The following is a 57,149-nucleotide window of genomic DNA, read 5'->3' as shown; positions in this document are numbered from 1 at the left end:
TACCTGGAGCGGCGCGGTGAGCACCGACTGGACCAACGCCGCCAACTGGGCCTGCGGCTCGGTGCCCACTTTCGGCGACAACATCACCATTCCGGCCGGCATGCCGCGCTACCCCGTCATTGGGGCCCCGGCGGCGGTGCGCAACCTCACCATCGAAAGCGGTGGGCAGCTCACCCTGAGCGGCGGCACCTTTTCCGTGCACGGGCAATTCACGAACCACGGCTCATTTACCCAGACCGGCGGCACCATCGCCATGATGGGCGCCACGTCCGACGACATCGGTGGGCATAGCACCGTGTTTGAAAACCTGACCATCGGCACCGGTGGCGCGCGGCTGACGGCCCCGGTGCAGGTGCACGGGCTGCTGATGCTGGCCGGCACCCTGAACACCAACGGGCAGGTGCTCACGCTGCTCTCCGACGCCAGCGGCACGGCCACGGTGTACAACAACCCCGGCGCGGTGCAGGGCCCGGTCACGGTGCAGCGCTGGATCAACCCCGGCCTGAACGCGGGCCCCGGCTACCGCCACCTCAGCGCCCCCGTCGGCGGCAGCACCGTGGCCGACCTGGCAACGGGCAGCTTTAGCCCGGTGGTCAACCCGGCTTACAACGCGGCCGCCAACCCCGCCTTGGTCACGCCCTTCCCCACGGTGTTCGGCTACAACGAGATGCGCCTGCAGCCCGGCCCCGGCAATACGTTTGATACAGGCTGGGAATCACCGGCCAGCCTGAACGAACCCCTCACCCCCGGCCGCGGCTACACCGTGCAGCTGAGCCCCCAAACCGTGGATTTCGTGGGCCCGCTCACCAACGGCGCGGTCAACATTCCGCTGCTGCGCGGCGCGGCGGCCCCGGGCTGGAACCTGATCGGCAACCCTTACCCCTCGCCCCTCGACTGGGACCGGGTCACGCCGCCCGCCGGGATGGACGCCGCCGCGTACGTGTACCGCTCCACCGGTCCCTACGCGGGTAGCTACGTGAGCTACGTGAACGGCGTCGGGCCCCCCGGCTCCCACCTGCTGCCGATGGGCCAGGCCTTCTTCGTGCGCGCTGCCGGCGGCACGCCCACGCTGGCCCTGAACAACACCCACCGCGTGACCACCCTTACCGACCCGGCCCTGCACCGCACCACGGCCGATACGCGCCCGCTGCTGGCCTTGGCCCTGCGCACCGCGGGCGCAGCCACCGACGTGCTGTACGTGTACCAGCAGGCCGGCGCCACGCCCGGCTTCGACGGCCGCTACGACGCGCTGAAAGTGCAGCTCAACGGCGGGCAGCAGCCAACCCTGTACCAGGCGGCCGGCCCCGATGCCCTTTCCATTCAGGGCCTGCCGACTGGCAACCAGCCCGTGGCGATGCCGCTGGGCCTGCACGCGCCGCAAGCCGGCCCGTATTCCTTTGAGCCGCAGCTGCTGCACTTCCCCCCCACGGCGACGCTCTTCCTGGAAGACCGCCTGACCGGTACCTGGCACGACCTTCGGCAGGGCGCCTACCACGTGCAGCTGGCGCAGGGCCTGAGCACGAGCCGCTTCGTGCTGCACCTGAATGCGCAACGGGTACTGGCCGCGCGGCCGGGCCGGGTAAGCGGCGCCGAGCTGCGGGTGTACCCCAACCCCGCACAGGGTCGTTCCGTGACCGTATCGGCGGCGGGCCTGACGGGCAGCAGCGCCGAGCTGCGCCTGCTGAACAGCCTGGGCCAGGTGGTGCGGCAGGAAACCGTAGCCCTGACCGGCCGCCTGCTGGAGCGCTCCGTAGCCACCCAGCAACTGCCCGCAGGCGTCTACACGGTGCAGCTGCGCACGCCGGCGGGCACCCTCACCCGTAAGCTCATTCTGAATTAATTCCCCGATGAAACGCCTCCTGTTCCTACTTCTGCCGCTGCTGAGCGTTGCTGCGGCTTCCTCCGTTGCCCAAACGCCCGGCTCGGGTGGCCCGACGCCGAGCAACGAGCCGCCCGCCGCTCCCACAGCCGTACCCCTCGACGGCGGCGTTTCGCTGCTGGTGGCCGGGGGCGCGGTCTACGCCCTAAGCGGCCTGCGCAAGCGCCGCAGCTAGCCAAAGACGCTCCGTTACGTGAAATAGCCTTGACTAGGGCCCGCCGGTTGGGCGGGCCCTTGCTCGTTCAGGTGGCTTGACCTGGGCTGGTAATTCCGCGAAAGGGTACCGCAGAGCATAGGGCGCTTTTGCGGATAAAGCCGGCTTCTGGCAGCGCACCCACCCCGCGTTGAATCCGCAGCTACATGAAAAAGCCCCATCGGCAGCTGGCCGATGGGGCTTTTGTCTGTCCAGCAAGAACCGTCACGATTCGCTGAGCACGTCCGAGGGGGCCGTAGCCGATGCCGGACTCCCCAGGGCGCGGGCCTTGCCGGGCAGGGTCTTGTGGCGCTCCTTGCCCAGGGCCGCGGCGGGTTCGGGCACCCAGTGGTGCAGGCCGCCGGCGCGCTCGTCGTTGAAGGTGACGGGAATGTCATTGGCGGCGGTGCGCTCTTTCCACGTGCGGTGCTGGGTGCCGTCGTCGGTGCGCTCCATCGTGATGCACTGCTCCACCGGGCACACCAGGGAGCAGAGGTTGCAGCCCACGCAGTTCTCGTCGATGATTTCGGGCACGCGGGTGCCCTCGCGCAGCCGGATGGCCTGGTGGGCGCCGTCTTCGCAGGCCGTGTAGCAGAGCTGGCAGCCGATGCACTTGTCCTCGTGGATGTGGGCCGTCACCTGGTACTTCAGGTTCAGGTCCTCCCAGTGCTTCACGTTCGGCAGGGCCTTGCCGACGAAGTCGTAAATCGTGTGGAAGCCTTTTTCCGCCATGTACTGCTCCAGCCCGGCCGTCATTTCGCGGATGATGCCGAAGCCGAAGTGCATGGCCGCCGTGCACACCTGCACCGAGGAGGCGCCGAGCAGGATGTGCTCCACTGCGTCGCGCCAGTTCTCGATGCCGCCAATGCCGGAAATGGGCAGGCGCACGTCGGGGTCTTGGGCGCAGTTCTTCACCATGTTCAGCGCAATGGGCTTCACGGCTGGGCCGCAGTAGCCGCCGTTGGTGCCCTGGCCGTCCACGATCGGGTACGGCGCGAACTTGTCCAAATCGACCCCGACGATGCTTTGAATCGTGTTGATCAGCGAAATGGCATCGGCGCCACCGGCGCGGGCCGCGCGGGCCGGCTCGGTAATGTCCGAAATGTTGGGTGTGAGCTTGACGATGACCGGAATGCGGGCCACTTCCATCACCCACTCCACGATGGTCTTGAGCACTTCGGGCTCCTGCCCCACGGCCGAGCCCATGCCCCGCTCGCACATGCCGTGCGGGCAGCCGAAGTTCAGCTCGATGCCGTCGGAGCCGGCGTTCTGCACGTCGCGCACGATGTCGTGCCACTCCTGCCGGCTCTGCACCATCAGCGAGGCAATGACGGCGTGCTGGGGAAAGCGCTTCTTGACTTCCTCGATTTCGCGCAGGTTGTCCGCGAGCGGGCGGTCCGAAATCAGCTCGATGTTGTTGAAGCCAATCAGCCGCTTGTCGCGGTAGTTCACCCCGCCGTAGCGGCTCGACACGTTCACCACGGGCACGCCCAGCGTCTTCCACACGGCCCCGCCCCAGCCCGCGTCGAAGGCTTTCATCACCTGGTAGCCGGAGTTGGTGGGCGGCGCCGACGCCAGCCAGAACGGGTTTGGCGACTTGATACCGGCAAAATTGATGGAGAGGTCAGGCATTGGTTGACTGTTTTAGAACGTCATGCCGAGCTTGTCGAGGCATCTCGCGTGCTGACGTCTGCAGGTTATGGTCGGATGAAGAAGTTGCTATCCAGCATCAGCAAGCGAGAGGCCTCAACAAGCTTTCGGCATGACGGTCAGGATTCAGTTACCGCTCAAGTACTCATGGATGCCCCGCGCCGTCTGCTTGGCTTCGGCGGCGGCGTTGACGACCTCGGCCCCGCCGTTCAGGGCGTCGCCGGAGGCGAAATACTTGGGGTTGGTGGTCTGTCCGGTGCGCGCGTCGGCCACGATGCGGCCCTTGCTGTCCGTTTGCAAACCAGGAATGTGGTGCAGAAAGTGGGTTTGCTTGGCCTGCCCGGTGGCTTTAATGACCATGTCGCAGCTTTCCACGAACTCCGAGCCCGGCACCATCTGCACCTGCCCATCCTGCACGGCCGTGCAGATAAACTTCACGCCTTCCACCTTGCCGTTGCCCACGATTTCCACCGGCGCGACGTTGAACAGGCCCTTCACGCCCACGCCCTTGGCCAGGTCGTACTCGAACGCGTAGGCGCCCATATCTTCCTTGCCCCGGCGGTAAGCCAGAATCACGTCTGCCGCGCCCAGCCGCGCCGATTCCGAAGCCGCGTCCATGGCCGTGTTGCCGCCGCCGAGCACGATGACCTTGCGGCCCACGTGCACGTGCTGGTGCTGCACCCGCAGCTGTTCGATGAACTCCACCGCCCCCACGCAGCCCGTGCGCTCCTCGCCCGGCAGCAGCAGGGCGTTGGTGCCGCCCAGCCCGATGCCGAGGAAAATGGCGTCGTACTCTTCCTCCAGCGTTTGCAGCTCCGCGCGGGAGCTGATGCGCTGGTGGTAGTGCACCCGGTAGCCGAACTGCCGCTCCAGGTAGTCCATTTCGGCCAGCGTCTCCTCGTTGGTGATTTTGTAGGGCGCCACGCCGTACAGCGTCAGCCCCGACGGCTGCTCCCGGGCTTCGAACACGTCCACCTCGTACCCCAGGGCGCGCAATTCGCAGGCGCAGCTGATGCCCGCCGGCCCGGCCCCGATGACGGCCACCTTGCGGCCGTTGGCCGGCCCCGGCCCGAACAGCGCCTTGCCGCTGTCGATAACCTTGCGGGTGGCGTGGCTCTGCAGCCGCCCGATTTCGATGGGCTTCTGCTCGTTGAGGTTGTACACGCAGGCACCCTCGCAGAGCACTTCCGTGGGGCAGACCTTGCCGCAGGCGTTGCCGAAGTAGTTGGCCTCGTAGATGGTCTTCGCGGCGCCGGTGGTGTTGCCGGTATTGATCTGCCGGATAAACTGCGGTATATCGATGCCCGAAGGGCAAGCCTTGATGCAGGGCGCGTCGAAGCAGAACAGGCACCGGGAGCTTTCATACAGCGCCTCGGTGTTGCTCATCAGGGGCTTGATCTGGGCGAAATTCGCCGCAAACTCCTGCTCGGTCGTGGGGGTCGGGTACTCGGCCATGGGGGTATGGCGTTGGTTGCGGAGAGAATTATTGGACAGTCATGCTGAGCATGGCGCCCTTACTTTTGACGTTCCATCATTTCGTCCTAACGGCCTACAGCTCCACCAGCTTCTCGTAGGTCTCGGGGCGCCGGTCGCGGAAAAACTGCCAGGTGGCGCGCACCTCGTCGATCATATCCAGATCGAACTCGGCCACCAGCAGCTCGTCCTTGTATTCGTCGGCTTCGGCAATGATCTGCCCGCGCGGGTCCACGAAGTAGGAGGTGCCGTAGAAGCGGCCCAGGTTCCAGGGCTTCTCCTCCCCCACACGGTTGATGCAGCCCATGAAGTAGCCGTTGGCGGCCGCGTGGGCGGGCTGCTCCAGCTTCCAGAGGTACTGCGAGAGGCCGGCCACCGTGGCCGAGGGGTTGTACACGATTTCGGCGCCGTTCAGGCCCAGCACGCGCGCGCCGTCGGGAAAGTGCCGGTCGTAGCAGATGTACACGCCCACCTTGGCGTACTTAGTCTGAAACACGGGGTAGCCCAGGTTGCCGGGCTTGAAGAAGTACTTTTCCCAGAAGCCCGAGGTGTGCGGGATGTGGTTCTTGCGGTACTTGCCCAGGTACGTACCGTCGGCGTCGATGACGGCGGCTGTGTTGTACAGGAAGCCGGCCTGCTCCTTTTCGTACACCGGCACGATGATGACCATGTTGTACTTCTTGGCGTACTCGGCCATGCGCTCGGTCGTGGGCCCGGGTACCGGTTCGGCCGAGGCGTACCAGGCTTTGTCCTGGCCGGGACAGAAATAGGGCGTATTGAAGATTTCCTGCAGACACAGAATCTGCACGCCCTGCCGGCCGGCTTCCTCAATGAGCGGAATGTGCTTCTGCACCATCGCCTCCTTGATTTCCTCAATCGTGCCTTCGCCTTCGGTCATGGGCAGGCTCATCTGAATAAGCCCGGATTTAATCATTCGTGGCATGGTGGGGTACGCGGTTATTTGGTTGGGGAAAAGAGTTGTGTGGCGGGCAGCAAACCAGCCTGATCATGCCGGCGAGCCTGGCGAACCGGGGCGCAGCTCCTACTTAAGTTAGTAAATAGTTGGCCCTCTGCGGATAAACTGCCCGTAGCCGCGCCCGACTTTGGCCTCGCCGGCATCCACCGCCACTTGGCCGCGCAGCAGCACAGTGTCTATTTTACCGGTCAGTTCCCAACCCTCGTAGCCGGAGTAGTCCACATTCATGTGGTGGGTGGCGGCCGAAATCGTGTGCTTCTTTTCGGGGTCGATGAGCACCAGGTCCGCGTCGGCACCGATGCTGATGGTGCCTTTGCGCGGAAACATGCCAAAGATTTTGGCCGCGTTGGTGCTCGATACCTCCACGAACTTCTGCAGGCTGATGCGGCCCTGGCTCACGCCCTCCGAGAACAGCAGCTCCATGCGGTGCTCGATGGCCGGGTGCCCGTTCGGAATCTTCGAAAAGTCGTCCCGGCCCATCTGCTTCTGCTCCCACCCGAAGGGGCAGTGGTCGGTGCCCACCACCTGCACCAAACCCTGGTTGATGCCGGCCCACAGCGTCTGCTGGTCCTTTTTCTCGCGCAATGGCGGCGACATCACCCACTTCGCGCCCTCGAAATCGTCCCCGTACAGGGAGGCATCGAGCAGCAGGTACTGAATGCAGGTTTCCACGAACACGCGCTGGTTGCGCTCGGTGGCGCGGCGCACCTGGTTCAGCGCCCCCTCGCAGGTCAGGTGCACGATGTAGGCGTTGACGCCGGTGTAGTTGGCAATGTCGGCGAAGCGGCCCGAGGCTTCGGCCTCCGTCACTTCGGGTTGCGAGAGGTAGTGGTAGCGCGGCGTGAGTTTACCCGCTGCCCGGTGCTGGGCAATGAGCGTGTCGATCATGTCGCCGTTGGTGGCGTGGGCCGTCACCAGCCCGCCGTGCTTGCGCACTTCCTGCATCAGCCCCACCATCTGCGCGTCGTCGATCATGAGCGCGCCCTTGTAGGCCATGAAGGTCTTGAAGGAAGTGATGCCCTCGGCCACCATGTCCTTGATTTCCTCCTTGGTCTGCGGGTTGAAGTCGGTCACGGCCATGTGGAACGAGTAGTCGCCCACGGCGGTGCCGGTGGCCCGGCCCTGCCACTCGGTCAGCGCCTCGCGCAGCGAGTGGCCCTGCTTCTGCAGCACGAAGTCGATAACGGTGGTGGTGCCGCCGTGCAGCGCCGCGCGGGTACCCGTCTCGTGCGTATCGGAGCTGAAGGTGCCCATGAAGGGCATGTCCAGGTGCACGTGCGGGTCGATGCCGCCCGGCACGATGATTTTGCCGGTGGCGTCGATGACTTGGTCGGCCTGCACGGGCAGGTTTTTCCCAATGGCGGCAATGGTTTCGCCCTCAATGAGGATGTCGCACACCGCATCGGAATCAGCCGTAACTACCCGGCCATTCTTAATTAGCAAAGACGCCATGCAAAGCAGAGAAAAAGGAGGAGCTACAAGCAGGAAAATATAGGCATTTCCCCGTTATTACCATTGCTAAATCCACATAATTATTACTACTGGAATAATAAGCACCCTATCCCGGCCAGCGCGGAGCCAGAAAGCCAATAATTATTACATTAAAGTGGCAGCCTGCCGAATTATTTAATTCGGCCGCCGTCGCCGTGCCGTTCAGCGCGAATTAATGCACGTGCTGATCGGCGATGCTGATGGCCTGGGAAATAATTTCCAGTCCCTCATCCATTTCCTCCTTGGTGATGGTCAGCGGCGGCGCGATGAAAATGTAATTCCAGCGCACGAAGGTGTACATGCCCAGCTCCCGGATCTTGGCCATGACCTGATTCATCACCGTCATCTGCTCGGGCGCGGCGTTCCAGGGCGCCATCGGTTCCTTGGTGTCACGGTTCTTTACCAGCTCCAGGCAGCCCAGCAGGCCGGTGTTGCGCCAGTCGCCGATGCTCGGGTGCCGGCCCATCAGTTCGCAGACGCGCGCGTCGAGGTAGCGGCCCATCTGGTCGGCGTTTTCGACGAGGTTTTCCTCCTCGTAAATGTCGAGCACGGCCACGGCGGCGGCGCAGGACACGGGGTGCGCCGAGTACGTGAGGCCCAGCGGCAGCGGCCGGTCGTTGAAGTGCCGGGCAATCTGCTCGTCCACCATCACCGCGCCCAGCGGCAGGTAGCCGGCGGTGATGCCCTTGGCCATGGCCATCAGGTCCACTTTCACGCCGTGGTGGTCGGAGCCAAACCACTTGCCGGTGCGCCCAAAGCCCGACATCACCTCGTCGGCGATGAGCAGAATACCGTGCTTGTCACAGAGTTGGCGCACCCGTTGCCAGTAGCCGGGCGGGTATTTGATGCAGCCCGAGGTGCCCGATTCGCCCTCGAGCAGGATGGCCGCCACGTTCTGCGGGCCTTCGTAGCCGACGACGCGCTCCATGTGGTCGGCGGCGCGCTGGGCGCACTCTTCCGGGGTGGTGCTGTGCCAGGGGCAGCGGTAGAAAAACGGGTTTTCGACGTGCACCACGCCCGGCATGGCCTGCGAGTCGACGGGCAGCTTGCGTGGGTCGCCGCCGGCGCTGATGGCCCCGTACGAGGCGCCGTGAAACGACTGGTACAGCGTGACGATTTTGTGACGGCCGGTGTAGAGGCGGGCCAGTTTGATGGCGTTTTCGATGCTCTCGGCCCCGCCGAGGGTGAAAAAGGCCTTGGTCAGGTTCGCGGGGGTAATCTCGTTGAGCTTGCGCCCCAAATCACCGCGGGCCTTGGTAATCATGCCTGGGTACACGTAGCTCAGCTCCCGCATTTGTGCGGCCACGGCCTCGGTTACTTTCTGGTTGCCGTGGCCGATGTTCACGTTCATCAGCTGCGACGAGAAATCGAGGTAGCGTTTGCCGTCCCGGTCCCACAAATACACGCCTTCCGCCCGCTCGGCATTGATGGGGTTTAGCCCCGCCTGTTTCGACCACGAAAACAACGTGTACTCCAGGTTATCGTGCAGGATTTGCTCCTTGTCAACTTCGGTGAACGTTTCCATTTTGGCTGTGGGAAATGGGAAAACAAAGCACGCTATACGGGCGTCCTTTAAATGTATGCAATAATTAGTAAGATGCAGGCATAAAAAGGCGCGCAATTACGCCTCCCGTCGTCAGATCGTACTGCCTGCTAAACCGGAAAAATTACCAGCTCCCGGTGAAGACAAAACCGAAGGGAGGCACAAGCCTATTATGTGTCTTTACGGCCGCTAAGAACCGGTTAGCTCATCCAGTTCGTGCGCGACTCCGGGTTCCACTTGGTGGTGACTTTCTTGATCTGCGTCCAGAACTCAATGGAGCTTTTGCCGGTGATGTCGGCCGTACCGAATTTCGACTCGTTCCAGCCGCCGAAGGAAAACGGCTCGCGCGGCACGGGCACCCCGATGTTGACGCCAATCATGCCGGCCGAGGCGTTTTCCATCACGTAGCGGGCGTGGGCGCCGCTCTGGGTGAAGACGGCGGCCGCGTTGCCGTAGTTCGAGCTGTTTTCGATGGCCAGGGCCTCGTCCAGGGAGTGGGTGCGCATGATGGCCAGCACCGGCCCGAACACTTCTTCGCGGGCAATGGCCATATCGGGCGTCACGTAGTCGACCACCGTGGGGCCCACGTAGAAGCCGTCTTCCTGCCCGGCCACCACGGCGTTACGGCCGTCGAGGAGGACTTTGGCGCCGGCCTGCTCGGCCTCGGTGATGTAGCGTTCGATGCGCTCCTTGGCCTCGCGGCTGATAACCGAGCCCAGGTTCTGGCCCGGCACGATCTTGCGCGCCTCTTCCACCAGCTTGCTGATGATGTGGTCGACGGAGCCGACGGCCACCATGGCCGAGCCGGCCATGCAGCGCTGCCCGGCGCAGCCCGACATGGAGGCGGCCACGTTGGAAGCTGTCATTTCCACGTGGGCGTCGGGGAGCACCAGCAGGTGGTTTTTGGCCCCGCCCAGGGCCACGCAGCGCTTCAGGTTCGAGGTGGCGCGGCGGTACACCACCTTCGCAATCTTGGTGGAGCCCACAAACGACACGGCCTGAATGTCGGGGTGGTCGCAGATGGCCTCCACGATTTCCCGGTCGCCGTTGACCACGTTGAGCACGCCGTCGGGTAGGCCGGCCTGCTGAAGCAGCTCGGCGATGCGGCCGGCGCTGATGGGCACCTGTTCCGAAGGCTTCAGAATCATGCAGTTGCCCAAGGCAATGGCGTTCGGAATGGTCCAGTGCGGGACCATGTTGGGGAAGTTGAAGGGCGCAATGGAGGCCACCACGCCCAAGGGCTTGCGCTCGGCGCGGCATTCCACGCCCTTGCTCACTTCGAGCAGCTCACCCGACACCAGTTGGGGCAGGGAGCAGGCAAACTCAGTCAGCTCGATGGCCTTCTCGATTTCGGCGCGGGCCTCGTCCAGGGTTTTGCCGTTTTCCTCGTGCACCAGCAGCGTCAGCTCCTGCAGGTGCTGCTCCAGCAGGGTTTTGTAGCGGTAAAACACTTGCACGCGCTCCTTGATGGGCATGGCCGACCACGCGGGAAAAGCCGCTTTGGCGGCTTCCACGGCCTGGTTCAGCTCGGCGGCCCCGCTCAGGGGCACGGTGGAAATGACCGCGCCGCTCAAGGGGCTTAACACGTCCATGGAACGCGCGCCGGGGTTTTCGACAAACTGCCCGGCGACGTAGTTGCGTACCGCCGGGTACTTCAAAACTTCGACTTCCATGTTATTTTATTGTTAAGCCTTTGCAAGTAATGAGTTTGCCCCATATATGCAACTCGGCGTTGGTGAATCGGCATCCAATCTTCTATTAGATTTTTCCCAAAAGCCACTGGCAGTACCGGGAAAGGCGTTACCGGCGCTGCCAGCGGCATTGGCCCTCGCCTCGTAATTTCCCGCCGCTGGCTTACCTACTATCCGCATGACCAACCTGGAGTGGCTCCGCATTGCCCAGCGCCTGCAGGCGCTGGCCCAAACCGGCCTGACCTTCACCGAGAATCCCTACGACGTGGAGCGCTACGAGGAAATTCGCGCCCTGAGCGTGGACATTCTGCACCGCCTGACCGACGAGCCCGTGGCCAAGCTCACCGGCCTGTTTGCCTCCGAAACCGGCTATCAGACGCCCAAAGTGGACGTGCGCGCGGTCATCTTCCGGGGCACCGACGAGGTGCTGATGGTGCAGGAAAAAGTAGACGGCTACCGCTGGACGTTGCCCGGTGGCTGGGCCGATATCGGCCATACGCCCAAGGAAGTGGCCGTGAAGGAAGCCCGCGAAGAAACCGGCCTCGTAGTGGAAGCCGTGCGCCTGCTGGCCCTGTTCGACAAAAAGCTGCACGGGCACCCGGTGGAGCCGTGGTACGTGTACAAGTGCTTTGTGCTCTGCCGGGTGGTGGGCGGCGCCCTGCAGCCGCACACCACCGAAACCGGCGAAGTGCGCTGGGTGCACGAGTCGGAACTGGCGGACCTGCCGCTGTCGGAGGCGCGCACCACGGCGGCGCAGCTCGCGACCATGTTCGGCTTTGCCCGGCAGCCCGATCTGCCCACCCTCTGCGACTAAAGCGCCGGCCGGAGTGGCCCGCAGGCGCCCTCCTGCTTACCGCGGCCGGTAGTGTCCGGTCAGCCCTGTGCCCGGCCGGCTGGGCGCTACTGGGCATATTATTCCCGGCCCGCGCGCCGATGTGCTGAATTATCTTCTATCTTACTGATTCCGCTCCGCTTCTGCCCCGCATTCCCGCTTACCACTTTCCCTCCGATGACGCCTCCTCAACCCCAGGGCCTCTACCGCCCTGAGTTCGAGCACGACGCCTGTGGTACCGGCTTTATTGCGTATCTCAACGGGCAGAAGTCTCACCAGATCATTGCCGACGCGCTGACCATGCTCGAAAACATGGAGCACCGCGGCGCCTGCGGCTGCGACGCGGACTCCGGCGACGGCGCCGGCCTGCTGCTGCAACTGCCCCACTGGTTTTTCCTCGAAGAGTGTACCGCGCTCAACATCCGCCTGCCCGAGCCGGGCGGCTACGGCGTGGGCATGCTGTTCTTGCCGAAAGACACGGCCGCCCGCGCCGCCTGCCGCAGTGTCATCAACGCCGCGGGCAAGCAGCTGGGCCTGCCCGTGCTGGGCTACCGCCCGGTGCCCGTCGACCCCACGGGCATCGGCCCGACGGCGCTGGCGGCCGAACCGGCCATGGAGCAGGTGTTCGTGCTGCGCCCGCCCGGGCTGGCCACCGTGGAGGACTTCGAGCGGAAGCTCTACGTGCTGCGCCGCTTCATCACCAAGACGGTGGCCGAAACGGTGCCCGCGGCCGGCGACGACTTCTACTTCACCTCGCTCTCGGCCAAGACCATCGTGTACAAGGGCCAGCTGACCACCTACCAGGTGCGCCGCTACTTCCCGGATTTGTCGGATGCGCGCGTCACCTCAGCCTTCGGCATGGTGCACTCGCGCTTTTCCACGAACACGTTTCCCTCGTGGAAGTTGGCCCAGCCCTTCCGGCACCTGGCCCACAACGGCGAAATCAACACGCTGCGCGGCAACCTGAACTGGTTTTACGCCGGCGTGCGCTCCTACGCGTCGCCTTACTTCACGGCGGAGGAAATGGAGATGCTGCTGCCGGTCATCGACAACAACCAGTCGGACTCGGCCTGCCTGGACAACATCGTGGAGGTGCTGCTGCACTCGGGCCGCTCGCTGCCGCACGTGCTGATGATGCTGGTGCCCGAGGCCTGGGACGGCAACACCCAGATGGATCCGCTCAAAAAGGCGTTTTACGAGTTCCACGCCACGTTTATGGCGCCCTGGGACGGCCCGGCGGCGCTCCTCTTCACCGACGGCAACATGCTCGGGGCTATGCTCGACCGCAACGGCCTGCGCCCGCTGCGCTACGTGCTGACCGACGACGGCCGCGTGCTCGTGGCTTCCGAAACCGGCGTGCTGCCCCTCCCGGAGGCCTCCATCACCCGCAAAGGCCGCCTGCAGCCCGGCAAGATGCTGCTCATCGACACGCAGGCCGGCGAGATTATTACCGACGAGGAGCTGAAGGCCCGCGCGGCGCGGCAGCAGCCCTACGGACAGTGGCTGGATGAGTACCAGATCCGCCTGGAGGAGTTGCCCGAGCCGCGGCAGGTCTTTACGGACCTGGCGGCCGACGCCGTGTTCAAGTACCACCAGGTGTTTGGCTACACCCGCGAGGACATCGACGCCATCATCACGCCGATGGCGCTGGAGGGCAAGGAACCTATCGGCTCCATGGGCGTGGATGTGCCGTTGGCGGTGCTGTCGGATCAGCCGCAGCACCTCAGCAGCTACTTCAAGCAGTTCTTTGCCCAGGTCACCAACCCGCCCATCGACCCGATCCGGGAGCGGCTGGTGATGAGCCTGGCGACGTTTATCGGCAACAACGGCAACATCCTCGACGAGGACAAGATGCACTGCCACTGCGTGGCCCTGCGCCAGCCCATCCTCACGAACCACGAGCTGGAAAAGCTGCGCAGCATCGACACGGGCATGTTCAACGCCAAGACGCTGCTCGCCTACTTCAAGGCCGACGGGCGGCCCGGCTCCTTAGAAGCGGGCCTCGCGCGCCTCTGCCGCTACGCCGAGGACGCGGTAAACGACGGCTTCGAGGTGCTGCTGCTCTCCGACCGCGGCCTGGACTCCAAGCACGCCCCGATTCCGTCCCTGCTGGCCGTGTCGGCGGTGCACCACCATTTGATCCGCAAGGGCTACCGCGGCTCGGTGGGGCTGGTGGTGGAAGCCGGCGACGTGTGGGAGGTGCACCACTTTGCCTGCCTGCTGGCCTTCGGCGCCACGGCCATCAACCCTTACCTGGCCCTCTCAACGGTGCAGACCATGCACGCCGCTGGGCAGTTCAAGACCGGCCTGAGCTACGAGCAGCTGCGGCAAAACTACCTCAAGGCCGTGTGCGACGGGTTGCTGAAAATCTTCTCCAAGATGGGCATCAGCACCCTGCAGTCGTACCACGGCGCGCAGGTGTTCGAAATCCTGGGCCTGAACCAGGACGTGGTGGACCGCTACTTCACTGGCGCCGTAACGCGCATCGGCGGGTTGGGCCTGGATGAAATTGCCCGCGAGACACTCTACAAGCAGTTTCAGGGATTTAAAAGCGCCTCCGCCGACGAGCAACCGCTGCTGCCCGAGGGCGGCGTTTACCAGTGGCGGCGGCGCGGCGAGGCGCACATGTTCAACCCCGACACCGTGCACCTGCTGCAGTACGCCACCCGCACCGGCAGCTACGAGACGTACCGGCGCTACGCCCGGCTGGTGAACGAGCAGCCGGAGCGCCTGTTTACGCTGCGCGGCCTGCTGGACTTTGCCCGGCACCGGCCCGCCATTCCGCTGGCAGAGGTAGAACCGGCCGAGCGCATCATGCGGCGCTTTGCCACCGGGGCCATGTCGTTCGGCTCCATCTCGCACGAGGCGCACAGCACCCTGGCCATTGCCATGAACCGCATCGGCGGCAAGAGCAACACCGGCGAGGGCGGCGAGGACCCGATGCGCAACGAAGCGCTGCCGGGGGGCGACTCCATGCGCTCAGCCATCAAGCAGGTGGCCTCGGCCCGCTTCGGCGTGACGGCCCAGTACCTGACCAACGCCGACGAGCTGCAAATCAAGATGGCCCAGGGCGCCAAGCCCGGGGAAGGCGGGCAGCTGCCCGGCCACAAGGTGGACGAGTGGATTGCGCGGGTACGCCACGCCACGCCCGGCGTGGGGCTGATTTCGCCCCCGCCCCACCACGACATCTACTCCATCGAAGACCTGGCCCAGCTCATCTTCGACCTGAAAAATGCCAACCGCGCCGCCCGCATCAGCGTGAAGCTGGTGTCGAAGGCCGGCGTCGGGACCATTGCGGCGGGCGTGGCCAAGGCCCACGCCGACGTCATCCTCGTGGCGGGCTACGACGGCGGCACCGGCGCCTCCCCTATCTCCTCCATCAAGCACGCCGGCCTGCCCTGGGAACTGGGCCTGGCCGAAGCGCACCAGACCCTGGTGCGCAACCAGCTGCGCAGCCGGGTGGTGCTGCAGGCCGACGGGCAAATCAAGACCGGCCGCGACCTGGCCGTGGCGGCCCTGCTGGGCGCCGAGGAATGGGGCGTGGCCACGGCCGCGCTCATCGCCGGCGGCTGCATTTTGATGCGCAAGTGCCACCTGAACACCTGCCCGGTGGGCGTGGCTACCCAGGACCCGGAGCTACGGCGGCTGTTTACCGGGCAGCCCGAGCACATCGTGAACCTGTTCCGCTTCCTGGCCGAGGAGCTGCGCGAAATCATGGCCGAGCTGGGCTTCCGCACCGTGAACGAGATGGTGGGCCGGCCGCAGTTTCTGAAGCTGCGCGCGGACCTGACGCACTGGAAGGCCCGCACGCTGAACCTCGACGGTCTGCTGCAGCCCGTGCCCAACCCCTCGGGCGGCACGCTCTACCACAGCGAAGAACAGGACCACGGGCTGGCCGGGATTCTCGACTGGCAGCTGCTGCACGAAGCGCAACCGGCCCTGCACGAGCGGCTGCCCGTGTTTGCCAGCTTCGCGGTGCACAACACCGACCGCACCATCGGCACCCTGCTCAGCAACGAAGTAACCAAGCGCTACCACGGCGCCGGCCTGCCCGCGGGCACCATCAACTACACGTTCCGCGGCTCGGCGGGCCAAAGCTTCGGGGCGTTCTGCGCCAAAGGCCTCTCGTTTAGCCTCGAAGGCGAGGCCAACGACTACGTGGGCAAGGGCCTTTCGGGCGCGCAGCTGGCCATTTACCCCGCCCCTGACGCGCGCTTCGTGCCCGAGCAGAACATCATCCTCGGCAACGTGGCCCTGTACGGGGCTACCTCCGGCGAGCTGTTCGTGCGCGGGCAGGCCGGGGAACGGTTTGCGGTGCGCAACTCCGGCGCCACGGCGGTGGTGGAGGGCGTGGGCGACCATGGCTGCGAGTACATGACCGGTGGCCGGGCGCTCATCCTGGGCCGCACCGGGCGCAACTTTGCCGCCGGCATGAGCGGCGGCATTGCCTGGGTGTACGACCCGGACGGCACGTTCCCGGCCAACTGCAACCGGGAAATGGTGGAGCTCGACCCGCTCGACGCCGACGACGAAGACCAGATCCGGCACCTGCTGCACCGGCACGGGCAGCTCACCGGCTCCCGCCGTGCCGCCTTCCTGCTCGACAACTGGGCCGAGGAAGCCCCGCGCTTCGTGAAGGTATTTCCCTCAGAGTACAAGAAGGTGCTGCAGGCGGCGCGCTACGAGCCGGCCGAACGATAAGTCAAAAGCAGCAAAAATTGAATTAACCCAGAACGTCATTCCGAGCGCAGTCGAGGACCCGAAGGAAGGCGCTAGCCAATCTCGCGTGCTGACGACGGATAGTAAACCCTACAATCAGGAATTACTATTCAGCAAGATGCTTCGGCTACGCCTCTGCATGACGGCCTAAATAGCCCCCGACGATGGGACACATTACCGGTTTCAAGGAATTTGAGCGGGAGCTGCCGGCCAAGGCCGCTCCGCAGGAGCGCGTGCAGCACAACGCGGAGTTTGTCGGCCAGTACGCGGAAGGCCAGCTCACCCGGCAGGCGGGCCGCTGCATGGACTGCGGCATCCCGTTCTGCCACGCGGGCTGTCCGCTGGGCAACATCATTCCCGAGTTCAACGACGCGGTGCACCGGCAGGACTGGGAGCAGGCCTACCAGATCCTCGCCTCCACCAACAACTTTCCCGAATTCACGGGGCGCATTTGCCCCGCGCCCTGCGAGTCGGCCTGCGTGCTGAGCATCAATCGGGCGCCGGTAGCCATCGAAGAAATCGAGAAGCACATCATCGAGCTGGCCTTTGCCAAGGGCTACGTGCGGCCCGCCGCGCCGGTGCTCAAGTCGGGCCGAACGGTGGCGGTGGTGGGCTCGGGACCAGCCGGGCTGGCCGCGGCCGCCCAGCTCAGCAGGGCCGGGCACGCCGTCACGGTGTTTGAGCGCGACGACCGGCCCGGCGGGCTGCTGCGCTACGGCGTGCCCGATTTTAAGCTCGAAAAGTGGGTTATCGACCGGCGCCTCGCGCTGCTGGAACAAGACGGCGTACAGTTCCGCTGTTCGGTGGAGGTGGGCCGGGATATGCCAGCGGATGCGTTGCTGCGCGACTTCGACGCGGTGGTGCTAGCCGGCGGGGCCCTGGTCCCGCGCGACCTGCCCATCCCCGGCCGCGAGCTGCGGGGCGTTCATTTCGCCATGGACTACCTCACGCAGCACAACCGCCGCGTGGCCGGTTTGCCCGTCGACGGCGAGGCGCTCTGGAGTGAAGACGAGGACGTGGTGGTTATTGGCAGCGGCGACACGGGCTCCGACTGCGTGGGCACGGCCAACCGCCAGCGGGCCCGCTCCGTCACGCAGTTCGCCCAGATGCACCAGCCCGGCACCGAGCGACCGGCGCACACGCCCTGGCCGCAGGAGCCGGCCATTTTCCGGAGCAGCAGCTCGCACGAGGAAGGCTGCCAGCGTTACTGGGGCATCAAAACCAAGGCCTTCCTCGGCGACGAACACGGCCAGGTGCGCGCCCTGCTGGTTTCCGACATCACCTGGGAAACCGACGTGCTCGGGCGCCGCCTCGGCTATGCGGAAATCGAAGGCTCGGAGCGCGAGATTCCCTGCCAGCGGGTGCTGCTGGCCCTGGGCTTTACCGCCCCGCAGTACGAAGGCCTGCTGCAGCAGCTCGGCGTGGTTCTGGACGCGCGCGGCAACGTGCTGGCCTCGGAGCGCGACTACCAGACCAGCGTAGCCAAGGTGTTCGTGGCCGGCGACATGCGCCGGGGCCAGTCCCTGGTGGTCTGGGCCATTTCGGAAGGCCGCGAAGCCGCCCGGCAGGTCGACGTGTTTCTGACCGGCAAAACGGCCCTGCCGAGCAAGAACGCGGTGGGCATGTTTGCCTAAGCCACGGACCTCCCTGCTGCCCCCAAATGCCGTATGGAGAGCCTGGCCATTATCAACCCGCAACCATGTGGTGGATTTACGCCCTGCTCTCTGCATTCTTCGCCGCCCTGACGGCCGTACTGGCCAAAGTCGGTATCAAAGGCGTGGATTCCAACCTGGCCACGGCCGTGCGCACGGCTGTGGTGCTGGTGCTGGCCTGGGCCGTGGTCGGGGTTCGCGGCGGGCTGGGGCAGGTAGCCACGCTCTCGCGCGACAACCTGCTGTTTCTCGGGCTGTCGGGGCTGGCCACGGGCCTTTCGTGGCTGTTTTACTTCAAGGCGCTGCAGCTGGGCCGGGTCTCGCAGGTGGCGCCCGTCGACAAGCTTAGCGTGGCGCTGGCCATTGTGCTGTCGGTAGCTTTTCTGGGCGAGCGGCTCACGTGGCAAACCGGCCTGGGTGCCGGGCTGATTATTGTGGGTACGCTGGTGCTGATCTGGGCGTGAGGCGCCTAAAGGACCGCCCGGGGCAGGTCGGGGCAGGAGGGCCGAGACCCAGGCCAAGGCGTAAGTTGCTGGCATCCCTGACCTGACTTCTTCCCGATGCGAGCCCTCCCACTCCTTGCCGCTGCGCTACTGCTCACCGCCCGGCCAGCCAGCGCGCAACAGCCGCTCAAGAAAAACGAAGCGCTGCTGTTTGCCTACTTTAAGGGCAACGGCGAAGACGGCCTGCACCTGGCCAGCAGCCCCGACGGCTACCAGTGGACGGCGCTGCGCAACGACCAGTCCTTTCTCCGACCGGCCGTGAGCCAGGACCGCCTCATGCGGGACCCATGCCTCATCCGCGGCCGGGACGGACGGTTCCACTTGGTGTGGACCACCAGCTGGCACGAGCGCGGCATCGGCTACGCGTCGTCGGCCGACCTGATCCACTGGAGCCCGCAGCAAGACGTGCCGGTGATGGCCGCCGAACCCACGGCCCGCAACTGCTGGGCCCCGGAAATCACCTACGCCCCCCGGGGGAAGCAGTACCTTATCTACTGGGCCACGACCATTCCGGGCCGGTTTGCGGCGGGCGAAAGCGCCCTGGAAAACGGCCTCAACCACCGCATTTACTACGTCGCCACGAAGGATTTCCAGACGTACTCCCCGGCCCGGCTGCTGTACGACCCGGGCTTCAACGTGATTGACGCCACCATTCAGCCCGCGGGCAAGGGCTACGTGATGTTTCTGAAGGACGAAACGCGCGAACCGGCCCAGAAAAACCTGCGCGTGGCCTTCGCTGATCGGCTGCCCGGACCCTTCGGACCGCCCTCCGCCCCCATCACCGGCCGGTACTGGGCCGAGGGCCCCACGGCCATTCGGCTCGGCCGCCAGTGGCTGGTGTACTTCGATAAGTACCGCGACCATCGGTACGGCGCCGTCGCCTCCACCGACCTGGAGCACTGGACGGATGTTTCCGAGCAGGTGCAGTTTCCCAAGGGCGCCCGGCACGGCACCGTGCTGCGTATCACCCGCCGCGAGCTGGCCCGCCTGCAGCAGGCCCCGGCCGGGCCGTAGCGTCCTTTTTCGGGGGCAGCTCCGGCCGCTGCAGCGCGGGAGTTACCAGCGCCCGTGCAACAAAAATCCGCCCTGGCGAGCCGCGAACGAGCGGGCCAGGGCGGATTCGTGCATAAGCGGCAACGGTGGCCGCAACGGTTATTTTTCGTCGCCCGAGGCGGGGCGGGGGCCGCTGCCGTAGCGCGGGTCGTCGGCCTTCCAGGCCGCGCGCTGCTCGTCGGTGCCGGCGTTTTGGGCGGCGGCAACCGCCTCGGGGTTCTGGTTTTGTTCTACGTGGCCGGGCTGCTGAGCGGGGTCGGCCTGGTTGCTCTCGCTGGCGTAATTCTCGGTGGGCGGAGCATCCTTCTTCCGGAATTCGCTGAACTCGTCCGGGTTGTCGTTGGCGCCGCTGTTGGATGCGGCCGGCCGCGTCGGCTCGTTGGCCGCGTCGGGCTGGGGGGTGCTGGTGTGGTCAGGCGTGTGGGCCATGAGGGTAGCAAGGTGAAGTGAAAGGGCAGCCGCTACGGCGGCGGGCTACCCCCTCGTCATACGGAAGGCTGCGGCCCGGCGTTCCGGCGGGCCGAAAAGGACGGGGCCCCAACCGCGGGCCGCGCTGCCCGGACGGGCCCGGGCCACCGCGCGGGGCAAGGCCCTAATCCGCCTTGAGGGGTTTCACCTCCGGCCCTTCCCGCACCGCCTGCGCGGTGTGCAGCGGGGTCCCATTAAGCGTCACGTTGAGGAATTTCACGTCCGGGTACTTGTTGGGAAAAGCGGGCGTTGCCGCCGTGGCGTCCACGTTTTTAAAGGTGATGTTGGACACCTTGTCGGTGGGGTTGCCATTGAGCACCGCAAACTGCTTGCACTGCACCTTCACGTTGGAAATGGTGATGTTGCGGATGGTGCCGAAGGGCTTTTCCGTGCTGCCGGCCATGTTGAAGAACTGCGTCCAGGGCGAGAGCGTGACGATGGTGCCGCAGCGCCCGGTCACGTTGTCCACGGTGATGTTCTCGTAAACCTGGTACGTGTCGGGGCGCATCTTGAAGAGCAGCAGCGGCCGGTCGTTGTCCACCCGGCAGTTGCGCACCGTGATGCGGTTGGCGTGGATGGATTCGCTACCGCAGGTGACGGCCGCGTGCACTTCCCCGAACGTGCAGTTTTCGATCAGGATGTCCTCCACCGCCCCGTTTTCCGGCAGCTTGTGCGCGTTGGGGCCCTTGCCGCCCTTCATCACAATGCCGTCGTCGTTGACGGAGATGTAGCAGTTGCGCACGGTCACCCGCTTGCACACGTCGATGTCCACGGCATCGGTGCTGGGGGCGCGCACCGGCCGGAACGGGGAACGAATGTCGCAGCCCTCGATCAGCACGTCGTTGCACTGGTACAGGTGCGTGGTCCAGAAGCCCGCGTCGCGCAGCTTCACGTCTTTGATGGTCACGTTGTTGCAGCCCCAGATAAAGAGCAGGCGCGGCCGGTGCACCTCCAGGTTGGTCGACGACTTGCCGAGTTTCTGCATCGAGTCGCGGTGCGCCCAGAAGGTTTTCCAGAACCGGAGCCCGTTGCCGTCGATGGTGCCCGGCCCCGTCACCCGAAAGCCGTTCACCTGGTAGGCGTTGACGAGCGCCGCGTAATACTCCTGGCTCTGGCCTTCCATCCGCGACGGAATCAGCGGGTAATGCGCAATGTTGTCGGAGCCCTTGAGCCTGGCCCCGGCCTGCAGGCGCAGCTGCGTCTTGGGCTTGAAAAACAACGCTCCGCTCAAGAATACCCCGCGGGGCACCACCACCGTGCCGCCGCCCGCCGCGTGCGCCTTGTCGATGGTGCGCTGAATGGCCGCGGTGCTGAGCTGGGTGCTGTCGGTGCCGGCCCCGAAGGCCGTGATGACGTACTCTTTGGGCGCGGCGGCTTTCCGCGCGGGCACCTCGGCCGGGAAGGGCCAAAAGAAGGCGGGCAGAATCAGCGGGAGCAACGCAAGCAGAACTTTCATGGGGCGGGCAGCTGGATGGATATTGTAAAGAAGCAGCGTCGCCTTGGGTCTACTGTTCTGTAGTTACCTGCTGGGAGCAGCGTACACCAGCCGGGCCGCAGCCTCCGACAACCTTGGCCTGCATGCGGCTCTGCCCACTACCGGTCTGCGAACATGCCGCCAGGCCAGAAAAGCCCACCCCCACCCCCGGGGCATTGCCCGTGCCTTGAGGCGGCCACGCCCGGCGGCGCTGCGGCAGATGCACCGGTTCTATTTTGTTTCCCGCGCAGGTGGCGTGAGCAAAAGCTGTTTTGCCTCCAGTTCGAGGGCGGCGCGGGCGCAGACGGTTTCGATCTGCGCAAAGGAAGACAGGAGTCCGATCATCGTTTCCTGGCTGGCTGGGGCACCGCTGGACAACAGGTTTTCGGCCAGGCCCTGGATGGATTTGGTGAGGGCCTCGAATTCGGCTGGCATGCCTACGGTGGCAAAAGTGGGGATGAGCGAGTGCGCGGCGTGCTTCAGGGCCAGCCAGTCTTTTTCGGCAATGGCCTTCTTCATGGCCTGCACCAGCTGCGGAATCTCCTGCAGGTAGAGGCCAATCATTTCCGCCATGCGCGCGTCGCTTTTGGTGATGCGTTTCAGGTAGTCAAAGTTGACGCAGGTGGAGGGGCTGGCCGGCCCGCCGCCCGGGCCCGCCCCGACGGGGGAATCAGGGGCGCCCTGCTTCAGGTATTTGACGATTTTGCGGTAGAGCAGCTTGTCATCGATGGGCTTGGAGAGGTAGTCATTCATGCCCGCAGCCCGGCATTTCTCCACGTCCACCGACGTCACATCGGCCGTCAGCGCAATAATGGGCACGGTCAGGCGCAGCTCCTGGCGGATGTATTCCGTGGCCTGGAAGCCGTTCATCACCGGCATCTGCAGGTCCATGAGCACCAGGTCGTAGCCAGTGGTGCGCAGCTTCTCAATGGCCATTTTCCCGTCGGTGGCCACGTCCATGCGAAAGCCGAAGTCCTCCAGCAGGGTTTTCATCAGCAGCTGGTTCAGGGCAATGTCTTCCACCACCAGGATGTGGACGTTCTGCAGCCCGGGTTCCAGCTCGATGGCCTGGGGCAAATCCGCGTCCGGCTGTTCGGTGGTTTTCCCAAAACGCAGGATGCAGCTGAAGGTCGAGCCGGCACCCATCCGGCTTTTCACGTGTACGGTACCGCCCTGCGCCTCCACCAGGTTCTTGACGATGGCCAGGCCCAGCCCCGTGCCGCCGTACAGGCGGGTGGTGCCGCTGCTGGCCTGCTGAAAGTCGTCGAAGACCGTGCTCAGCTGGGATTCGTCGATGCCAATGCCGGTATCGGTGACGGAAAACTCCAGGATGACGTGGCCCGGATCCTGCACCAGCATACGCACGGCCACGGTGACGGAGCCTTCGCGGGTAAACTTGACGGCGTTGCTCACCAGGTTGAGAATCACCTGGTGCAGGCGCACCGGGTCGCCCAGCAGCACATCCGGGATGCGCGCGTCGTAGTCGAGCGCCAGCTTCAGGTTCTTTTCCTGGCTTTTGGCTTCGAACAGGTGTACCATGGCCGCCACCGAAGCGGCCAGCCGGAACGGAATCTGCTCGAAGGTCATCTTGCCCGCATCCACCTTCGCCAGATCCAGAATGTCGTTGATGAGCACGATCAGCGTGTCGCCGCTGAGCCGGATGGCCGTTAGGTATTCGCGTTGCCGGCTGCTCAGCTCGGTGTTCAGCAGCACCTTCGTAAAGCCGATGATGGCATTCATGGGCGTCCGAATTTCATGGCTCATGTTGCTGAGGAACTGCTGCTTGGCCTGCACCGCACTTTCGGCCTTGGCGCGGGCTTCCTCGGCCAACACCGTGGCCCGTTCGGCCGCGAACCGGGCCTCAATCAGCTCCGTGGCAATGCGTTTCTGCTCGGTCACGTCGCGGGCCACCACCACCACGCCCAGCACCTGGCCGGCGTCGTTGTGGTACACCGAGCCGTTGAAGAGCACGTCCGTCAGCTGCCCGTTCCGGTGGCGCACGGTGAGGGGCGCATCGGCTACCGAGCCCTGGGCAAACACTTCCTGGTACACCTCGCGGGCCATCTGCGGGTCGGTGAAGTACACGAAGAAATCGGAGCCGATCAGCCGGGCCCGGTCCAGGCCGGTGATGTTTACGGTGGCCTGGTTCAGGTCCGTGATTTTTCCGGCCGGACTGATGGTGACCAGCGGGTCGCGGCTGGCTTCGATCAGGCCCCGGGCGTAATTGGCCACGCGCAACTCGGCTGCTCGCTTTACTTTTTCTTCGTTTTGAAAGGCCAGCTCGTGGTTAGCAATGACCAATTCGGCCGCGCGCTTCTCCTTCTCCTCGTTCTGAAAAGCCAGCTCCACGTTGGCCAGGCTTAATTCCTGCGCCCGTTTCTCTTTTTCCTCGTTCTGGAAGGCCAGCTCCGCATTTGCGACGAGCAACTCCTGCGCCCGTTTTTCCTTTTCGGCATTCTGAAACGCCAGTTCCTGGTTGGCAATACTGAGCTCGGCCGCGCGCTTTTCTTTCTCGTCGTTCCGGAAGGCGAGTTCCTGGTTGGCCAGGCCCAGCTCCGTCGCCCAGTTATGCGCGGCGGCCGCTTCCCGGGCCACGAACACCGTGCCCTGCCCGGCCTCGGTCACCAAGCAGTCGACCAGCACCGCCGTCCGCGTGCCGTTGGCATGGCGAAGCGTACCCGATGCGTGGCTGCCCGTCCCGTTGGCCAGGGCCTCCTGGTAAGCCTGGCGCACGACTTCCGGCTCGGTAAACAAGGAAAACCAATCGGCCCCCGGCAAGGCGGCACGCTCCACGCCCGTCAGGGCCACCGCAGCCTCGTTGAAGTGCCGGATGCGGCCCTGGTGGTCTACGGTGACCAGCAACGTCTGGCTCGCTGCCAGCAAGCGCCAGTAGTTCTTTTCGCTTTCCTTCATTGAGTAGGGTGCACCAGCCGGGAAGGCAAGCGTGGACTTGTTGAGCTGAAAGGGGCCGCCCCGCCGGTCGCTGAGAAAAGCAGTCCGCGCTGCTATCCAGCAGGTGGTGCTTTCAGGCAAAAAGCGAAGCGTGTGCGCCTGAAAAGCGCATGGTTTTGTAAGATACCGGCTTTCTGCCTACCAGGCACTTACGGGTACGCCCAGCAACGCGTGACGCCCTGCCCCAAGGCTTGAAAAGGTAGTCAGGAGCGCTCCGCTGCCTGGAGACATGGGCTTCATCTCATCAGCCCGGCCAATCCGTAACCAGCACTTTGCAGCCGTCGCCCGCCGCACTCTCTCCCGCTGGCTACACGCTCTCCAACCATTGGCTGGGCACGGGCATCAAACCAGCATCTCAGAAAACAAAAAGCCCGTTTCCGAGCTGGAAACGGGCTTTACTGCAGAGAGGATGGGATTCGAACCCACGATGACCTTTTGGGCCATACACACTTTCCAGGCGTGCTCCTTCGACCACTCGGACACCTCTCTAGGTTGCGGAAAGCTGCGCAAAGTAACGCGGCATTTCGCACATACGCAAGCCGCTACAAGCGGATACCGCTGCTGGGGGCCTGATTAAGCGAGATTTCGCCGCGCAAGTCGCTGACCAGCAGGCGGCGCGTGGTGGCCGCGTCGTGGCCCAGGCCGAGCACGTACATGAGCTTGGTGATGGCGGCTTCGGTGGTAATGTCCTCGCCCCCGATGACGCCCAGGTCGGTGAGGTGGGCGCTGGTTTCGTAGCGCCCCTGGATGACGCGGCCTTCCTCGCACTGGCTCACGTTCAGCACGAGCACGCCGCGGGCGGTGGCTTCGCGCAGGCACTCCAGAAACCACGCGCTGGTGGGCGCGTTGCCCGAGCCGTAGGTTTCGAGCACGCAGCCGCGCAGGTCGTCGGCGCCGAGGATGGCGCGCACGGTACGCTCGGTGATGCCCGGAAACAGCTTGAGCACCACCACCCGGTCATCGAGGTGCGGGTGCACGCGCAGGGGGCTGGCGGGCAGCAGGCGCAGCAGGTTATCGTCGAATTCCAGCTCGATGCCGGCCCGGGCCAGCGGCGGGTAATTCTCGCTCCGGAAGGCGGAGTAGTGCTGGCTTTCCACTTTTTTGGCCCGGGTGCCGCGAATGAGCACGTCGTTGAAGAACACGCACACCTCGGGCACGCGCACGGTGCCGGCGCGGGGGTGGCGGGCGGCGGCAATTTCCAGGGCCGTGACGAGGTTGCGGCGCGCATCGGTGCGGATGCGGCCCACCGGCACCTGTGCCCCCGTGAAAATGACGGGCTTGCCCAGGTTTTCGAGCAGGTAGCTCAGGGCCGCGGCCGAGTAGGCCATGGTGTCGGTGCCGTGCAGCACCACGAAGCCGTCGTAGGCCTCGTAGTGCGCCTGCAGGATGCTGGCCAGCTGCAGCCACTCGGTGGGCGTCACGTTGCTGGAGTCGATGGGCTCGGCCAGACTGAGCACCGACACGCGCATGCCCAGCTGGCGCAGCTCCGGCATCTTCTTCTGAATCTGCCCGAACTTCATCGGCACCAGCTCCCCGCGCTTGTTCACCGACATGCCCACCGTGCCGCCGGTGTACACCACCAGCACGGAAGCCGGCCGCTGCCCGGCCGCCGCGGGAAAATCAACAATTACCTGAGGCTCCAAGAAGTGCAATAGTGAAGTGGTGGAATGGTGAGCTGTTGTTCTGGCGGGGCAAGCTGCGCGTCAACTCACCATTTCACCATCTCACAGCTTGAACAGGGCGGCGGCGTTGCGGGTGGTAGCCTCGGCCACTTCCTCCACGTCTTTGTGGAGCAGCTCGGCCACGCGGCGGGCCACCAGCGGCAGGTAGCTGGGCTCGTTGCGCTTGCCGCGGTGGGGCACCGGCGCCAGGTAGGGGCAGTCGGTTTCCAGCAGCAGGTGCTCCAGCCCCACGTGCGGCAGCACTTGGTCGAGGCCGCCGTTTTTGAACGTGGCCACGCCGCCGATGCCAAGCTTGAAGCCCAGCTTGACGGCGCGCTCGGCTTCCTCCTTTGAGCCCGAAAAGCAGTGGAATACGCCCGTCAGCGCGCCGTCCTGGGCGGCTTCCACCAGCTCGGCGGTTTCGTTGAACGCCTCGCGGGTGTGCAGCACAATGGGCAGCTGGTGCTTTTTGGCCAGGTCCAGTTGCACCTTCAGGGCCTCCTGCTGCCAGGCCAGGGTGGTTTTGTCCCAGTACAGATCCACGCCGCACTCCCCCACCGCCACGAACCGGCGCTTCGCCAGCCAGTCTTCCACGCGGTATAGCTCCCGCTCGAAGTCCTTGAGCACGTGGCAGGGGTGCAGGCCCATCATGGCGAAGCAGTGGCCGGGGTGCCGCGCCTCCGTTTCCAGCATCACGTCGATGCTGGTGTGGTCGATGTTGGGCATCAGGATGGTGCTGACGCCGGCGGCGTAGGCCCGCTCCAAGGCGTCGTCGCGGTCCTGCTTGAACTGCTCGGAATAGATGTGGGCGTGGGAATCGGTCAGAATCACGGATCAGGGCAGGTTTTGCGGAATGCGCGAATGGGAGCCGCCAAGCGGCCGCGGCAAAGCTACGAAAGGCCGCCAGTAGCACCGGCCGGGGCTGGTGGCGGCGCTATTCCCAGTACCGCCGGCCCTTCCACTCAAACGGCCGCCGGCTGAGCCGAAACCACGTCAGGCCAAACGTGACGGCCACGGTGTACAGCTCGAACGCCGGCAGCAAGTGCAGCGGCGCGCGGCGCCCCACCTGCCGGAAGGCACTGCCCGCTAGTAGGCCCTGCACCAGCATTTTGGCCCCCAGGATGCCCAGCACCGCGCCCAGGCCCCAGTGCCAGCCGGCCAGCAGCAGCGCCGGGTAAAAGCCAGCGTAGTACAGCAGCCCCAGCTGGATGTGCCACGGCAGGGCCTCCACCCCGCGCAGCCAGCGCCGCCGCTGGTGCAGCAGCTGCCGCCAGGTGGCGATGGGCAGGGACTCGGCCAGCACCGCCGGCTCGAACAGGTTCAGCCAGCCGAAACCGCGCCCCAGCACCGCCCGAAACAGCTCGTAGTCCTCGGTGACGGAAAACGGCAGGCTTTCGTAGCCGCCCACGGCCGCGTAGGCCTCCCGAGTGATGAGCATGTTGTTGCCCATGGCCGTGACGGGCTGCCCCCGGTCCGACACCATCTGCACCAGGGCCAGCGACATCAACCAGTCGAGCCCCTGCAGGCGGTGAAACAGGCGCGGGCCGCTGACCAGCGTAAGGCCCGTGACGGTGCCCATGCCCGGCCGCCACTGCCCCAGCAGGCCCTGCACCCAGGTCGTCGGCAGGCAGATGTCGGCATCCGTAATCAGGAAAAAATCGGCGGTGGCGGCGCGGGCCAGGTGAGCCAGCACGTTGGCCTTGCCCCGCGCCGCGCCCAGCGTCTGCTCAATGCGCAGGATGCGAAATGTACCCGCGAAATCCTGCATGACGGCGGCGGCTACGGCGGCGGTCTGGTCGGCGCTGGCGTCGTCGCCGAGCAGTACCTCCAGGCACTCGGGCGGGTAGTTCAGGGCCCGCACGCTCCGTAGGCAGCGGCCGATGGCGGCTTCCTCGTTGCGGGCCGCAATCAAGATGCTCACGCGGGGCGGGGGGCTGGCCAGTGGCTGCGGCTGCGGGGCCCGCCGCCGCGCAAACAGCACCCAGGAGCCCAGCAGCACGGCAAACCAGCCGAGGAAAAAAAGGAGCAGAACGGGCGTCAAATGAAAACCAGAAATCAACAATTACACATTCTCTTCGGGCCTTTTACAGCGCGCCGAACCGGTAGCCCTGCTCACTGAGAGCCTGTAGGTAGCGCGGCAGCACGTAGCGCAGGTTGGGGCTGGCTTTGAGGCTGTCGTGGAATACCACGATGGCGCCGGGGCGCGTGTGGCGCAGCGCGTCGCGCAGGCAACGCTCGGGGGCGTAGCCGCGGTCGTAGTCGCAGGTGAGCAGGTCCCACATCACCACCTCGTACTCGGGGTGCAACGTGCGCAGCAACGCGGGCGTGATGCGGCCGTAGGGCGGCCGGAAAAAGCGCCGGCCACCGGGCTGCAGGGCTTCCAGGGCCTGCTGGCAGCGGGCCACGTCCTGCAGGTATTCCGCGCGGGGCGTCGTCCAGCCGCTGCGGTGGTGGTGGGTATGGTTGCCGAGCTGCTGGCCGGCGGCCAGCACCTGCCGGGCCACGTCGGGGTGGCGCTCCACGTTGTCGCCCACGCAGAAAAACAGGCCTTTGGCGTCGAAGCGGGCCAGCTGCTCGAGCACCCAGGGTGTCTCCTCCGGGATGGGGCCGTCGTCGAAGGTCAGGTACACGGTGGGCTCAGCGGCGGGCGGGCCCTGCCAGACGGCGCCGGGCAGCCAGCGGTGCATGGCTTCGGGCAGACGGTGCAGGCGCATGGGCGGAGAAGTGGAGTGGCAAATGAAAAAGCGAAGGTACAGGCGACTCCGCAAGCGCGGGCAGCGGCACGGGCCGCTTGCAGCGATGTGGACGTGGACGCGGAAAAACACCGTTTCTCCCCTACCTTGGGCCGGTGCTTGTGCCGGTTACCACCGCTCCGCCTCAGCTACCGGCCCACTCGGGCCTCCGCAGCAGCCTTTGCGGCTAAATTCCGCGGTATTTAAGCCCTTGTTGATTACATAAACTCGCTTACTAAATTAGTAACCCAGTTTATTATCATCTATCTTTCAGGGCTGTTTCGACGCTGCTCCACAGCCGACGCGCGCTTTCGTCCCAGCTAAAGCGGCGCACGTTTTCCAGGCCCTGCTGCCGCAGCCGCGCCCGCAACGCTTCGTCGGCATCCAGGCGGGTGAGGGCGGCGGTCAGTTCATCGACGGAAAACGGATCAGCGAGCAGCGCGCCGCCGAGACCGGCCACCTCGGGCATAGAGCTGCGGTCGGAAGTCAGCACCGGGCAGCCGCTTTGCTGGGCTTCCACGATGGGAATGCCGAAGCCCTCGAAGTAGGGCACGTAGGCGCAGGCGCGGGCCGCCCCGTAGAGCTGCACCAGTTCCTCATCGGTCACCCGGCCCGTCAGCTGCACGGCTTGCTGGTGCTGCATCTGCTGGTACACGTCGAAGATGGGGCCGGCTTTCCAGGCCTTGCGCCCCACGATCAGCAGTTGGGTGTCGGAGCCGGTTTGAGCTTTGAACTGGTCGAAGGCGCGGAGCAGGTTCACCAGATTTTTGCGCGGCTGCAGGGCGCCCACGAACAGGATGTAAGGCCGGCCGCCGCTGAACTGCGCCCGCACCGCCGGCTGCTCGGCCTCGGGCAAGGGGCGGAAGTGCGCGTCGGCGGCGTTGTACACCACGTCGATGCGCTGCGGGCTGACGCCGTAGGTCTGCACCAGGTCCTGCCGGGTGGCTTCCGACACGGCCACGAGGCGCCGCGAGGCGCGCACGAAGCGCGGAAAAAAATAGTGGTAATACTGGCGCACCAGCCAACTCACGTCCTGCGGAAAGTGTTCGAAGGCCAGATCGTGCACCACCGTTACGCGCGGCACCGTGGTGCTGAGGGTGGTAAAGCCATCGGTGCTCAGGAGCACGGCCGGCCGGTGGCGGCGCAGCCAGGCGGCCACGGCCCCCTCGAACCAGGCCACGAACAGCAGCGGGTGCCGGGCCGGCGGGCGCAGCACGTGCGCCACCACGTTGGGCCCGAACAGGTAGCGCGGGTCGTAGGGGCGGTCGAAGAGGAAGTGAAAGGTGTGCGCCGGGTGCTGCTGCACCAGGCGCCGCAGCGTCTCGTAGGTGAAGCGCCCGATGCCTTCGAGCTGGTCACCGGGCAGCAGAAAGCGGGTGTTGACAGCTATATCCAAGGTGCAGGAATGTGGCCCAATGTGGTCGAATGTGCGAAATGAATGCGGAAGCGCGCTCCGCGCCTGCGCCGAAACCCAACGCGCCCGGCGTTACCGGGCTTTCGACTTCAGCAGCGCCGCCCGCAGCTCCCCTACCCGCACCACGCCTGTGGCGAACAGCAGCCCCACGAACAGCAGGCCGCACAGCACGCTTTCGGCCATCCAGTGCCACTCGGTGAGGTGCTGCAGGCCGTACCACGCCGCGCACAGCCCGCCGAACGTGGCCCCCAGGCGCCCCAGCAAACCCCAGGGCACGGCCACCCCGGCCCGGCGCTGCACCAGCCACACGTACCCGCCCGACACGAGCAGCGCGCAGATAAGCGTGTTCAGCGCCCCGGCCACGGCGCCGTAGCGCGGCAGCAGCAGCAGGTTCAGCCCAATGTTCAGGGTGATGCTCAAGGTTACCAGCCAGCTTACCGGTCGCTCGTGCGAGGTGCTGGTGAGCAGAGTGCTGTAGATGGCAAAAAAGGCGTGCACGAGCACGTTCAGGAACAGCAGCTTGGCGCACAGGGTCATGCGGGCCAGCTCGGCGGGGCTGCTGTTCTGAAACTGAAAGAACAGCAGCTCGCCCCGAAACAGCACGAAGGCGCACACGAACAGCAGCGGCACCGTGGCCACGCGCTGCCCAAACCAGAGCAGGTCGCGCTGCTCGCCCGGGCGGTGCAGGGCGTGGGCAAACTTGGCGAAGAACAGCGGCAGCACCGTCCAGAGGTACATCATCACGGCATCCACCCAGCGGTAGGCGCCGGCATAGTAGCCGGCCTCCTTGGGCGAACTGAGCCGCTCGATCATCAGCATGTCGATGCGCTCATTCATGCCGTAGAGCAGCGTGATGAGCGCGAAGGGCAGGCTGCCGCGCAGCAGCTCGCCCACGTGGGCGCGGCGCGGGCGCCACGGCACCCGCCCGAACAGCCGCGTGACCAGCGCGTACAGCAGCACGAAAGTAAAGGCCGCCGCCGCCGTGCGCGCCGCCACGTAGCCGTCGAGCGTGATGCCGAGCGGCAGCAGGGCCACCACCAGGCCCAGCATCAGGGCTTTTTCGAGCACCGAGAGCCAAGCGTCGGTATTAAAGTGCTGGTGGGCCTGCACGGCGCCGCGCAAAAACTGCGCGTACTGCGTGAGCAGCAGCCCCACCCCGATGAGGGCCAGCAGGGTCAGCGTGTGGCCGCGGTAGCCCATCAGCCAGCCCCCGGCTACCATCACGCCCAGAAACAACACGCCCAGAGCCCCGCGCAGCGGGAGCACCGTGGGGAAGTACTCGGGCAGAAAGCCGGGCTCGGCCGCCACGCGCTTGGTGGTATGCTGGGTGATGCCCAGGTCCGACACCGACGCGAGCACCAGCGTAAAGTTCAGCAGGGCGGCAAACGTCCCGAAGGCGGTATGGCCGATGCGGTCCTGCACGGCATTCTCCGCCACCACCCAGCCCGGCTTCACGAGCAGGTTCAGGAGTACGGCCAGGCTGATATTTCCGAAAAAGCGTTTGATGGGCCCGAAAACTAGGTGGGCCGCAAAGCTACCAAAAAGCGGCGCGTACCCGGTTTTTATGGTAGCTTTGCTCAGTCCGCCTAGCCGGCTGCGCCGGCCGTGCGGGCTACTTTCACCCCCCTTGCCCTACATGTCCGCACGCCCTTACTCACTATTGGGCCTTTGGCCGATTGTTAACCGTTGGAAATACCTGGTGCTGGCGGCCGTGGGCCTGGCGGCCGTCGTGAGCGTGGTGGCGGCCTTGCTGCTCCCCAATATCTTCAAGTCCACGGCCGTGTTTTACCCCACGAACCCGCAGACCACCGACCCCGACCGCATTGTGACGGAGGGCGGCAAGCTGGAGCTCAGCGGGCGCACCGAAGACCTGGACCGCATCATTACCATCGGCAACTCGCAGCCGGTGGCCGAGCACATCATCCAGAAATTTCGGCTGCACGAGCATTACAAAGCCGGTAAGCCGGGTGACGAAATGGCTGACCAAGGCGCCCTGGAGGAGTTCAACAGCAACCTGAGCATCGTGCACACCGACCGCGACGCCATCGAACTGACTTTTCAGGACCAGGATAAGCACCTGGCTGCCCGCGTGGCCAATACGCTGGTCAGCGTCATCGACTCGTTTAACCAGCAGCTCACCCTCGACAACCGCCGCCGCGTGCTGGAGCTGTACCGCACCCGCTACCAGTTCGTGCAGCGCGAGTACGACCGCACCCGCCTCGCGCTGGTGGCCGGCCGCCGCCGCTACGGCATTCACGGCCTGGAAATGGAGTCGCGCTACCTGGCCAAGCAGATCGTGGAGACGGAAGCGGCCCTGCGCATGGCCGAAGCCGCCGGCGACGGCGGCCGCGCCGCCGGCCTGCGCCGCGTGCTGCGCGGCCTCACCGACGCCGACGGGGGCAACGTCATCAACCTGGAAAACTACGTGCAGGGCACCGACTCGATGAACACGCTGTACGCGCGCTTCAACGACCTGCAAACCCGCCTGATCAACGCCCGCTCGTCGTTCGAAAACGCCGACTTGGCCCTCAAAGGCCGCATTTCGTCGCTGTACGTGGTGCAGAAAGCCTACCCGGCGGCCCGCAAGGCCAAGCCCGTGCGCTGGCTGATCGTGGCCTCGTCGGTGCTCATCACCTTCGCCCTGTCGGTGATTCTCATCACCCTACTGGAGCTGTACCGCCGCAACATCGGCCGCCCCGCGGCCACCCAGCACGCCTAAGCCCATGCATACCTGGCTGGCCCGGCTACGCCCGCGCGACACGGCGCAGTGGCTGTTCGTCGCGTTTGCGCTGCTGCTCATCGGCGGCGGGGCCGTGCAGGTGCTCAAGCTGAGCCCTTTCGGCCTGCTGCCGGCGGTGGCCATCGTCGGGCTGGCGGTGCTGGTGGTCGACTGGCGCTGGGTGTACTACCTGCTGCTGAGCACCCTGGCCTTTTCGCAGGAGCTGCACATCGGCTCCCTGACCCTGGACGTGCCCTCCGAGCCGCTGATGCTGGTGCTGCTGGCCTGCCTGGGCGTGGCGGTGCTCGGCGGCCGCACCGGCCTCACGCCCCGGCAGGTGCTGCACCCGTTCGTGGTGATTCTGGCGCTGATGCTGCTGTGGGCCAGCGTTTCCACGCTGTTTTCGGTGGACACCACCAAGTCGGTGAAGTACCTGCTGGCCAAGACGTGGTACCTCGGGCCCTTCCTGCTCGTGACGCTGATGCTGGTGCGCCGCCCCGCCGACGCGTGGCGGGTGGCCGGCTGCCACGCCGCGGGTGCCTCCCTCACGGTGCTCTACACGGCGGCCCGGCACGCCACCCGCGGCTTTGGCTTTGCCGACATCAACTGGGCCATTCAGCCGTGGTACATCAACCACGTCATCTACGCCACGGTGGTGGCGCTGCTGCTGCCCTACGCGTTCTACGCGGCGCGCTCGGCCCAGGGCGGCTGGCGCCTGCTCTGGCGCCTGGCCGTGGCCGTGCTGGTTTTCGGGCTGCTGATTTCCTACACCCGGGCCTCCATCCTCTCCATTCCGCTGGCGGCCATGTTCTACTGGGTGATGCGCCTGCGGCTGACGCGCTGGGTGCTGCTCGGCGCTATTCTGGGCGTATCGGGCGGGGTGGGCTACTTCGTGCAGCAGAACAACTACATGCTCTACGCCCCGGAGTTTGAGAAGACCATCTTCAACGGCGGCAACTTCGAGAAGCACTTGGAAGCCACCTACAAGCTGCAGGACGTGTCGGGCATGGAGCGCGTGTACCGCTGGGTGGCCGCCGCCCGCATGGTATCCGATAAGCCCCTGACCGGCAGCGGCCCCGCCACGTTCTACCCGGAGTACAAGCGCTACACCGTCAAGAGCTTCCGCACCTACGTATCGGACAATCCGGAGCACTCCACCACCCACAACTACTTCCTGCTGCAGCTGGCCGAGCAGGGCGTGCCGGGCTTCGCGCTGTTTGCCCTGCTGATCTGCGTGACGCTCATCACGGCCGAGCAGCTCTACCACCGCGCGGCCCGGCGGCCGGAAGTGCGCCGCCTGGTGCTGGCCGCGACGCTGTCGTTGGTGGTCATCATCTTCCACCTCACGCTCAACGAGCTGATCGAAGTCGATAAGATCGGCTCGTTCTTCTTCATCGGCCTAGCCGTGCTCATCAAGTGCCGTGAGTGGCTGGACGAGCCGGAGCCCATGAGCCCGGAAAGCCCAGCTTAAGCCGCGGCGTACTCCGCCTGGATGCGCGCCAGCTGCGTGAGGTGACGCTCGGCGTGCCGGGCCAGGAAGTACACGTATTGGTACACGTCGATTTTACCCAGGTCGTTGACCGACATGGTGGTGCGGTAAAGCACGCCTTCGCCATTGGGTAGTGCGTCGAGCACGCGGTGGCAGTGGGCCAGCTGCTCCCGAAGCTGCCGGCGCACCTCGCCCAGGGGCTGAGTGCCCGTGGGTTCCATGTGGGCCGGCCGCATCCATTCAAACGACTTATGCAGGCCGATTTCGTCCAGGCGCGGGTCACTGAACTGGTAGCCTTGCAGCTCGGTAGCCAGGTTTAGGCCGGCCTGGTTTTTCAGGGCTTTGGCGGCGCCTTTGTCGATGAGGATGAGCAGGAAGTGATTGGTCAGCCCGACGTGCTCCAGCACTTCGGCTATAGTCCAGCCGCCATTGCGGGGGCGGTAACTACGCTCCGCTTCGGGGTGCTCAAACCACTGATCGAGGCGGGTGAAGGCCTCGCTCAAGGCGCGGCGGATGTGTGTAATAACGGCGAGTATAGGGGCAGAATCGGGCACGATAGAATTAATGATTTCCGTTCATCATGACTGCAATCAGGATGACTATCAGGTTAACTACAAACATCCAAAGCAGTAGTTTTTGCCATTTTATAAAGGGCATGCCGTTTTTCGTACCGATAGGCCAGATATCAGGCTTATTCACACTGGGGCAAGTTTCAGCTGAATTTGGGAAAGGCGCCGCAAATAATAGGGCTGTTGGTCACGGGTGTAACAGCCTAACTACTACCGGAAGCGGCAGGTCAGGATGGTGATGTCGTCGGCGTAGTGCGTGCCCTTCACGTTGAAATCGGTGATGCGGCGCAGCAGCTCGTCGTGCAGCTTGGGCAGGGGCAGGTAGCGGTGCTGCTCCATGGTCTGGAGCACGCCTTCCTCGCCGAATTCTTCCTGGGCTTCGTTGAACACCTCCGTCAGGCCGTCGGTGTAGTTGAGCAGGGTGCTGTGCGGGGGCACCGGCACGCGGCCCACCTTGAGCATGGGCAGCTCATCCATCACCCCGAGCATGATGGTGCCGGTTTTGAGCACCTGCACGGGGCCCTGGCCCACGTCGGGCAGCAGCAGCGGATCGTTATGCCCGGCGTTGACGTACTCCAGCTCGCGCGTGGTGCGGTTGTATATCCCGAAAAAGGCCGTGATGAACCGGTCGCCGCCGGAGTTGCGGAAGATGAGGTTGTTCAGCTCGCTGACCACCGTGGCCAGCTCGGCCTGCTGGCGCAGCAAGGTGCGCAGCCCGGCCTGGAAGTTCGACATGAGCAGCGAGGCCCCCACGCCCTTGCCCGACACGTCGGCCACGCAGAACAGAAAGCGCTGCTTGTCGATGTCGACCACGTCGTAGAAGTCGCCGCCGACGGCCGTGTGGGGTACGTAGGTGGCGTGTACGGCCGCGTGCTGGTCGTTGGGCAGCTTGTTGGGGAAGAGCATGGCCTGCACTTCCTGGGCAATTTCAATCTCCTTGCGCACGGCCGCGGCCTGCACCTGCTGGCGCACCAGCCGCCGCGACGACACCGCGCCCAGCAGGATTTGGCTCAGCGACTCGATGAAGGTCACTGCCTCGCGCCGCGCCTCGGCCGTGGCCGTGTAGTTCTGGTGCGGCAGCCCGATAAACACCAGCCCCAGCAGCTGGTCGCTCTGGCGCACGGGTATCACGTTGGCAAAGTGCTGCCAAGGAGCACCCAGCTCCAGGTCGGCGACTTCCACGGGGTGCTCCGGCGGAAAGCGCTGCAATTGCTCGGGCAGGCTGATGCCCCGAAAATCGGGAATGCCGGGCCCGAACGCCACCGGGCAACGCCACTGTCCATCCTCCACCACGTATACGGCCAGCTGCCGCACGCCGAGCTGCCCCAGCAGCGTAAACTGGAAGATTTTATAGAGGTTCTCGTCGCTGGGCTCGCCGTTGATGGACTGGGTGATTTCCAACAGGGCCGCCAACTCCCGCTCCTTCAGCTTCAGCAGCAGGTGCTCTTCTTTGGTCAGCGGGCGCAGGGTATCGGGCATGGGGGGAATGGCTAAATGGCCAAATGGTTAAATGGTTAAATGGTTAAATAGTTAAATGGTTGAGGTTTGAACGACCAACCATTTAGCCATTCAGCCATTTGACCATTTAGCCCAGGGGCGTTTTCGGGTCGTAGGCGTCGCGCAGGCCGTTGCCCAGCAGGTTAAAGCTAAGCACCAGCAGGCTAATAGCCGCACCGGGCAGCAGCGTAAGCCACAAACCGGCCTGGGTGCCCAGCAGTTGAAAGCCTTCGTTCACCATCAGGCCCCACGAGGGCGCCGGCGGCTGCACGCCCAGCCCGAGAAAGCTCAGGCCGGCTTCGAGCAGAATGGCGGCGGCGAAGTTCGAGGTGGCAATGACGATGAGCGGGCCGAGCAGGTTGGGCAGCAGGTGGCGCACCAACAGGCGACTCGTCGGCAAGCCTAGTACGCGGCCGGCCTCCACGAAGGTTTTTTCGCGCAGGCTCAGCAGCTGCCCGCGCACCACGCGGGCCACGTCCACCCACATGGTCAGGCCCACGGCCACGAAGCTGGTCCACACGCCCTTCGAGCCGAAGGCCAGCGAAATGGCAATGACCAGCATGATGCCCGGAATGCTCCACACCACCGTCATCACGCCCAGCAGCAGGGAATCGAGCCAGCCGCCGGCGTAGCCACCGATGGCCCCCACCGCCACGCCGATGACCAGCGAGATGAGCACCGCCACCAGCCCGATGCCCAGCGAGATGCGCGTGCCCAGCAGCAGGCGGCTCAGCTCGTCGCGGCCGGCTTTGTCGGTGCCCAGCCAGTAGGTGCGCGGCCGGATGTGCTCCTGCTCGATTTCGGCGCGCAGCGCGGCCGCAGGGCCGTCGTGGCCCGCCACCCGGCTCAGGGCGTAGCGGCGCTCGGGCTCTGCCAGGGTGCCCACGGCCTGAAACGGCTGCGCGATGAGCGTATCGCCCTGCACGCGCCAGCCGCCGATGGGCACTTCCTCAAAGCGCGTGGGCGCGCCGCGCAGCCAGCGGCTGCCCAGGCCGGGCTCCTCCCCCACTGAGTCGGCCAGGGGCAGGCGCAGCAGGGTGGCGCGGAAGCCCGGCGGCTGCTTCTGCAGCTGCACCAGGCTGTTGTTGGCATCGGGCGAGGGGTCGGGCAGAACGAGGTAGCCGAGCAAGGCCACCACGGTACACAGCAGAATGAACAGCGCGCCGGCCATGGCGGGCTGGTTGCGCAGCAAGCGGCGGCGCACGTAGTAGCCGGGGGTACGCACCGGCGCCGCCTTGGTCTGTGGCAACGGGGCAGCGGAGGGCTTAGCCATTAGCGGGTGTTGTGCTGCAGCAGGCCTTCCTTGGAGGCCAGGAAGTAGCAGTCCTGACGCAGGGCGCCGAAGGAGGTCGGCTCGTAGGCCAGCTCCGTGTCGGGGTCGGGCCAGTAGCAGCGAATCAAGCCCTGCTCGAGCAGGCTGCGCAGATGCTGCTCCAGCTCGGCGGCGGGCAGCTGGGTGCGCTGCAGCAGCTCGGGAAAGGAAGCGACGAAGTACAACTCGTCGAGGATATCGAATTCGGCGTCGGTCACGGCGGGCTCAGCTGATGTGCGGCAAAGGTATCATCGGCCGGGCAGGAATGCGAAGCTTAGGGGCGCGTCTAGTTGACGGCGGCCACCGCATCGGCGCCAACCTGGCTGGCGGCTCTGCCTTCCTGGGAGCGGACGTACTTCATGATGTGCCTGATTTCCTCGTTGCTCAAGGCAAAGCCGGGCATCTGCTGCTTCTGGTACTGGTTGAAAATCTTCACCGCATACTCGTCGCCGCTGGCAACCATCTTGCTGGAGTTCTGCACCCACTTGATAATCCACGGCAACGGGCGCCGGGCTTCCAGCCCCGCCAGCGCCGGCCCCACCACCACATCGTTAATGGCGTGGCACTGGGCGCAGTTGTCCTTAAACAGCGCGTCGCCGGCGGCTACGGCTTCTGCGTCGGCGGGGTCGAGGGCTACGGTCGCGGCAGAGTCAGCGGGTAGCGGGGCCTCCAACGGCATCTTGTCGGCGGCAACTGCGGGCCCGGACTCCAGGCCGGTGGCGGTCAGAAACAGTACGACCAGGCTGCAAACGAGCAGGCAGACGGCAGCTGGAAATACCAGCTCCAGGGCAGAACGGGACATAACAACGGGGGATTAATGGCACGCTTGAAATCGGCCAAAAAGTACTCCCCGATCAATAAGCGCCCAAGCTTTTTCTGCGGTTTTCGCAGGCTGCGCTTTGCCGGCCAGGCAGCTACCACCTGGTCAGCTGGTTCTGCCCCTGCCGAAGGGAAAATTACGCTACCTGCCGCCCCTTCCAGCGGTAGCCGCCGCGCAGCCCGAGCAGCCCCACGGCCAGGGCGTAGGGCGGGTACAAGAGCTGCAGCAGCGGCACCAGTACCAGCCACTGCCGTCGCCGAAAAAAACCGAGCACCGGCGTGAGCAGCGCGGCATCGGCGCCGAGCTTGCTGAGCCAGGCGGCAGCGGCCCAGGGCCAGGCCGCCGGCTGCCACAGCAGCCACAGCGGCAGCACCGCCAGCGAGACGTTGGCCCCGAGCACCAGCAGCGCCAGCCAGCGCGAAGCCCGGCTTTGGTAGTGCCGCCACTTGCTGGCCCAGCGCACCCGCTGCTGCAGCAGCGCCCCCAGGGTGGGCTGCGCGGCGGTGCGTACAATGGCCGCCGGCCGGGCCAGAAAGCGCACGCCCTGCGGGTAGCGGGCGGCTATTTTGTGCAGCAGAAACTCGTCGTCGCCGCTGGGCACGTGGGCGTTGCCGCCGTAGCCGCCGACGGCGGCAAAAGCGGCCCGGCGGTAGGCCAGGTTGGCGCCGTTGCACATGGTGGGCGCCCCGGCCGCAATGCCGGCCGCCCCAGTGCCCACCAGCGCCGCCAGTTCCAGCCCCTGCAGCGCCGGCAGCAGCCCCGCGCCTTCCAGCAGTACCGGTCCGCTCACGAACTGCACCGCGGGGTCCTGCAGCAAGCCGGCGTACGCCTGCAGCCAGTCGGCGGGCACGCGGCAGTCGGCGTCGGTGCAGACCACCCAGGGGGCCGTGGCCGCCGCCAGCGCCGTCGCCACGGCGGCTTTTTTGCCGGTGGGGCGGCCCGGCAGCTCGGCCAGGGAGAGCAGGCGTATCGGCACCGGGCTGGCCGCGGCGGCGGCCTGCACTACGGCGGCGGTGTCGTCGGTGGAATGGTCGTCGGCCACCAGCACCTCGTAGCGGCCGCCCGCCGTCCGCCAGGTCTGCGCCTGCAGATCGGCCAGCAAGCCGGGCAGGTGCACGGCCTCGTTGCGGGCCGCGATGAGCACCGACACCAGGGGGGCTTCAGGTGGTACCGTGTCTATGGTGTAGTCGGGCTGCCTGGCGGCCGGGGCACCGGCGTGTGGCGGCTGCACCAGCCGCTGCCAGTGGTGGCGGTAGCGGAGCATCACCACGGCGTAGAGCAGCGCCGGCAGGCACAGGAAGGCGGGCAGCCCGGTGGCCCAAAAGCTGCCGCTCACGACGACGCCGCTTCGCTTGCGGGCCGCGCCTCGGGCGTGCCGGCCGGGGTTTTCTTTTTCCGCCGCAGCACCTTCAGGCGCAGCACGAACAGCAGGCCGACGGCGCTGGGCAGGGCAATGTTGAGCACCCACAGGCTGAGGCTGGCGCTGAGCACCGGCAGCACCGGCAGGCCCAACAGCCCAAACAGGTGCGTGGCCGACAACTCCCGGGCCCCTACATCGGTGAGGGCGTTGAGCGAGGGCACCAGCGACTTCAACAGAAACGTGCCGGCAATGGCGGCCAGCGCGGCCCCGAGCGGCGCCACCGCCCCGTAAGCCCAGAGCAGCAGCCCAAACTGCGCCGTAAACACCGCGTAGCGCAGCCCCGAGAGCAGCAGCACCTGGTTCAGCACGCGGGTGGGATAATGCGGCAGGTTGGCCGTGTAGCGCTGAAAGCGCCGCAGCGGAGCCCACTGCAGGACGGCCGCCAGCAGGTAGCGGCTGCGATACAGCGGCAGCAGCACCAGCGAGTTGCCCACCAGCGCCGTCAGCGCCAGCCCTCCGGTTACCAGCGGGTACTGCGGCCCCAGGTAGCGCGCCACGAAGTAGAGCACGCCCGCGGAGCCGGCCAGCAAGGTGATGACCAGCTGGCAGTAGCGCCCGAGGAACACGGCTCCCAGAGCTTCAGGACGGCGGTTTTTCAGCTCCAGCAGGCGGCCGGCGTAGTCGCCCACCCGGTTGGGCGTCACGAAGCCCAGGGTGAGGCCGGTGAGCACCGCCCGAAAGCTGCGCGCGTACGAAACGGGCTCCAGGTAACGGGCCAGCCGCCACCATTTCCACGCTTCGAGGGCCCAGTTCAGCGGCACCAGCAGCAGGGCTGCCAGGGCCGGGCCGCGCCGCGCCGCCGTGAGCAGGCCCCGCCAGGCCGCGGCCGTGGCCGCATCGGCCACCACCGACCGCCAGAGCAGGGCCAGGGTGAGCAGCGTCACGGCCAGCTTGCCCAGGATTACCCAGGGCCGCAGGTTGCGGCGGCGCGGCTGGCGGGGGCCTTTTGCGTAACTTTGTGGTAGATGGCTATTTTCCCCTCCCCTGCTTCGCTCGACCTGCCCAAGATTATCATGGGCATCGACCCCGGCACCCAGATCATGGGCTACGCCGTGATTGAAGTCACCGGGCAGCGGGTGCAGGTGCTGCGCTACGACGTCATCAATCTCAAGGCGTTCGGGTCCAATCACGCAGTAAAGCTAAAGAAGATCTTCGACCGGATGATCGAGCTCATCGAGGAGTACCTGCCCGACGAGCTGGCCATCGAAGCCCCGTTTTACGGCGCCAACGTGCAAAGCATGCTCAAACTGGGGCGGGCGCAGGGCGTGGCCATTGCCGCCTGCCTCTCGCGCGACATTCCCTTCGTGGAGTACGCCCCCACCAAGGTCAAGCAGGCCGTCACGGGCTCGGGCGCGGCCTCCAAGGAGCAGGTGGCCCACATGCTGCGCCAGACGCTGACCCTGCCGCCGCTGGAAGACGCGCCGAAGTTTCTCGACGCGACCGACGCGCTGGCCGTGGCCCTATGCCACCACTACCAGAAGGGCAACAACGTGAAGGCCGGCGGCAAGAGCTGGGGCAAGTTTCTGGCCGACAACCCCGACAAAATGGCCGCGCCGGTGGCGGGCAAAAAAGCCGTGGCCGCTCGCCAGAAGCCGGTGGCGTAGCCCACAGCGCGCGCGCGCCTACAGCTCGATTTCGCCCTTCAGATACGTCACCGCGTAGCCGCTGATGAGCACCCGGTCGCCGCGCAGCTCGCACCACAGGTCGCCGCCGCGCGCCGACACTTGCCGGGCGTGCAGGCTGGTTTTGCCGAGGCGCTCGGCCCAGTACGGCACCAGCTGCGTGTGGGCCGAGCCGGTGACGGGGTCTTCGGGCACGCCCACGCGCGGGCCAAACCAGCGCGAGACGAAGTCCACGTCGCCCGTGCCCGGCGCGGTGGCAATGACGCCGCGGTACTCCACTTTGCTCAGCTGCAGCTGGTTGGGGCGCAAGGCCCGCACTTCGGCTTCGGTATCGAACAGCGCAATCAGATCGGGGCCGGCCAGGATGCGCAGCGGCGTGGCCCGTAGCCCGTCCACGAGGCCATCGGGGTGCTGGGTGAGCGGCTGCGGCGGCTGCGGCGGAAAATCGAGGGTGAGCTGGCCACTCCGGGGCTGCTGGCGCACGTGCAGCGGGCCGCTCAGGGAGTGAAACGTGAGCTGCTCGGCCGTGGCGCTCAGGTGGCGAAACAGCACGTGGGCTGCGGCCAGCGTGGCGTGGCCGCACAGCTCCACCTCCACGGCGGGCGTAAACCAGCGCAGGTCGTACTCGGCCGCCGTGCCGACGCGGGGCACGAAGAATGCGGTTTCGGCCAGGTTGTTTTCGGCCGCAATGGCCTGCATCTGCGCCGCGGGTAGCCACTCGCGCAACGGACACACGGCGGCGGGGTTGCCGGCAAAGACTTTATCGGTGAAGGCGTCGACCTGGTAAATCGGAAGCGTCATGGCAGGAAAGCAACTAAACCGGCAGGGCAGGCTGCCGCCGGGGCTAAGCTAGGTATTGTCCGGAATTATCTGTGACGCAGCGCCACCCTGGCCCGGCGGCGCTTGGTGTCGCTCCATGCATCGTGCACCGCCCCGGCCCCGGCAGCAGCGCCCAGCCGTAAGGCGCTGCGTGTAAGACGGAATCGTACTGCTCTGCGCGCGGCACGGATCGGCCGCATGAATATTAAACCACTATTCATCAACAGTTTACATAAATTATTTTCCCTCACGCAACCCGCGCCCTTGGTGGCTGGTCATGGCTGCAGAAACCCGTTTACACCCCCAGCACCACTTTCCCTTCGCTGCACGCACGCCACGGCATGGCCCTACCAATTGATGACATCTTAGCCGGATGCCGGCGGGGCCAGCCGGGGGCGCAGCGGGCGCTGTACCAACACCTGGCCTACCCGCTGATGGGGGTGTGCCTGCGCTACTGCCCTTCCCGGGCCGAAGCGGAAGATGCGCTGCAAAATGCTTTCATCAAGATTTTCACCAACCTGCACCAGTTCAACGGTAAGGGGCCGTTCGAGGCCTGGGCCCGGCGCATCGCCGTGACCACCGCCATCAACGCTTACCACCAACGCCAGCAGCGCGGCCCGCACGTGGAGTACGACGAGGCAGCCGAGGTAGCTCACCCCGACGGCACTCCGCTGGAGCAGCTCTCGGCCGACGACCTGATCCGGGTGCTGCACACGCTCCCGCTGGGCTACCGCACGGTGCTGAACCTATACGCGGTGGAGGGGTATTCCCACGCCGAAATTGCCGAAATGCTCGGCATCACCGAGGGCACCAGCAAGTCGCAGCTGGCCCGCGCCCGCCGCCTGCTCGAAACCAAATTGTCACTTCCCACGCCCAACCGGCTTGCTGCCAAATGACCGAACGCGAACCAGATCATCTTTTTGAGGAGCTGCGCCGCAAGTTGGACGACTACGGCGGCCATCCTTCCGACGACGTGTGGGCCGGCCTGGAACAGAAGCTGGCCAGCCTGCCGGCCGCTGAGCGGCCGGCCTGGCAGCGCCGCGGCTTCTGGCTGCTGGCCGCCGGCCTGCTCCTGCTGCTCAGCATTCCTACGGCGCTGTGGCTGCGCTCCACGCCCACCTCGCTGCCGGGCTCCACGGCGAACCGCTCGGCATCCACCCAGCCCTCGACCAACTACTTTCCCCCGGCGAGTCGATCCACGACTGCCTCCGCGTCATCCGCTCCACTTCTTGCTGCCGAAACGGGTGCGCTGGCGGGCCGCAACGGTACTCAAGACCCCGTGGCCGCCATGGCCACCAGCGCGTCGGAGGCGGGAAGTACCCCGCGCCAATCCCAGGTAGGTACGGCAGCCCGCACCGCCGCGACGGCAACACTGCCGGCGGGTAGCGGAGGGGCCTCGGCCTCGGCCCCTGCCACATTGGCTACCGGCACGCCGGCGGGCTTTGGCCCCGCTGCCAGCAGCACCGCCGGAGCAGCCGGCACCACCGCCGCTCCGGCCGTGGCGGGCCAGGCTTCGGGGCGCCGCAGCAAGCAAGCCACCGTGCTGGCAGCCGCCGGCGCCCGCCCAAGCCGCCGTGCCTTAACCGCCCAAACTGGTTCCGGAGCACCGGGTCTGGTTTGGCCAGGTGGGCAGCCCAGCCGGGCTACATCCTCAGCGGCAAGCACGGCCTCGAATACCGGGGCTGAAACCTCACCCAATGCAGCCGTTGGAGCGTCGCGGCCCGCAACGGCCGGGCTGGCTGCCTCATCCGACGCCCAGCGTTCAACCGCCAGCCGGGCCGGTGAGCAGACACCGCAGCCGACCGCGGCCAGCCTGGCTACGCCCGCGGTTGCCAGCCCCGACAATCCTCCCCATAGCCGTGGAACCATAGACGCACAGCTTCCGCTAGCCCCGGCCACCCCAAACGGGACTGCTGACTCACTCAACGCATCTTCCTCAATTGGCCTGGAAACGGCCCGCATGATGCCATTGATGGACGCACTGGCCTTGCGCGTGCCGGCGCTGCAGACCGCGCCATCCGTTCTGCCCCAGCCGCTGAGCGGTGTGGCAGTGGATACGGTGCGCCCACCCCGGCCCGTCCCACTCCGCTGGAGCTTGGCCGCGCTGGCCGGTCCGGGCATCACGCACCGGGTGCTGGGGGCGCAGGGATTGCCCGGCCGGGGCGTAACGGAGCTGGAGCGGCCGGCAGTGGGCTACGCCGCTCAGGTGCAACTGGGCTACGCCGCCACGCCGCGCCTGCGCCTCTCCGGCGGTGTGGGCTACACCGAATACGCCACGCGGCTGAACGCCGTGGTCAACAAGTCGGGTTACGTGTCGCGCACGCTCCGCTTCATGGACGTCGACGGGGTGTGGCGGGACTCCCTCTTGCTGGTACCTGACTCGCTGGCAGCCGGCGGGACGCAGCGCCTGAACCGCCGCAATACTTACCGCTATTTCGCCGTGCCGCTCCAGGCGCAGTACCGCCTCGGCACCTCGGGCCGCCTCGCTTACGACGTAGTAGCCGGCGCAACGCTGGGCATTTACCTGGGTGGGCGCACCACCAGCGGCTCGCCCTGCAACTGCGAGCAGACCACCTGGCGCGGCGCCGCGGGTAGCCCCTTCCGCCCCTTCTCCTTCACGCTCACGGCGGGCGCCAACGTGGAATACGAGTGGCGCGCCGGCTGGTACTGGCAGCTGCAGCCGGTGCTGCACTACGGCCTGAAGTCGCTTACCGTCCCGGGCGAAACGGCCCGGTACCCCGCCGCCCTGCTGTTTCAGGCGGGCCTTCGCATCGATCTTCCCTGATTCATCCTTAACCCTTTCTGATCTATGAAAACCAACTTATTGTTCTCGCTGCTCGCGGCGGGAGCCCTGCTCGTGACGGCCTGTAAAAAAGACGCCGACGTTATCGACTGCAAGCCGGAGACCGACGAGTCGAAGTCCATTATCAACACGTTTGTGCGGGCCCACAGCGCACCGGTGCAGACGTTTACCCTGAATCCGGCGCCAAGCGCTACTGCCATTGTCACCACGGCCAAAGGGACGCGGATTTCGGTACCGGCCGGCACCTTTGTAATGCCCGATGGCACCACGCCCGTCAACGGCCCCGTGCAGCTCACGGTGCGCGAGATTACCCGGAAGTCGGACATGGTGCTCAGCGCCATGCCCACCATGTCCTACGGCCAGATCCTGGTATCGGGCGGGCAGTATTACCTGCGGGCGACGCAGAACAACGTGCGGCTGCGCATGAAGCGCACCGCGCGCATTGCCATTTCGGTGCCCAGCCCCACGGCGCCCGACCCGGACATGGGTTTGTTTTTTGGGCAGGTCGACGACAGCAGCCGCACCTTCAACTGGATGCCGCAGCAGTGGCAGCCCCAGAACCCCTCCACCATTCGGACGGATTCAGCGGCCCAAGGCGTCTTCCGCTACGACATCCGGCTCAACAACGACTCGTTGGGCTGGGTTAACATTGACCGGTACATGAACCTGAACCCCACTACGCAGGTGAAGGTGAACATTCCCAACACCGACGTGAGCTATGAGAACACGCTGGCCTTCCTCGTGTTCGACAACTTCAACTCGGTCGCGCAGATCCACGTGCCGCCGGGAGGCAACATCCTCTCCATCTTCTACATCCCCGTGGGGCAGCGCGTAACGGCCGTGGTAATTCGCCAGGTGGGCGGGCAGTACTACTTCGGCAAACAAACCGCCACCGTGGTGGCCAACCAGCAGTATACGCCCACGCTCCGGGCCCTGACGGAAACGGAGCTGGTTGCCGAAATTCAGCAACTCTAACCCCCCCGGGGCTTTTCGCCCCGGTACCTGCCCGCATGCAAGCGTTACCGCGTATCCCTAGCTAGCCCGAGGCCGCTCCCGTTAGGAGCGGCCTTTTGTTTTTGCGTTCCGGGTCCGCCTACTGCGGCTCACCGCCGATGTACACCTGCTCCACCGGATTCTCGCCCAGCCAGTACGGCAGCTCCCGGTAATCGGGCACGCTGAGAATAAGCAGGTCGGCGCGCTTGCCGGGTTGCAGCGAGCCGCAGTCCTGCTGCCGGCCGATGGCCCAGGCCGCGTTGAGCGTGACGGCGGCCAGCGCCTCGCGGGGCGTCAGGCCCATCTTGAGGCAGGCCACCTGCAGCGCCAGCCAGAGGTTTTTGCTCGGGCAGGAGCCGGGGTTGAAGTCGGTGCTCAGCGCCACTGGCAGGCCCGCGTCGATGAAGGCGCGGCCGGGGGCGTACTGCTCCTGGCGCAGAAACAGCGGCACCAAGGGCAGCAGCACCGCCACCGTGCGGCCCTGCCCTGCGGCCGCCACCTGCGCGGCGCCGGCGGGCGTGAGGTAGTCGCAGTGGTCCACGCTGGCGGCGCCCAACTCGGCGGCCATCAAACAGCCGCCCAGGTCGTGGAGCTGCTCGGCGTGGATTTTCAGCCCGAAGCCCCGCTCCCGGGCCTGCTGCAGGTAGCGGCGCGAATTCTCCACCGAAAAAGCGCCTTCCTCGCAGAAAATATCCACGAAGGGCACCTCGGCCGGGTCCAGCTGCGGTAGCACCTGCTCGGCCAGCATGGCCAGGTACTCGGCCGGCCGGCCCTTGTACTCGGGCCCCGGCACGTGGGCCCCGAGGAAGGTGGGCACCACGCGCACGGGCTGCCGGCGGCCGGCCTCCTGCGCCACGCGCAGCAGGCGCAGCTCCGTTTCGGCATCGAGGCCGTAGCCGCTTTTGGCTTCCAGCGTCGTCACGCCGTAACGGCGGAAGCCTTCCAGGTGGTGCAGGGCGCTTTGGAGCAGCTCGTCGTCGGTCGCGGCGCGGGTGCGGCGCACGGTGCTCAGGATGCCGCCGCCCGCCGCCAGAATATCGAGGTAGGATTCGCCCTGCAGCTTGCGCTGAAACTCGTCGGCGCGGTTGCCGCCGAACACCAGGTGGGTGTGGCATTCCACCAGCCCGGGCATCAGCACCCGGCCCGAGGCGTCGATCATGCGGGTATCGGGGCCGATGCGGCCGGCGTCCAGCTCTTCCATTGGCCCCACGGCCGCGATGGTGTCGCCGTGGCAAGCCACGTAGCCGTGCTCGATGAGGCGCCAGTCGGCGAGGTCCGCGCCGGCCAGGGGGCGGTCGGAGGGCCCGCCGGCCAAGGTGAGCACCTGAGCGGCGTGGCAGAAGAGCAGGGAGTACGGCTGGGGCATAGCGGCAAGGGCTAAGTGAGCGGCTAAAAGTACGCGCCCCGCCTTATTTTCCCGGCCGCCGGCTCAGGTGGTGGCTACGCTTCGCTGGCGCCCGGCTGGCCGATTCGCGCCTGCCCGCCGGCCGAAATGGCGCCTTTGCGGGTCAGCTTCCTGATGTACTCCACCCGCCGGAAGCGCAGCGCCGACCAGTCCTCGTCAATGGCCACCTGGCTGACGGGCTCGAAGCCGGCCGCACCCAGGGCCGCCCAGCCGGTGTCGCGGTTGAACTCGCAGCGGTATTTCTTGGAGGTGGTTTTGGGGTAGGCCACCCACACGGCCGCGTCGCCGGGCGCGTGCCCGAGCTGCGCGGCCAGCTGTTCCACTTCCTGCTGCCGGGTGGCAAAAGCCAGCACGGTGGTAAAGGGCACGGTGGGCGCCAACACCGGTTCGACGGTGGCCCGCTCCCAAAGGCCGGCCAGGGCGGGCTGCAAATCGGCGGGCAGGCCCAGCAGGCCTACCACGGCGCCGGGCTTGATCTGGAGTTTGTCGACGACGGTTTTCATAGCCTGAACATACGCATTGCTACGCCTCGTCGGCGGGGCCGAGCCATGGGCGCAGCAGCGCGGCGTAGGCATCGCCCAGGGGCAGCTCGTACTCCACGTGCAGGGTGCGGCGCGGCACCTGCACGAGCTGCTGGCGGACGGGGTCGAAGCCGTCCTTGAGCCGGGTGCCCCAGTACATGCCCACGCCGCGCTTCTGCCAGGCGGGCAGCGCGTGGTAGTTGACGCCGTGCTGAAAGAGCAGCTCGTTTTTGGCCGCCACGCTCAGGCCCTGCACCCGAGCGTGGGCGGCTGCCGGGGCCTCGCCGAGGCCGCGCAGCAGCCAGTAGCAGTGCGCGTTCAGGGAGTTGCGGTGGGCGTCTTCCTGTCGCCAGCGGAAGTAGTCCAGCACGTCGTCGGGGCGGGGCAGTTGCGAGATGCGACAGTCGAAGCAGGCCACGGCGCCGAGCTGCTGGGTAAACACGGCCGAAGCCTCCCCGGCCAGCACTGAAATCAGCTTGCGCAGCTTTCGTCCGAAGGCATTTTCGGCCGGGTCGAGGAGCAAGGAAATTTCGTCGCTTTGGGTGAAGCCGTAGCTGACGCGGAAGCCGCACTGCATCAGGTGCGCCACCGTGGCCACCATCATATCCCGAAACCGCTCGTCGAACGGCGCTTCGAAACGGTGCACTTCCTTGGTCAGGCGGGTGAAGCCGCGGCCGTCGAGGCGGGCCACCAGGTAGAGGCCAGGCAGGGCGCAGTGGTCGTGCGCGGTTTCGAACACGCGCAGGCGGGCGTCGAGGTCGTCGAATTTCATGGCGACAAGCTACACCGGCGGCGCGGTTGGTGCCTCCCCCTGCCAGGGCTCCACCACGAAGCCCCCGCCGGCGGCGATGCGCACGTAGTACAGCTGATCGAAACCTTCGGCCCAGGTGGGCAGCTCCAGCCGACCGGCCGTGCCAAACAGGCCCACCGCGGGCACTTGCTCGGCGGCTGGGCGCTGGCGGTTGCGCTCCAGCGCCGCCCGGGGCACCGACTGAAAGTAGTAGCCGACAACCTCGTAGCCCGCCGCCCGGGCCGGCGCTATGTAGCGCGCCCGCTCGGCCGCCGAGGGGTTGGTGTTGTCGACGGCAAAACGGGCCTGGGTTTCGAGGCAGAGCTGCAGCAGGCGCGCCTCGCGGTGACGGGTGCGCAGCAAATCCAGGCTAATGCGGACGTGGGAGTTGAAGAACCGCTCCTTGTAGAAAGTCGACTTTCCAGTGGCCTGAATGCCGCAGAAAATAATGGCTTGCATACCCTCCGTTTCAGCAGCCAACCGTTTCGTGCAGCCCAACAAACTTCACCAGTTCGCTCCCCGCAGCCAGCGAGGACAGGTACAGGCTCAACCGGCTGGCGTTGTAGTGGGGCGCGGTGTCGAGAATCAAGTCTGCCTGCCCGTCGTGGTCCAGGTCGCCGGCCCACAGGAGCGTTATCATGGCATCATCCAGCTGCGGGGCGGCCGCCAGCAGCTGCTCGACGCCGGGCCGACGGCTCGAGGCCAGGTACAGCTTGTAGTTGCGGCGGTTCTGGTCGTCGGGGACATAGGCGGCGTAGTCGCAGCGGGCCGTGAGCGTGTACCGGACGCCGCCCAGCCGGAAATGCACCGGCTTGCCAGGCTCCAGCGGCCCGCTACCGACGGCCGCAGAATCAACCGGGCCGGACGCCAGCTGCCTTAGCCCGGCCAGCAACAACAGGCAGCTCCGGTTGGTGTCGGGCAGGCTTACCTTCCAGCCGGTTTGCTGGCCTTCGTCATCCTGCACCACGTCGAACGTGCGGGCGGTGCGCACCGCGGTGCCCGCTAGGTAGTAGCCCTCGGCCCCGCGAAACAGGCCCAGCCAGTGGCGACGGGCGGCGTCAGGGGGTATTTCACCGTCGTGGAAATCCCCGGTTTGGAGCACTTGCCCGACCGCGTCGGTTGCCTTCGGCAGCTGCACCGTGTCTAGCACCAGGGCCTTGGGCGCAGCCGCTACCGGGGTTATAGCCGGCGGTTCGGCGGTCAGCGGCTCTTGGCGGGCCACTTCCTGGCACGCGGCGGCCATCAGTCCGAAACTCAGCAGCAGCCCGGTGGTCTTGTTCATTTCCCCATGCGTTGGTTGACAAGCGCCCAAGAAACGAAAAAAGCCGCCCCGGGAAGGGGCGGCTTGGGCATTACGTCCAGTACTTGATGGGCGCCGCGGGAAAGCGCTGCTGCCACTCGCGGTAAAAGAACTGCTTTAGCTCGCGCATGTCGTCGGGCTGGTACACGTACTTAGTGCCCCCGAACTTGTTGCGCTTCACGGCGCGGGTGGCCTCGTCGAGGTCCAGGGAAGTGTTGGGGTACCACTGCAGCAGCACGTCCTTGGAGCCGGGCGTGAAGCGGTGGCTGATGAATTCGACGGTCAGGTCGCAGGGAAAGTCCAGTACGGCCTGCAGGCGGTCGAGCAAGGAGCGGTACTCCTCGCGCCAGCCCGGAATGGGCATGATGGGCGCCAGCACCAAGCCCACGGGGTAGCCGCCCCCGCCCTCGGCCACGGGCAAAGCCAGCCGGCGCAGGGCCTGCAGACGCGCTTCAACCGAAGCCGTGCCGGCTTCGAGGCGGCGGGCCACCGGCTCGGCGTTCAGGCTGACGCGGGCGCGAGTGCGGCCGTGGTGGGGCAGCGCCAGCAGGGAGTCAACGTGGTCGTACTTCGACACAAAGCGCAAGCCCGCGTCGGCTTGCGTGCCGAAGTAGCGGATGCACTCGGCCAGGCTGCCGGTGAGGTGCTCGATGCCGAGCACGTCGGTGTAGCAGCTGACCTCGAAGGAGGTGTGCCGGCCGGGCGCGGTGTACGCGGCGGTATTCTGCAGCAAGGTGGGCAGGTTGGCAAACACCTTCACCACCGGCGGTCCGGCCAAAGAACCGGCCAGGTAGCAGTACTGGCAGTGCGCGGGGCAGCCTTCGGCCAGGTTCATCTGCCAGTCGGCGGACGGCGGCGTGGGCTGCAGGCGCAAGGCACCGGGCGGGGCTTTCACCACGGCCAGGGTGTTCTTGGCCCGGCGGTAGGTGTCGCGGGCGTCGTCGCCGCGCAGCCCGATCAGGCGGTTGCTTTTCAGCAGCTCCACTTCCAGCCCGTGGGCCTGCACGCGCTGCAGAATCTGCTGCCCGAAAGCCTCGTCGAGGGCGTCGGGCGTAAACACCACCCGCTTGGGCAGCCACAGCTTGGCGGCGTGGGTACGGGGCGCGGCGGCAGCGGCCGGCGGCGTCTGAAGCACGGGTAATTGCAGCTGGTCTGTCATCGAATGTTTAACACCCCCAAGCAACCGGAAGGTCCGGCCCAGCGTCATTTATAGCGAATTATTTACCCTGATAATCAGCAATATAACCCACTACCTTCAATCAACACACAGGTCCCCGATGGGCGCCGACCTCACATGATTGTGTTGTTGCGCCGCCGCCCGCAAATGCCCAGTTTGCCCCCTTAATCCTTGCGTATGCATCCCCTCTTCCGTCCGTTTTACACTGCCCTGGCCCTGAGCGCACTCAGCGCGGGGTTCTCTTCCCCCGCCGCGGCTCAGTCGGCGGCCGCCAAAGCCGTGGTGGCCGCTGAGCGTGCCTTTGCCAAGACGGCCCTCACCGACGGGGTAAAAGCGGCTTTCCTGGGCAGCATGGCCGATTCGGCGGTGGTGTTCAGCCGAGCCGAGCCCGCCCTGGCCCGCTCGGTCTGGAGCGGCCGCCCCGCCCCCACCGCCACCGACCCGACGCTGCACTGGGGGCCCGCCGTGGCCGGGGCCGCGGCCTCCGGCGAGCTGGGCTACAGCACCGGCCCTTGGTACATCACCACGCCCGAGGGCAAGCAGGTGGGCTACGGGCAGTTTTTCACCATCTGGGCCCGCCAGCCCGACGGCACTTACCGCTGGCTGATCGACAACGGCATCAGCCATCCGCAGCCGGCGGCGGTGGAGCCGCCCGCCACGCCGCAGTACCCCGCGTCAGGGCAGCCGCCGCGCCGCGGCACGGCTTCGGCACTCGCCCGGGCCGCCACGCTGGATGAGCAACTCACGGCGGCCGTAGCGGCCCAGGGGCTGTCGGCGGCCTACGCGGCGCGGCTGCACCCGCAGGCCCGGCTGCTGCGCGAAAACGTGCTGCCCCTCACGACCCCGGCGGCCATTACGCAGCAGCTGGTAACCGAGGCCCCGCGGCAGCTGCGGCCCGTGGGCGGGCGCATGGCGCGCTCGGGCGAGCTGGCCTACACGTACGGCACCTACCAGACCACCAACGAGCCGGCAGCCCGCGGCAGCTACGTGCACCTCTGGCAGCACGGCAGCAAGGGCTGGCAGTTGCTGGCGGAGGTCTTCAACGCCGCGCCGCAGTAGCCCCGGCCCCGCAGCAGCAGCGGCAATGCGCCGCTGCGCGAAACATTCGGCCCCGTTCCGAAGTAGCGCATCCGCAGCCCGGTCGCCCCGGCGCTGCGGATGCGCTACTTCAGTTCCGCCCGTATGCCGCTCGCCGACGATGCCCCCCTGATTCTCACCTTGATGCTCGACGAAGCCGCGCAGGCTTTTTTCGACGGGCTGCGCCGGGAGCATTTCCCACCCGCCCGCAACTTCCTGGCGGCTCACCTCACGCTGTTTCACCACCTGCCGGGCACGGAGCGCGCGTCCATCGAAGCGGAGCTGGCCGCCCGCAGCCGGGCGCTGGCCCCGTTCTCACTGGCCGTGACGGGGCTGCAGTTTATGGGCCGGGGCGTGGCCTACGCCCTCGACAGCCCCGAGACCGTGGCGCTGCACCAGGCCCTGCAGGCGCAGTGGTGGCCGCACCTCACGCCCCAGGACCAGCAGCGCCGCCGCCCGCACGTGACGGTTCAGAACAAAGTGGATCCGACACAGGCTCGGTCCCTGTACGAGCAGCTTTCCGCCGACTTTGTCCCGTTCGAGGCGCGCGGCTCCGGGCTGCAGCTCTGGGCCTACCGTGGAGGGCCGTGGGAATTGCTGCGCACGTTTGCCTTCGGTTCCGCTACTTAGTGGCCCGGCGGCTCACACATCAACTTCATTCGTGGCAGCCCCGGCCCTATTACCTTGCCGGCTGCACTTCACCCCTTATCCGATTCCGATGAAAGCCCTGCTGCTGATTGATATCCAAAACGACTTCGTGCCCGGCGGCGCACTGCAGGTAGCGCACGGCGACGAGATTATTCCGCTGGTCAACCGCCTGCAGCCGCTGTTTGAGTTGGTGGTAGCTACCCAGGACTGGCACCCGGCGGGCCACCAAAGCTTTGCCAGCAGCCACCCGGGCCGCGCCGTGTTTGAGGACATCCAGTTGAACGGCCAGCCCCAGCGTCTCTGGCCCGACCACTGCGTGCAGGGCACGGCCGGGGCGGAACTGCACCCCGCCCTCGACCAAAGCCGCCTGGCCCGCGTGTTTCAGAAAGGCGCCAACCCGGCCGTCGACAGCTACAGCGGCTTCATGGACAACGACCAGCGCAGCCCGACCGGCCTGGCCGATTACCTGCACGCCCAGGGCGTGACGGACGTGTACCTGGCGGGCCTGGCCGGCGACTACTGCGTGCATTTTTCCGCCCTCGACGCGCTGGCGGCCGGCTTCAATACTTTCCTGATCGAAGACGCAACCCGCGCCATCGACGCGGAGAGCTTTGTCCAGGCCAAGGCGGAGCTGCAGCGGCGCGGCGGCCACGTAGTGCAGAGCGCAGACGTGCTGCGCGAACTGGCGCCCACCGGCCGCTAGCGCACGGCGGCTAGCTCCGGGTGGCGGCGCTCCGTGCCGTAAACGGCCTGCAGGCCGATGGCCCGCGCCACCGGGCGCAGCACCCCGAACAAGAGGCGCTGCACCCAGCGCGGGGGCCGGGCCAGCCGAAATTCCCGGTCGAATTCCGGCAGCAGCAGTGAGGTTTGCAGCAGACCGGGTACGCCTTCGGCCGTCACCAGGCCCGCTTGAGCCAGCGTGAAAAGGGTTTCGAGCAGGTCCTCGGTGCGCAGGGCGGGGCGGGTGGTCCAGCGCACCATAGCGCGCGTGTCCGCGTCGTTCCACATGCTGTGCACCTGCCCGGGCGCTATGCGCAGCCGCTCGCCCGGCCCCAGGCGGTGCAGTTGGCCGTCGAGGCGCACCGTCAGCTCGCCTTGCAGCACCTCGAAGGTTTCTTCCTGTTCCGGGTGGTAGTGCGGCAGCGGCTCGGGCCCGTGCCCGCGGTAGCTCGACACGAGCACCAGCTCGGCGCCCTGGGTTTGCCGGGCCGTGGCTTCGAATAGCAGGGTTTGCCCCGTAATGGGGTTTTCTACGGTTTGTCCTGGGTACGCCATCGGATAAAAAAGCTGGGCAGCGGGGCGCTGCCGGGTCGTATGGAAGAGGTGGATAAGTACTCGTGCTGAGGCCGTCCGCGGGTTTTCTTGGCCGTGGCCGCCTTCCCCGCAAAGGTACCCAAGCACGCTAGCACCTTGATTCACATAATGATGTGAGCAGGAATCCCGCATTGCTTCGGGCCGGTAAACCGGCTCCACCGCCCAGTTGCCGGGGGCATAACTTTTACCGCGGTGCGGGGGTAGACGGAACAGGCGTCCCCAGTGCCTTCAGCTTTGCCATTGCCTATGTCCGACCTCGGCCTGGACCTTCCTTACCAGCTTTTGATTGCCGTCAACACCACCGGGGTGGTGCTGGGCGGTCTGGCGCTGGGCCTGCTCCTGAAGCTCATCGTGTTTGGCCTGCTCCGGGTGTACGGCCGCCGCGAGGGGGCGGTGCTGGCCCCATCGGTGGCGCGCTGGCTGAGCCGGCCCAGCACGTACTTTCTGCCGCTGCTCGCTCTCTCGTTTATGCTCCCGCTGGCGCCGCTGGCGCCCAAGCCCTTCGAGGTGCTGCGGCGCGTGGTGGAAGCCTTGCTGATCAGCTCTTTTGCCTGGTGTCTGGTGCGGGCCGTCAACGTGGCCGAGGACCTGATCCGGCGGCACTACCAGCTCGAGGAGCCCGACAACCTGCGCGTGCGCAAGCTGTTCACGCAGCTGCAGTTCGTGCGCAAGTTTGTCGTGTCGATGATTCTGTTCCTGGCCCTGGCCCTGATCCTGATGAGCTTCGCCACGGTGCGCAAAATCGGCACCGGGCTGCTCACCTCGGCGGGCATCGTCAGCGTTATCGTGGGCTTCGCGGCGCAACGCTCCATCGGCAACCTGCTGGCTGGCTTTCAGCTGGCTTTTACCCAGCCCATCCGCCTCGACGACGTGCTGGTGGTGGAAGGCGAGTGGGGCCGCGTGGAGGAAATCACCTTTACCTACGTGGTGCTCCGCATCTGGGACGAGCGGCGCATGGTGTTGCCGCTCAACTACTTCATCGAAAAACCCTTCCAGAACTGGACGCGCACCACCGCGCAGCTGCTGGGCACCGTGTTCATTTACACCGACTACACCATTCCGGTGGAGGCCGTGCGCCAGGAGCTGCAGCGCATCGTGGCCGCCCACCCGCTCTGGGACCGGCGCGTGTGCGTGCTGCAGGTCACCGACTCCAAGGAGCGCACCCTGGAACTGCGCGCCCTGGTCAGCGCGAGCAATTCCAGCAACGCTTTTGACCTGCGCTGCGCCGTGCGCGAGCAGCTGGTGGCCTTCATTCAGCTACACTACCCGCACTGCCTGCCCAAGACCCGCGCTGTAACCGATGCTGCGGCCACCGCAATACCCAACTGATGGACTTAGTGCTCCGGCCAATCTGTAACTAGGTCGAGTCTTAAAAATTCAGCCTGGCCATGCTTGGATAAGCCCTTTGGGGCTTATCCAAGCATGGCCAGGCTCAGCCTATATGTATAGTCCCGGAGTGTGGTGGTGTATCTTTTGACCTCACCTTTCGCACCGCTTTATGGGACAAGTACTCCACGGCAGCGCCCGCACAACGCAGGCAATCCGGTCCGTTATCCAGCGTAGTTCGGAAAGCTTACAAAGCCTAGCGCGGCGTCACGGCATCAACCCCAAAACCGTGGCCAAGTGGCGCCAGCGCACCACCACGCAAGACGCGGCGATGGGCCCCACGCCGGCCTCGACGGTGCTTACGGCGGAAGAAGAAGCCATTGCCGTGGCCTTCCGCCAGCACACGCAGCTGCCGCTGGACGATTGCCTCTACGCGCTGCAGGCCACGATTCCGCGCCTGACGCGCTCGGCCCTGCACCGCTTGTTCCAGCGCCACGGCATCAGCCGCTTGCCGTTGGCCGAAGATGGGAAAAGCACCCCGAAGAAGAAATTCAAGGCGTATCCCATCGGGTACGTGCACGTGGATTTCGCGGAAGTGCACACCGAGCAGGGCCGCGTGTACTTGTTCGTGGCCATCGACCGCACCAGCAAAGTGGCCTTCGCTGAGCTGCAGCCCCGGGCTACCAAAATGCTGGCCGCCGAGTTTTTGCGCCGCGTGCTGGCCGCGCTGCCCTACAAAGTACACACGGTGCTCACCGACAACGGCACGCAGTTCGGCAACATGCCCCACCAGCCCTACGCCGGCCGCCACATCTTCGGCCGCGTCTGCGACGAGCACGGCATCGAGCATCGCTTCACCCAGCCGGCCCACCCGTGGACCAACGGCCAGGTCGAACGCATGAACCGCACCCTCAAAGAGGCCACGGTGCTGCGCTACCACTACGAAACTACGGAGCAACTCAACGAGCACCTGCAGGCCTTTCTGCTGGCTTACAACCACGCCAAACGGCTCAAGACCTTGCACGGCCTCACCCCGCACGAGTTCGTCTGTGCGCAGCACCAGAAAACCCCTGCTACCTTCGCTCGTGACCCGACCCAGCTCACCCTGGGTGAGGTGGTCTAACGCGAGCGGACACGGAAGAGTCTTAACTTTCCCTGTCGATGCCAGACCA

General features: G+C 66.0%; 48 protein-coding genes and 1 tRNA gene (1 of these 49 running past the window's edge). 18 read left to right on the top strand and 31 right to left on the bottom strand.

Annotated features, from left to right (window positions below):
• Both ACYVKQ_RS08005 and ACYVKQ_RS08000 read left to right on the top strand, forming a co-directional pair.
• A protein-coding gene (locus tag ACYVKQ_RS08005; protein WP_460577401.1) for a LamG-like jellyroll fold domain-containing protein crosses the window boundary here: on the top strand, positions 1-1,840 show its 3' portion. 1,688 nt of this gene lie to the left of the window's left edge; 1,840 of the gene's 3,528 nt are visible here — the last part of the coding sequence; its start codon lies beyond the left edge, outside the window; its stop codon occupies positions 1,838-1,840.
• Positions 1,841-1,847: 7 nt separating this feature from the next.
• On the top strand, positions 1,848-2,054 hold the full coding sequence (locus ACYVKQ_RS08000; protein WP_460577400.1) for a PID-CTERM protein-sorting domain-containing protein: 207 nt from the start codon (positions 1,848-1,850) through the stop codon (positions 2,052-2,054).
• Between the two features lie 243 nt (positions 2,055-2,297).
• Here the strand turns inward: ACYVKQ_RS08000 and preA are convergent, their stop codons facing one another.
• From preA to ACYVKQ_RS07970, 6 genes are all read right to left on the bottom strand, one after another.
• Positions 2,298-3,704, bottom strand: a complete 1,407-nt coding sequence (gene preA / locus ACYVKQ_RS07995; RefSeq protein ID WP_460577398.1) for an NAD-dependent dihydropyrimidine dehydrogenase subunit PreA — start codon at positions 3,702-3,704, stop codon at positions 2,298-2,300.
• A gap of 144 nt (positions 3,705-3,848) precedes the next feature.
• On the bottom strand, positions 3,849-5,177 hold the full coding sequence (locus ACYVKQ_RS07990; RefSeq protein WP_460577396.1) for an FAD-dependent oxidoreductase: 1,329 nt from the start codon (positions 5,175-5,177) through the stop codon (positions 3,849-3,851).
• Between the two features lie 94 nt (positions 5,178-5,271).
• Entirely contained in the window at positions 5,272-6,129 is an 858-nt protein-coding gene (locus ACYVKQ_RS07985) for a carbon-nitrogen hydrolase family protein (RefSeq protein WP_460577394.1), read from the bottom strand.
• 117 nt (positions 6,130-6,246) lie between these two features.
• The gene (hydA, locus tag ACYVKQ_RS07980) at positions 6,247-7,623 is read right to left on the bottom strand and encodes a dihydropyrimidinase (RefSeq protein ID WP_460577392.1); all 1,377 of its coding nucleotides are present in this window, start codon (positions 7,621-7,623) and stop codon (positions 6,247-6,249) included.
• 211 nt (positions 7,624-7,834) lie between these two features.
• Positions 7,835-9,187 carry a PLP-dependent aminotransferase family protein gene (locus tag ACYVKQ_RS07975; protein ID WP_460577391.1) on the bottom strand — a complete coding sequence of 451 codons (1,353 nt, stop codon included), beginning with the start codon at positions 9,185-9,187 and terminating at the stop codon, positions 7,835-7,837.
• A gap of 218 nt (positions 9,188-9,405) precedes the next feature.
• A complete protein-coding gene (locus ACYVKQ_RS07970; protein ID WP_460577389.1) occupies positions 9,406-10,878 on the bottom strand; it encodes a CoA-acylating methylmalonate-semialdehyde dehydrogenase in 1,473 nt (490 codons plus the stop codon).
• Positions 10,879-11,074: 196 nt separating this feature from the next.
• On the opposite strand from ACYVKQ_RS07970, the gene ACYVKQ_RS07965 reads away from it, so the two are divergent.
• The 5 genes from ACYVKQ_RS07965 (at position 11,075) to ACYVKQ_RS07945 (ending at position 19,616) form a co-directional block, all read left to right on the top strand.
• Complete coding sequence (locus ACYVKQ_RS07965) at positions 11,075-11,710, top strand: NUDIX hydrolase (RefSeq protein ID WP_460577388.1); 636 nt, start codon at positions 11,075-11,077, stop codon at positions 11,708-11,710.
• A gap of 195 nt (positions 11,711-11,905) precedes the next feature.
• On the top strand, positions 11,906-16,429 hold the full coding sequence (gene gltB, locus ACYVKQ_RS07960) for a glutamate synthase family protein (protein WP_460577386.1): 4,524 nt from the start codon (positions 11,906-11,908) through the stop codon (positions 16,427-16,429).
• A 182-nt stretch (positions 16,430-16,611) separates the two neighbouring features.
• Complete coding sequence (locus ACYVKQ_RS07955) at positions 16,612-18,081, top strand: glutamate synthase subunit beta (protein WP_460577384.1); 1,470 nt, start codon at positions 16,612-16,614, stop codon at positions 18,079-18,081.
• Positions 18,082-18,146: 65 nt separating this feature from the next.
• A complete protein-coding gene (locus ACYVKQ_RS07950; protein ID WP_460577382.1) occupies positions 18,147-18,563 on the top strand; it encodes an EamA family transporter in 417 nt (138 codons plus the stop codon).
• 96 nt (positions 18,564-18,659) lie between these two features.
• The gene (locus ACYVKQ_RS07945) at positions 18,660-19,616 is read left to right on the top strand and encodes a glycoside hydrolase family 43 protein (RefSeq protein WP_460577380.1); all 957 of its coding nucleotides are present in this window, start codon (positions 18,660-18,662) and stop codon (positions 19,614-19,616) included.
• A gap of 138 nt (positions 19,617-19,754) precedes the next feature.
• Here ACYVKQ_RS07945 and ACYVKQ_RS07940 read toward each other — a convergent pair whose 3' ends face one another.
• The 10 genes from ACYVKQ_RS07940 to ACYVKQ_RS07895 all read right to left on the bottom strand — a co-directional run bounded on the left by ACYVKQ_RS07940 (position 19,755) and on the right by ACYVKQ_RS07895 (position 31,811).
• Positions 19,755-20,084 carry a hypothetical protein gene (locus ACYVKQ_RS07940; RefSeq protein ID WP_460577378.1) on the bottom strand — a complete coding sequence of 110 codons (330 nt, stop codon included), beginning with the start codon at positions 20,082-20,084 and terminating at the stop codon, positions 19,755-19,757.
• Positions 20,085-20,247: 163 nt separating this feature from the next.
• Positions 20,248-21,579, bottom strand: a complete 1,332-nt coding sequence (locus ACYVKQ_RS07935; protein ID WP_460577376.1) for a glycoside hydrolase family 28 protein — start codon at positions 21,577-21,579, stop codon at positions 20,248-20,250.
• A 249-nt stretch (positions 21,580-21,828) separates the two neighbouring features.
• The gene (locus tag ACYVKQ_RS07930; RefSeq protein ID WP_460577374.1) at positions 21,829-24,510 is read right to left on the bottom strand and encodes an ATP-binding protein; all 2,682 of its coding nucleotides are present in this window, start codon (positions 24,508-24,510) and stop codon (positions 21,829-21,831) included.
• A 440-nt stretch (positions 24,511-24,950) separates the two neighbouring features.
• Positions 24,951-25,038: transfer RNA gene (locus ACYVKQ_RS07925), tRNA-Ser, on the bottom strand.
• A gap of 53 nt (positions 25,039-25,091) precedes the next feature.
• Positions 25,092-26,192, bottom strand: a complete 1,101-nt coding sequence (locus tag ACYVKQ_RS07920; protein WP_460577372.1) for an asparaginase — start codon at positions 26,190-26,192, stop codon at positions 25,092-25,094.
• A gap of 81 nt (positions 26,193-26,273) precedes the next feature.
• Positions 26,274-27,041: a TatD family hydrolase gene (locus ACYVKQ_RS07915; protein WP_460577370.1), complete on the bottom strand. Its 768-nt coding sequence runs from the start codon at positions 27,039-27,041 to the stop codon at positions 26,274-26,276.
• Positions 27,042-27,144: 103 nt separating this feature from the next.
• The gene (locus ACYVKQ_RS07910) at positions 27,145-28,251 is read right to left on the bottom strand and encodes a glycosyltransferase family protein (RefSeq protein ID WP_460577368.1); all 1,107 of its coding nucleotides are present in this window, start codon (positions 28,249-28,251) and stop codon (positions 27,145-27,147) included.
• 43 nt (positions 28,252-28,294) lie between these two features.
• A complete protein-coding gene (locus tag ACYVKQ_RS07905) occupies positions 28,295-28,924 on the bottom strand; it encodes a polysaccharide deacetylase family protein (protein WP_460577366.1) in 630 nt (209 codons plus the stop codon).
• Positions 28,925-29,201: 277 nt separating this feature from the next.
• Positions 29,202-30,338, bottom strand: coding sequence for a glycosyltransferase family 4 protein (locus ACYVKQ_RS07900; protein ID WP_460577364.1), 1,137 nt, complete (start codon positions 30,336-30,338; stop codon positions 29,202-29,204).
• Between the two features lie 90 nt (positions 30,339-30,428).
• Positions 30,429-31,811 carry an MATE family efflux transporter gene (locus ACYVKQ_RS07895; RefSeq protein WP_460577362.1) on the bottom strand — a complete coding sequence of 461 codons (1,383 nt, stop codon included), beginning with the start codon at positions 31,809-31,811 and terminating at the stop codon, positions 30,429-30,431.
• A 181-nt stretch (positions 31,812-31,992) separates the two neighbouring features.
• On the opposite strand from ACYVKQ_RS07895, the gene ACYVKQ_RS07890 reads away from it, so the two are divergent.
• Positions 31,993-33,075: a hypothetical protein gene (locus tag ACYVKQ_RS07890; RefSeq protein WP_460577360.1), complete on the top strand. Its 1,083-nt coding sequence runs from the start codon at positions 31,993-31,995 to the stop codon at positions 33,073-33,075.
• Between the two features lie 4 nt (positions 33,076-33,079).
• A complete protein-coding gene (locus ACYVKQ_RS07885; protein WP_460577358.1) occupies positions 33,080-34,546 on the top strand; it encodes an O-antigen ligase family protein in 1,467 nt (488 codons plus the stop codon).
• Here the strand turns inward: ACYVKQ_RS07885 and ACYVKQ_RS07880 are convergent.
• From ACYVKQ_RS07880 to ACYVKQ_RS07850, 7 genes are all read right to left on the bottom strand, one after another.
• Positions 34,543-35,118, bottom strand: coding sequence for a DinB family protein (locus ACYVKQ_RS07880; protein WP_460577356.1), 576 nt, complete (start codon positions 35,116-35,118; stop codon positions 34,543-34,545). The two genes, ACYVKQ_RS07885 and ACYVKQ_RS07880, sit on opposite strands and share 4 nt — an antisense overlap.
• 225 nt (positions 35,119-35,343) lie before the next feature.
• Positions 35,344-36,612: a PP2C family protein-serine/threonine phosphatase gene (locus ACYVKQ_RS07875; protein ID WP_460577354.1), complete on the bottom strand. Its 1,269-nt coding sequence runs from the start codon at positions 36,610-36,612 to the stop codon at positions 35,344-35,346.
• Positions 36,613-36,718: 106 nt separating this feature from the next.
• Entirely contained in the window at positions 36,719-37,903 is a 1,185-nt protein-coding gene (locus ACYVKQ_RS07870) for an ABC transporter permease (protein WP_460577352.1), read from the bottom strand.
• Positions 37,903-38,160, bottom strand: coding sequence for a hypothetical protein (locus ACYVKQ_RS07865; protein ID WP_460577350.1), 258 nt, complete (start codon positions 38,158-38,160; stop codon positions 37,903-37,905). Before ACYVKQ_RS07865 ends, ACYVKQ_RS07870 begins: the two co-directional genes overlap by 1 nt.
• 68 nt (positions 38,161-38,228) lie before the next feature.
• Positions 38,229-38,744, bottom strand: a complete 516-nt coding sequence (locus ACYVKQ_RS07860; RefSeq protein ID WP_460577348.1) for a c-type cytochrome — start codon at positions 38,742-38,744, stop codon at positions 38,229-38,231.
• A 154-nt stretch (positions 38,745-38,898) separates the two neighbouring features.
• Positions 38,899-40,098 (bottom strand): glycosyltransferase family protein, encoded by a 1,200-nt coding sequence (locus ACYVKQ_RS07855; RefSeq protein WP_460577346.1) that lies wholly within the window; start codon positions 40,096-40,098, stop codon positions 38,899-38,901.
• Entirely contained in the window at positions 40,095-41,066 is a 972-nt protein-coding gene (locus tag ACYVKQ_RS07850; protein WP_460577344.1) for a lysylphosphatidylglycerol synthase domain-containing protein, read from the bottom strand. Before ACYVKQ_RS07850 ends, ACYVKQ_RS07855 begins: the two co-directional genes overlap by 4 nt.
• An 81-nt stretch (positions 41,067-41,147) precedes the next feature.
• On the opposite strand from ACYVKQ_RS07850, the gene ruvC reads away from it, so the two are divergent.
• The gene (ruvC, locus tag ACYVKQ_RS07845) at positions 41,148-41,786 is read left to right on the top strand and encodes a crossover junction endodeoxyribonuclease RuvC (protein WP_460577342.1); all 639 of its coding nucleotides are present in this window, start codon (positions 41,148-41,150) and stop codon (positions 41,784-41,786) included.
• A gap of 18 nt (positions 41,787-41,804) precedes the next feature.
• Here ruvC and ACYVKQ_RS07840 read toward each other — a convergent pair whose 3' ends face one another.
• On the bottom strand, positions 41,805-42,605 hold the full coding sequence (locus ACYVKQ_RS07840; RefSeq protein ID WP_460577341.1) for a PhzF family phenazine biosynthesis protein: 801 nt from the start codon (positions 42,603-42,605) through the stop codon (positions 41,805-41,807).
• 359 nt (positions 42,606-42,964) lie between these two features.
• Here ACYVKQ_RS07840 and ACYVKQ_RS07835 point away from each other — a divergent pair, with 359 nt between their 5' ends.
• The 3 genes from ACYVKQ_RS07835 to ACYVKQ_RS07825 are packed head-to-tail and all read left to right on the top strand — an operon-like array spanning position 42,965 to position 46,401.
• Positions 42,965-43,519, top strand: a complete 555-nt coding sequence (locus ACYVKQ_RS07835; RefSeq protein WP_460577339.1) for an RNA polymerase sigma factor — start codon at positions 42,965-42,967, stop codon at positions 43,517-43,519.
• The gene (locus ACYVKQ_RS07830; protein WP_460577337.1) at positions 43,516-45,408 is read left to right on the top strand and encodes an outer membrane beta-barrel protein; all 1,893 of its coding nucleotides are present in this window, start codon (positions 43,516-43,518) and stop codon (positions 45,406-45,408) included. Before ACYVKQ_RS07835 ends, ACYVKQ_RS07830 begins: the two co-directional genes overlap by 4 nt.
• A gap of 24 nt (positions 45,409-45,432) precedes the next feature.
• Complete coding sequence (locus ACYVKQ_RS07825) at positions 45,433-46,401, top strand: hypothetical protein (RefSeq protein WP_460577336.1); 969 nt, start codon at positions 45,433-45,435, stop codon at positions 46,399-46,401.
• Between the two features lie 118 nt (positions 46,402-46,519).
• Here the strand turns inward: ACYVKQ_RS07825 and hutI are convergent, their stop codons facing one another.
• The 6 genes from hutI to ACYVKQ_RS07795 form a co-directional block, all read right to left on the bottom strand.
• Positions 46,520-47,785, bottom strand: coding sequence for an imidazolonepropionase (gene hutI, locus ACYVKQ_RS07820; RefSeq protein ID WP_460577334.1), 1,266 nt, complete (start codon positions 47,783-47,785; stop codon positions 46,520-46,522).
• Between the two features lie 74 nt (positions 47,786-47,859).
• Positions 47,860-48,327 (bottom strand): hypothetical protein, encoded by a 468-nt coding sequence (locus ACYVKQ_RS07815; RefSeq protein ID WP_460577333.1) that lies wholly within the window; start codon positions 48,325-48,327, stop codon positions 47,860-47,862.
• A gap of 19 nt (positions 48,328-48,346) precedes the next feature.
• On the bottom strand, positions 48,347-49,117 hold the full coding sequence (locus ACYVKQ_RS07810) for a tRNA(His) guanylyltransferase Thg1 family protein (RefSeq protein WP_460577331.1): 771 nt from the start codon (positions 49,115-49,117) through the stop codon (positions 48,347-48,349).
• A gap of 9 nt (positions 49,118-49,126) precedes the next feature.
• Positions 49,127-49,594, bottom strand: a complete 468-nt coding sequence (locus tag ACYVKQ_RS07805) for an AAA family ATPase (RefSeq protein ID WP_460577329.1) — start codon at positions 49,592-49,594, stop codon at positions 49,127-49,129.
• Positions 49,595-49,604: 10 nt separating this feature from the next.
• The gene (locus tag ACYVKQ_RS07800; RefSeq protein WP_460577327.1) at positions 49,605-50,417 is read right to left on the bottom strand and encodes a hypothetical protein; all 813 of its coding nucleotides are present in this window, start codon (positions 50,415-50,417) and stop codon (positions 49,605-49,607) included.
• A 70-nt stretch (positions 50,418-50,487) separates the two neighbouring features.
• Positions 50,488-51,570 (bottom strand): spore photoproduct lyase family protein, encoded by a 1,083-nt coding sequence (locus ACYVKQ_RS07795; RefSeq protein ID WP_460577325.1) that lies wholly within the window; start codon positions 51,568-51,570, stop codon positions 50,488-50,490.
• Positions 51,571-51,789: 219 nt separating this feature from the next.
• Between ACYVKQ_RS07795 and ACYVKQ_RS07790 the strand changes: the two genes are divergently transcribed.
• The 3 genes from ACYVKQ_RS07790 to pncA all read left to right on the top strand — a co-directional run bounded on the left by ACYVKQ_RS07790 (position 51,790) and on the right by pncA (position 54,040).
• Positions 51,790-52,671, top strand: coding sequence for a hypothetical protein (locus ACYVKQ_RS07790; RefSeq protein WP_460577324.1), 882 nt, complete (start codon positions 51,790-51,792; stop codon positions 52,669-52,671).
• A gap of 123 nt (positions 52,672-52,794) precedes the next feature.
• Entirely contained in the window at positions 52,795-53,319 is a 525-nt protein-coding gene (locus tag ACYVKQ_RS07785) for a 2'-5' RNA ligase family protein (RefSeq protein WP_460577323.1), read from the top strand.
• An 88-nt stretch (positions 53,320-53,407) separates the two neighbouring features.
• Positions 53,408-54,040 (top strand): nicotinamidase, encoded by a 633-nt coding sequence (gene pncA / locus ACYVKQ_RS07780; protein ID WP_460577321.1) that lies wholly within the window; start codon positions 53,408-53,410, stop codon positions 54,038-54,040.
• Here pncA and ACYVKQ_RS07775 read toward each other — a convergent pair.
• Positions 54,037-54,612, bottom strand: coding sequence for a cupin domain-containing protein (locus tag ACYVKQ_RS07775; RefSeq protein ID WP_460577319.1), 576 nt, complete (start codon positions 54,610-54,612; stop codon positions 54,037-54,039). The genes pncA and ACYVKQ_RS07775 overlap by 4 nt on opposite strands.
• Before the next feature lie 285 nt (positions 54,613-54,897).
• Between ACYVKQ_RS07775 and ACYVKQ_RS07770 the strand changes: the two genes are divergently transcribed.
• Both ACYVKQ_RS07770 and ACYVKQ_RS07765 read left to right on the top strand, forming a co-directional pair.
• Positions 54,898-55,980, top strand: a complete 1,083-nt coding sequence (locus tag ACYVKQ_RS07770) for a mechanosensitive ion channel family protein (protein WP_460577317.1) — start codon at positions 54,898-54,900, stop codon at positions 55,978-55,980.
• A 169-nt stretch (positions 55,981-56,149) separates the two neighbouring features.
• Positions 56,150-57,100 (top strand): IS481 family transposase, encoded by a 951-nt coding sequence (locus tag ACYVKQ_RS07765; RefSeq protein WP_460577315.1) that lies wholly within the window; start codon positions 56,150-56,152, stop codon positions 57,098-57,100.
• Positions 57,101-57,149: the final 49 nt, after the last annotated feature.

Source organism: Hymenobacter coalescens (assembly GCF_054783195.1).
The sequence above is the reverse complement of the archived record's forward strand: the minus strand, read 5'-3'. Positions and strand labels throughout refer to the sequence as shown.

Excerpts from the sequence above, each read along its gene's own strand:
- ACYVKQ_RS08000 (WP_460577400.1), top strand. The coding sequence starts at position 1,848 with ATGAAACGCCTCCTGTTCCTACTTCTGCCGCTGCTGAGCGTTGCTGCG.
- preA (WP_460577398.1), bottom strand. The coding sequence starts at position 3,704 with ATGCCTGACCTCTCCATCAATTTTGCCGGTATCAAGTCGCCAAACCCG.
- ACYVKQ_RS07990 (WP_460577396.1), bottom strand. The coding sequence starts at position 5,177 with ATGGCCGAGTACCCGACCCCCACGACCGAGCAGGAGTTTGCGGCGAAT.
- ACYVKQ_RS07985 (WP_460577394.1), bottom strand. The coding sequence starts at position 6,129 with ATGATTAAATCCGGGCTTATTCAGATGAGCCTGCCCATGACCGAAGGC.
- hydA (WP_460577392.1), bottom strand. The coding sequence starts at position 7,623 with ATGGCGTCTTTGCTAATTAAGAATGGCCGGGTAGTTACGGCTGATTCC.
- ACYVKQ_RS07975 (WP_460577391.1), bottom strand. The coding sequence starts at position 9,187 with ATGGAAACGTTCACCGAAGTTGACAAGGAGCAAATCCTGCACGATAAC.
- ACYVKQ_RS07970 (WP_460577389.1), bottom strand. The coding sequence starts at position 10,878 with ATGGAAGTCGAAGTTTTGAAGTACCCGGCGGTACGCAACTACGTCGCC.
- ACYVKQ_RS07965 (WP_460577388.1), top strand. The coding sequence starts at position 11,075 with ATGACCAACCTGGAGTGGCTCCGCATTGCCCAGCGCCTGCAGGCGCTG.
- gltB (WP_460577386.1), top strand. The coding sequence starts at position 11,906 with ATGACGCCTCCTCAACCCCAGGGCCTCTACCGCCCTGAGTTCGAGCAC.
- ACYVKQ_RS07955 (WP_460577384.1), top strand. The coding sequence starts at position 16,612 with ATGGGACACATTACCGGTTTCAAGGAATTTGAGCGGGAGCTGCCGGCC.
- ACYVKQ_RS07950 (WP_460577382.1), top strand. The coding sequence starts at position 18,147 with ATGTGGTGGATTTACGCCCTGCTCTCTGCATTCTTCGCCGCCCTGACG.
- ACYVKQ_RS07945 (WP_460577380.1), top strand. The coding sequence starts at position 18,660 with ATGCGAGCCCTCCCACTCCTTGCCGCTGCGCTACTGCTCACCGCCCGG.
- ACYVKQ_RS07940 (WP_460577378.1), bottom strand. The coding sequence starts at position 20,084 with ATGGCCCACACGCCTGACCACACCAGCACCCCCCAGCCCGACGCGGCC.
- ACYVKQ_RS07935 (WP_460577376.1), bottom strand. The coding sequence starts at position 21,579 with ATGAAAGTTCTGCTTGCGTTGCTCCCGCTGATTCTGCCCGCCTTCTTT.
- ACYVKQ_RS07930 (WP_460577374.1), bottom strand. The coding sequence starts at position 24,510 with ATGAAGGAAAGCGAAAAGAACTACTGGCGCTTGCTGGCAGCGAGCCAG.
- ACYVKQ_RS07905 (WP_460577366.1), bottom strand. The coding sequence starts at position 28,924 with ATGCGCCTGCACCGTCTGCCCGAAGCCATGCACCGCTGGCTGCCCGGC.
- ACYVKQ_RS07890 (WP_460577360.1), top strand. The coding sequence starts at position 31,993 with ATGTCCGCACGCCCTTACTCACTATTGGGCCTTTGGCCGATTGTTAAC.
- ACYVKQ_RS07885 (WP_460577358.1), top strand. The coding sequence starts at position 33,080 with ATGCATACCTGGCTGGCCCGGCTACGCCCGCGCGACACGGCGCAGTGG.
- ACYVKQ_RS07875 (WP_460577354.1), bottom strand. The coding sequence starts at position 36,612 with ATGCCCGATACCCTGCGCCCGCTGACCAAAGAAGAGCACCTGCTGCTG.
- ACYVKQ_RS07870 (WP_460577352.1), bottom strand. The coding sequence starts at position 37,903 with ATGGCTAAGCCCTCCGCTGCCCCGTTGCCACAGACCAAGGCGGCGCCG.
- ACYVKQ_RS07860 (WP_460577348.1), bottom strand. The coding sequence starts at position 38,744 with ATGTCCCGTTCTGCCCTGGAGCTGGTATTTCCAGCTGCCGTCTGCCTG.
- ruvC (WP_460577342.1), top strand. The coding sequence starts at position 41,148 with ATGGCTATTTTCCCCTCCCCTGCTTCGCTCGACCTGCCCAAGATTATC.
- ACYVKQ_RS07840 (WP_460577341.1), bottom strand. The coding sequence starts at position 42,605 with ATGACGCTTCCGATTTACCAGGTCGACGCCTTCACCGATAAAGTCTTT.
- ACYVKQ_RS07835 (WP_460577339.1), top strand. The coding sequence starts at position 42,965 with ATGGCCCTACCAATTGATGACATCTTAGCCGGATGCCGGCGGGGCCAG.
- ACYVKQ_RS07830 (WP_460577337.1), top strand. The coding sequence starts at position 43,516 with ATGACCGAACGCGAACCAGATCATCTTTTTGAGGAGCTGCGCCGCAAG.
- ACYVKQ_RS07825 (WP_460577336.1), top strand. The coding sequence starts at position 45,433 with ATGAAAACCAACTTATTGTTCTCGCTGCTCGCGGCGGGAGCCCTGCTC.
- hutI (WP_460577334.1), bottom strand. The coding sequence starts at position 47,785 with ATGCCCCAGCCGTACTCCCTGCTCTTCTGCCACGCCGCTCAGGTGCTC.
- ACYVKQ_RS07815 (WP_460577333.1), bottom strand. The coding sequence starts at position 48,327 with ATGAAAACCGTCGTCGACAAACTCCAGATCAAGCCCGGCGCCGTGGTA.
- ACYVKQ_RS07810 (WP_460577331.1), bottom strand. The coding sequence starts at position 49,117 with ATGAAATTCGACGACCTCGACGCCCGCCTGCGCGTGTTCGAAACCGCG.
- ACYVKQ_RS07805 (WP_460577329.1), bottom strand. The coding sequence starts at position 49,594 with ATGCAAGCCATTATTTTCTGCGGCATTCAGGCCACTGGAAAGTCGACT.
- ACYVKQ_RS07800 (WP_460577327.1), bottom strand. The coding sequence starts at position 50,417 with ATGAACAAGACCACCGGGCTGCTGCTGAGTTTCGGACTGATGGCCGCC.
- ACYVKQ_RS07790 (WP_460577324.1), top strand. The coding sequence starts at position 51,790 with ATGCATCCCCTCTTCCGTCCGTTTTACACTGCCCTGGCCCTGAGCGCA.
- ACYVKQ_RS07785 (WP_460577323.1), top strand. The coding sequence starts at position 52,795 with ATGCCGCTCGCCGACGATGCCCCCCTGATTCTCACCTTGATGCTCGAC.
- pncA (WP_460577321.1), top strand. The coding sequence starts at position 53,408 with ATGAAAGCCCTGCTGCTGATTGATATCCAAAACGACTTCGTGCCCGGC.
- ACYVKQ_RS07775 (WP_460577319.1), bottom strand. The coding sequence starts at position 54,612 with ATGGCGTACCCAGGACAAACCGTAGAAAACCCCATTACGGGGCAAACC.
- ACYVKQ_RS07770 (WP_460577317.1), top strand. The coding sequence starts at position 54,898 with ATGTCCGACCTCGGCCTGGACCTTCCTTACCAGCTTTTGATTGCCGTC.
- ACYVKQ_RS07765 (WP_460577315.1), top strand. The coding sequence starts at position 56,150 with ATGGGACAAGTACTCCACGGCAGCGCCCGCACAACGCAGGCAATCCGG.